The sequence below is a fragment of the Burkholderia cenocepacia genome (assembly GCF_900446215.1).
GTDB lineage: Bacteria > Pseudomonadota > Gammaproteobacteria > Burkholderiales > Burkholderiaceae > Burkholderia > Burkholderia cenocepacia.
In genome coordinates, this window is record NZ_UAQZ01000001.1 from 1 (window position 1) to 57,671 (window position 57,671).

The 57,671-nt window shown below is 70.8% G+C and carries 40 protein-coding genes and 3 riboswitches (1 of these 43 running past the window's edge); of the genes, 27 read left to right on the plus strand and 13 right to left on the minus strand.

Annotated elements, in window-relative coordinates; all coding sequences use genetic code 11:
- Both fhuF and DTA15_RS00010 read left to right on the plus strand, forming a co-directional pair.
- On the plus strand, positions 1–336 hold a 336-nt coding region (gene fhuF / locus DTA15_RS00005), incomplete at its 5' end, for a siderophore-iron reductase FhuF (RefSeq protein WP_111990718.1).
- Positions 333–1,361 (plus strand): ABC transporter substrate-binding protein, encoded by a 1,029-nt coding sequence (locus DTA15_RS00010; protein ID WP_006492070.1) that lies wholly within the window; start codon positions 333–335, stop codon positions 1,359–1,361. The genes fhuF and DTA15_RS00010, both read left to right, overlap by 4 nt.
- Positions 1,362–1,552: 191 nt before the next feature.
- Here DTA15_RS00010 and DTA15_RS00015 read toward each other — a convergent pair whose 3' ends face one another.
- A complete protein-coding gene (locus DTA15_RS00015; protein WP_012492604.1) occupies positions 1,553–3,298 on the minus strand; it encodes a cyclic peptide export ABC transporter in 1,746 nt (581 codons plus the stop codon).
- Between the two features lie 275 nt (positions 3,299–3,573).
- On the opposite strand from DTA15_RS00015, the gene DTA15_RS00020 reads away from it, so the two are divergent.
- The 10 genes from DTA15_RS00020 (at position 3,574) to DTA15_RS00065 (ending at position 26,898) form a co-directional block, all read left to right on the plus strand.
- Complete coding sequence (locus DTA15_RS00020) at positions 3,574–13,242, plus strand: non-ribosomal peptide synthetase (RefSeq protein ID WP_012492605.1); 9,669 nt, start codon at positions 3,574–3,576, stop codon at positions 13,240–13,242.
- 9 nt (positions 13,243–13,251) lie between these two features.
- Positions 13,252–18,261, plus strand: coding sequence for a non-ribosomal peptide synthetase (locus DTA15_RS00025; RefSeq protein ID WP_012492606.1), 5,010 nt, complete (start codon positions 13,252–13,254; stop codon positions 18,259–18,261).
- Entirely contained in the window at positions 18,251–19,288 is a 1,038-nt protein-coding gene (locus DTA15_RS00030; protein ID WP_012492607.1) for a GNAT family N-acetyltransferase, read from the plus strand. The genes DTA15_RS00025 and DTA15_RS00030 overlap by 11 nt, the downstream gene beginning before the upstream one ends.
- Positions 19,289–19,320: 32 nt before the next feature.
- Positions 19,321–20,697, plus strand: a complete 1,377-nt coding sequence (locus DTA15_RS00035; protein WP_006486049.1) for a lysine N(6)-hydroxylase/L-ornithine N(5)-oxygenase family protein — start codon at positions 19,321–19,323, stop codon at positions 20,695–20,697.
- 46 nt (positions 20,698–20,743) lie between these two features.
- Positions 20,744–22,987 (plus strand): TonB-dependent siderophore receptor, encoded by a 2,244-nt coding sequence (locus tag DTA15_RS00040; RefSeq protein ID WP_456301057.1) that lies wholly within the window; start codon positions 20,744–20,746, stop codon positions 22,985–22,987.
- A gap of 85 nt (positions 22,988–23,072) precedes the next feature.
- On the plus strand, positions 23,073–23,912 hold the full coding sequence (locus DTA15_RS00045) for a formyl transferase (protein WP_006486043.1): 840 nt from the start codon (positions 23,073–23,075) through the stop codon (positions 23,910–23,912).
- Positions 23,912–24,928, plus strand: a complete 1,017-nt coding sequence (locus DTA15_RS00050; RefSeq protein WP_006492710.1) for a GNAT family N-acetyltransferase — start codon at positions 23,912–23,914, stop codon at positions 24,926–24,928. The genes DTA15_RS00045 and DTA15_RS00050 overlap by 1 nt, the downstream gene beginning before the upstream one ends.
- A gap of 157 nt (positions 24,929–25,085) precedes the next feature.
- Positions 25,086–26,249, plus strand: a complete 1,164-nt coding sequence (locus DTA15_RS00055; RefSeq protein WP_006486051.1) for a M20 aminoacylase family protein — start codon at positions 25,086–25,088, stop codon at positions 26,247–26,249.
- A 114-nt stretch (positions 26,250–26,363) separates the two neighbouring features.
- Positions 26,364–26,609 carry a type II toxin-antitoxin system ParD family antitoxin gene (locus DTA15_RS00060; protein ID WP_021033199.1) on the plus strand — a complete coding sequence of 82 codons (246 nt, stop codon included), beginning with the start codon at positions 26,364–26,366 and terminating at the stop codon, positions 26,607–26,609.
- Complete coding sequence (locus tag DTA15_RS00065; RefSeq protein WP_021033200.1) at positions 26,599–26,898, plus strand: type II toxin-antitoxin system RelE/ParE family toxin; 300 nt, start codon at positions 26,599–26,601, stop codon at positions 26,896–26,898. Before DTA15_RS00060 ends, DTA15_RS00065 begins: the two co-directional genes overlap by 11 nt.
- Before the next feature lie 90 nt (positions 26,899–26,988).
- On the opposite strand, the gene DTA15_RS00070 is transcribed toward DTA15_RS00065, so the two are convergent.
- The 5 genes from DTA15_RS00070 to DTA15_RS00090 all read right to left on the minus strand — a co-directional run bounded on the left by DTA15_RS00070 (position 26,989) and on the right by DTA15_RS00090 (position 32,671).
- Complete coding sequence (locus DTA15_RS00070) at positions 26,989–28,293, minus strand: cobyrinic acid a,c-diamide synthase CobB (RefSeq protein WP_006486048.1); 1,305 nt, start codon at positions 28,291–28,293, stop codon at positions 26,989–26,991.
- Positions 28,294–28,295: 2 nt separating this feature from the next.
- Positions 28,296–28,898 (minus strand): cob(I)yrinic acid a,c-diamide adenosyltransferase, encoded by a 603-nt coding sequence (gene cobO, locus DTA15_RS00075; protein WP_006476035.1) that lies wholly within the window; start codon positions 28,896–28,898, stop codon positions 28,296–28,298.
- 35 nt (positions 28,899–28,933) lie between these two features.
- On the minus strand, positions 28,934–29,311 hold the full coding sequence (locus DTA15_RS00080) for a cobalamin biosynthesis protein (RefSeq protein WP_006496449.1): 378 nt from the start codon (positions 29,309–29,311) through the stop codon (positions 28,934–28,936).
- Complete coding sequence (gene cobA / locus DTA15_RS00085; RefSeq protein ID WP_006484026.1) at positions 29,308–30,117, minus strand: uroporphyrinogen-III C-methyltransferase; 810 nt, start codon at positions 30,115–30,117, stop codon at positions 29,308–29,310. The genes DTA15_RS00080 and cobA overlap by 4 nt, the downstream gene beginning before the upstream one ends.
- Before the next feature lie 109 nt (positions 30,118–30,226).
- Positions 30,227–30,464, minus strand: a riboswitch (cobalamin riboswitch).
- 68 nt (positions 30,465–30,532) lie between these two features.
- Positions 30,533–32,671 carry a TonB-dependent receptor gene (locus tag DTA15_RS00090; RefSeq protein WP_012492611.1) on the minus strand — a complete coding sequence of 713 codons (2,139 nt, stop codon included), beginning with the start codon at positions 32,669–32,671 and terminating at the stop codon, positions 30,533–30,535.
- A gap of 152 nt (positions 32,672–32,823) precedes the next feature.
- Positions 32,824–33,089, plus strand: a riboswitch (cobalamin riboswitch).
- A gap of 325 nt (positions 33,090–33,414) precedes the next feature.
- On the opposite strand from DTA15_RS00090, the gene cobW reads away from it, so the two are divergent.
- The 7 genes from cobW (at position 33,415) to DTA15_RS00125 (ending at position 41,603) form a co-directional block, all read left to right on the plus strand.
- A complete protein-coding gene (cobW, locus tag DTA15_RS00095) occupies positions 33,415–34,503 on the plus strand; it encodes a cobalamin biosynthesis protein CobW (protein WP_006484022.1) in 1,089 nt (362 codons plus the stop codon).
- Between the two features lie 6 nt (positions 34,504–34,509).
- On the plus strand, positions 34,510–38,319 hold the full coding sequence (gene cobN, locus DTA15_RS00100; RefSeq protein WP_006484027.1) for a cobaltochelatase subunit CobN: 3,810 nt from the start codon (positions 34,510–34,512) through the stop codon (positions 38,317–38,319).
- Positions 38,316–39,401: a magnesium chelatase ATPase subunit I gene (locus DTA15_RS00105; RefSeq protein WP_006484023.1), complete on the plus strand. Its 1,086-nt coding sequence runs from the start codon at positions 38,316–38,318 to the stop codon at positions 39,399–39,401. The genes cobN and DTA15_RS00105 overlap by 4 nt, the downstream gene beginning before the upstream one ends.
- A 68-nt stretch (positions 39,402–39,469) precedes the next feature.
- Positions 39,470–40,078: a vWA domain-containing protein gene (locus tag DTA15_RS00110; RefSeq protein WP_006496442.1), complete on the plus strand. Its 609-nt coding sequence runs from the start codon at positions 39,470–39,472 to the stop codon at positions 40,076–40,078.
- Positions 40,079–40,140: 62 nt separating this feature from the next.
- A complete protein-coding gene (locus DTA15_RS00115) occupies positions 40,141–40,593 on the plus strand; it encodes a YaiI/YqxD family protein (protein ID WP_006492939.1) in 453 nt (150 codons plus the stop codon).
- 25 nt (positions 40,594–40,618) lie between these two features.
- Entirely contained in the window at positions 40,619–41,251 is a 633-nt protein-coding gene (locus DTA15_RS00120; RefSeq protein ID WP_020979853.1) for a DUF1993 domain-containing protein, read from the plus strand.
- 25 nt (positions 41,252–41,276) lie between these two features.
- Entirely contained in the window at positions 41,277–41,603 is a 327-nt protein-coding gene (locus DTA15_RS00125) for a low molecular weight protein tyrosine phosphatase family protein (RefSeq protein WP_006482358.1), read from the plus strand.
- A gap of 33 nt (positions 41,604–41,636) precedes the next feature.
- Here the strand turns inward: DTA15_RS00125 and DTA15_RS00130 are convergent, their stop codons facing one another.
- Positions 41,637–42,059, minus strand: a complete 423-nt coding sequence (locus DTA15_RS00130) for an NUDIX hydrolase (protein WP_034178420.1) — start codon at positions 42,057–42,059, stop codon at positions 41,637–41,639.
- A 152-nt stretch (positions 42,060–42,211) separates the two neighbouring features.
- Entirely contained in the window at positions 42,212–42,472 is a 261-nt protein-coding gene (locus DTA15_RS00135) for a hypothetical protein (RefSeq protein WP_006492940.1), read from the minus strand.
- A gap of 277 nt (positions 42,473–42,749) precedes the next feature.
- On the opposite strand from DTA15_RS00135, the gene DTA15_RS00140 reads away from it, so the two are divergent.
- The 4 genes from DTA15_RS00140 to DTA15_RS00155 all read left to right on the plus strand — a co-directional run bounded on the left by DTA15_RS00140 (position 42,750) and on the right by DTA15_RS00155 (position 47,346).
- Entirely contained in the window at positions 42,750–43,910 is a 1,161-nt protein-coding gene (locus tag DTA15_RS00140; protein WP_006482988.1) for a CaiB/BaiF CoA transferase family protein, read from the plus strand.
- A 126-nt stretch (positions 43,911–44,036) separates the two neighbouring features.
- Positions 44,037–45,338 (plus strand): CitMHS family transporter, encoded by a 1,302-nt coding sequence (locus tag DTA15_RS00145; RefSeq protein ID WP_012492613.1) that lies wholly within the window; start codon positions 44,037–44,039, stop codon positions 45,336–45,338.
- 37 nt (positions 45,339–45,375) lie between these two features.
- A complete protein-coding gene (locus tag DTA15_RS00150) occupies positions 45,376–46,542 on the plus strand; it encodes an acyl-CoA dehydrogenase family protein (protein WP_006482987.1) in 1,167 nt (388 codons plus the stop codon).
- A gap of 60 nt (positions 46,543–46,602) precedes the next feature.
- Complete coding sequence (locus DTA15_RS00155; protein WP_006482989.1) at positions 46,603–47,346, plus strand: IclR family transcriptional regulator; 744 nt, start codon at positions 46,603–46,605, stop codon at positions 47,344–47,346.
- A 102-nt stretch (positions 47,347–47,448) separates the two neighbouring features.
- Here DTA15_RS00155 and DTA15_RS00160 read toward each other — a convergent pair whose 3' ends face one another.
- The 5 genes from DTA15_RS00160 to cobG all read right to left on the minus strand — a co-directional run bounded on the left by DTA15_RS00160 (position 47,449) and on the right by cobG (position 53,559).
- Positions 47,449–48,804: a chitinase gene (locus tag DTA15_RS00160; protein ID WP_006491424.1), complete on the minus strand. Its 1,356-nt coding sequence runs from the start codon at positions 48,802–48,804 to the stop codon at positions 47,449–47,451.
- A gap of 331 nt (positions 48,805–49,135) precedes the next feature.
- Positions 49,136–50,851: a precorrin-3B C(17)-methyltransferase gene (gene cobJ, locus DTA15_RS00165; protein WP_020979801.1), complete on the minus strand. Its 1,716-nt coding sequence runs from the start codon at positions 50,849–50,851 to the stop codon at positions 49,136–49,138.
- The gene (locus DTA15_RS00170) at positions 50,848–51,582 is read right to left on the minus strand and encodes a precorrin-2 C(20)-methyltransferase (RefSeq protein ID WP_012492615.1); all 735 of its coding nucleotides are present in this window, start codon (positions 51,580–51,582) and stop codon (positions 50,848–50,850) included. The genes cobJ and DTA15_RS00170 overlap by 4 nt, the downstream gene beginning before the upstream one ends.
- On the minus strand, positions 51,579–52,205 hold the full coding sequence (locus DTA15_RS00175) for a precorrin-8X methylmutase (protein ID WP_006491059.1): 627 nt from the start codon (positions 52,203–52,205) through the stop codon (positions 51,579–51,581). Before DTA15_RS00175 ends, DTA15_RS00170 begins: the two co-directional genes overlap by 4 nt.
- The gene (gene cobG / locus DTA15_RS00180; protein WP_012492616.1) at positions 52,198–53,559 is read right to left on the minus strand and encodes a precorrin-3B synthase; all 1,362 of its coding nucleotides are present in this window, start codon (positions 53,557–53,559) and stop codon (positions 52,198–52,200) included. The genes DTA15_RS00175 and cobG overlap by 8 nt, the downstream gene beginning before the upstream one ends.
- A 107-nt stretch (positions 53,560–53,666) precedes the next feature.
- Positions 53,667–53,858, minus strand: a riboswitch (cobalamin riboswitch).
- A gap of 202 nt (positions 53,859–54,060) precedes the next feature.
- Here cobG and DTA15_RS00185 point away from each other — a divergent pair.
- The 4 genes in view from DTA15_RS00185 to cobM are tightly spaced (at most 42 nt apart) and all read left to right on the plus strand, a layout consistent with a single transcriptional unit that may run on beyond the window.
- On the plus strand, positions 54,061–55,323 hold the full coding sequence (locus tag DTA15_RS00185; protein ID WP_034195700.1) for a bifunctional cobalt-precorrin-7 (C(5))-methyltransferase/cobalt-precorrin-6B (C(15))-methyltransferase: 1,263 nt from the start codon (positions 54,061–54,063) through the stop codon (positions 55,321–55,323).
- Complete coding sequence (locus DTA15_RS00190; protein ID WP_006484852.1) at positions 55,323–56,411, plus strand: cobalt-precorrin-5B (C(1))-methyltransferase; 1,089 nt, start codon at positions 55,323–55,325, stop codon at positions 56,409–56,411. The genes DTA15_RS00185 and DTA15_RS00190 overlap by 1 nt, the downstream gene beginning before the upstream one ends.
- Complete coding sequence (locus tag DTA15_RS00195) at positions 56,408–57,139, plus strand: cobalt-precorrin-6A reductase (RefSeq protein ID WP_006493803.1); 732 nt, start codon at positions 56,408–56,410, stop codon at positions 57,137–57,139. The genes DTA15_RS00190 and DTA15_RS00195 overlap by 4 nt, the downstream gene beginning before the upstream one ends.
- Before the next feature lie 42 nt (positions 57,140–57,181).
- Positions 57,182–57,671 carry the 5' portion of a precorrin-4 C(11)-methyltransferase gene (gene cobM / locus DTA15_RS00200; protein WP_006481714.1) on the plus strand. It continues 239 nt past the right edge of the window, so 490 of the gene's 729 nt are visible here — the first part of the coding sequence; its start codon is at positions 57,182–57,184; its stop codon lies off the right edge, out of view.

Genomic DNA, 57,671 nt, shown 5'->3' on the forward strand with positions numbered 1-57,671 from the left:
ATGGGCCGCGTCACGCCGCGCGTGCTGTGGAGCAACGCGGGCAATCTGCTCGACTACCTGCTCGATACCTGTCGTTCGTTGCCGTGCGCGGCCGATCCCGTCGGCGACGCGCACTGGCTGTTCGGTTCGACCTGCATGCGTGGCGAATCGAATCCGCTGCGCATGCCCGTGCGCGATACCGTGCCACGCTCGCCGCTGCTGCCGACGCCGTTTCGCGCGCGCCGCGTGTGCTGCCTGCGCTACGAAATTCCTGGAGAAACGCAACTGTGTGGAAGCTGCCCCCTGCTACTGACGATGGACGACGCGGCGCTGGCCGAGCAGGACGCGATCCGGTGACGCACGCCGGCCGCCGGCATGCACTCGGCGCGCTCGCGGCGGCACTCGGCGCCGTGTGCTGCGGTGCATTTCCCGCATCGGCGGCGGCTGCCGTTTCCGCGGCCGGAGGCGCAGGCGGTGCGCACGGCGGCGTGTCGCTGGCCGGCAATCCCGTCGTGTCGCAGGCCAGCGCGAAGATGCCCGTGCGGCCGCAGCGCGTGGTCGCGCTCGACTTCATGTTCGCGGAAAGCGTGATCGCGCTCGACCTCGTGCCGGCCGGGATGGCCGATACGGCGTTCTACCCGGGCTGGCTCGGCTACCGCAGCGAGCAGCTCGCGCACGTGACCGACATCGGCTCGCGGCAGGAGCCGGGACTCGAGGCGATCGCGGCGGTCAAGCCGGATCTCATCATCGGCGTCGGCTTCCGGCATGCGCCGATCTTCGACGCACTCGACCGGATCGCGCCGACGATCCTGTTCCAGTTCAGCCCGAACGTGTCGGAAGGCGGCGTACCGGTCACGCAGCTCGACTGGATGCGGCAGATCTTCCGGACGATCGGTGCGGTGACGGGGCGCGACGCGCGCGCGCAGGCGGTTGAAGCGCAACTCGACGCCGGCATCGCGCGCAACGCGGCGCGGCTCGCGGCCGCCGGCCGCCACGGCGAGCGCGTCGCGCTGCTGCAGGATCTCGGCTTGCCCGATCGTTACTGGGCGTATACGGGCAACAGCACGTCGGCGGGCCTCGCGCGGGCGCTCGGGCTCGATCCGTGGCCGAAGAAGCCGACGCGGGAAGGCACGCTATACGTGACGTCGGCCGATCTGCTGCGGCAGCGCGACCTCGCCGTGCTATTCGTGACCGCGTCGGGGATGGACGTGCCGTTGTCGACCAAACTCGATTCGCCGGTGTGGCGCTTCGTGCCCGCGTTGAAGGACCATCGGATCGCGCTGATCGAGCGCAACATCTGGGGGTTCGGCGGGCCGATGTCGGCGCTGAAGCTGGCCGACGTGATGACCGATACGATGCTGAAGCTGCCGGCCGTGCGTTGAGCGCGCGGTGCGCGTCGAGCCGCAGGCGATGCGACGTTTGACGGGCAGGGCGTTGTGATCGGCCCGACGACGCATGGCGTCCGCCTTTCCTGGTCGCCACACGTCAGCGGCTGAATTCCCCGCTGAAACGACCATCGCCGGCACACTGCCACTGCAGCGTGCCGGCGATTTTTTCATCGACTGTCGTCGTGTTACGCGCTCATCGCATCGACGCCATCCTGCGCACGCAGGCGCGCCGGTTGCGTGTCGCTGACGATACGTCCGTTGTCGAGCTTCAGCAGGCGATCGGCGAGATCGAAGTAGCGGTCGTCGTGCGTGATCACGATCACGGCCTTGCCGCGCGCGCGCAGCTCCGGCAGCAGTTGTTCGTAGAACACCGCCTTGAACGACGGGTCCTGGTCGGCCGCCCATTCGTCGAACAGGTAGAACGGACGATCTTCCAGGTACGCGACGACGAGCGCGAGCCGCTTGCGCTGCCCGGTCGACAGCGCGCGCGTCGAGAACGCGCCGTCGACCACCTTCACCTTGTGGTCGAGCGCGAGTTTCGCGACGAGCGCGTTCGCTCGCGCATCGGCCTGCGCACGCGACGGATCGTCGGGATCGACGATGCCGAGCAGCGCATCGAACAGGTGGAAATCGTTGAACACCGCGCTGAAGCGCTGCCGGTAGGCCGCGCGCTCGCGCCAGCCGATCGTGCGGCCGTCGACCTCGATCGTGCCTTGTTCGGGCTCGTAGAGCCCCGTCAGCACCTTCGCGAGCGTGGTCTTGCCGCTGCCGTTGCCGCCGACGATGAACACGAGCTCGCCCGGCTTGATCGTCAGGTCGATCGGCCCGATGCTGAACATCCGTTCGTCGCGTTCGTGGAAGTACGCGTGCGTGACGCCGCGCAGCGTGACGGCGCCGGCCGGCGGCACGTCGGGCGCATCGGCCGCGGGCGGCACCGTGCGCAGCGCGCCGAACTCGGCCATCACGCCTTCGATCCGCGTGAGCGACACGCGCGCCGCGTTGACGGTCGGCAGGTTGTTCAGCAGGCCGTCGAGCGGCACCAGCATGAACAGGAACACGACGACGTAGCCGGCGGCCGCGGCCGGGTCGGCATGCACGCCGAGCTGCGGCCAGAACGACGCGACGCCGAGGAACACGTAGAACAGGAAGATGATCCAGCCGACCCCGACCGCATACGCGCTGAACGCGCGGCGGCGGTGGTCGCGCACTTCGCCGATCGCGGCGCCGAGCTGGCCGTCGACGAACTGGCGGGCGCGCGCATCGTGCAGCTTCAGCTCCTTCGCGCCGGAGAACAGCGAACCGAGATAGCCGAACAGGCGGTCCTGCGCTTGGCCGGCGGCTTCGAGCGACGCGATCGCGCGGCGGTCGCCGGTGTGATAGCCGAGCGAGCCGGCGATGATCGCGGCCAGCGCCAGCAGGCACACGGGCCACGACAGCCACGCCAGATAGCCGAGGCAGCCGAACACGATCGAGCCGTGCATGACGAGGTTCGGCAGCGCGAAGAACAGCATCGACACGTTGGTCGCGTCGTCGGTCAGCACCGACTGCACGGGCGCGGCGCCGATCCGCTCGATGTCGCGCAATTCGGCCGCGCCGACGCGCCGCGCCAGATGCACGCGCAGCCGCGCCATCGTGTCCTGCGACAGGCGGGCGAACAGCGTGCCCGACACGATCCGCGTGACGAGCGCGATCACCGCGCACAGCGCGAAGCGCCACGCGAGCGACGCATCGGCGGCGCCCGGTTGCGACAGCGCGCGGTTCAGCGTCGCGACGAGCAGCACGCTCGCGACGCCGTTCAGCACGCAGGCGGTGAGCGCCAGCGTGAGCGACACACGGCTTTCGCGCAGCAGCGCAAGGATCAGGCGCGCCGCGGGGCGGCCGGGGGAAGCGTCGAGGGACGGCGGGGAAGAAGGCTCGTGGGCGGCTGTCATCGGCAACGTCGGTAAAGGGAAGGCAGGCAATCAAGCGGAAACGGCAAATCTGACGCGAAAGCGGCGGGCGGGGGGGCGCGCCCCATTCCCGGCTTTCCTCCCTGATAGACGAACGGGCCGCGCAAATATTTAGCCCCATCGTCAAAAAAAGCCGCCGTACGCACTTTGCACGCAAAACGGTAAAAAATCGGCCGCGCCGTTCGTCACACCAGTGAAGCCGCCCCAAGCGGCCCCGAGACTTGGCCGAAGCGGCCGGACCGAAGGACTTCACGCACATGACGAGTTTCCCGACTGCGCTGCATCACCGAATCCGCGAACTGGCGCGCCTCGCGCCCGACGCACCCGCCATCGCGGTGCCTTTCCAGAACGACCTGCGCCTGTCGCGCGGTGCGCTCGACGCACGTGCATCGCAGCTCGCGCGGCAACTGCGCGCGGCCGGCGTCGGCGCCGAAGTGCGGGTCGGCGTGTGCGTCGAGCGTTCGGGCGAACTGTTCGTCGCGCTGCTGGCCGTGCTGAAGGCGGGCGGCGTATTCGTGCCGCTCGATCCGCGCCATCCGGCCGCGCGCCTCGACTGGATCGTGCAGGATGCGCAACTGCGGCACGGCATCGTCGACGCCGCCGGCCGCGCGGCGCTCGGCACGCCGTTCGAACACGCGTTCGACGCGACCGCCGACGCATCGGGCGTCGCGCAGGATCACGCGTTCGATGACGACACCGTGGCCGTGCACCCGCGTTCGGCCGCCTACATGATCTATACGTCGGGCTCGACCGGCACGCCGAAGGCGGTGGTCGTCGAGCACGGGCCGCTCGCCGCGCACTGCGACGCGCTTGCCGCCGCGCTGCCGATCGAGGCCGGCGACCGTCTGCTGCATTTCGCGTCGGTCAACTTCGACGCCGCGCACGAATGCTGGCTCGCGCCGCTCGCGGTCGGCGCCGGCATCGTCGTCGCGCCGCCGCAGCCGTTCGCGCCGGACGCCGCGCATGCGCTGATGGTGCGCGAAGCCGTGAACGTCGCGGCGTTTCCGCCGGCATACCTGCGTGAATTCGCGGCCGTCGCCGCGCGCGACGGCGTGCCGCCGGCATTGCGCGTGCTCGCGTTCGGCGGCGAGGCGCTGCCGCAGCAGGCATTCGAATTCGTGCGCCGCACGTTCCCGGCCGTGCGCCTGATCAACGGTTACGGGCCGACCGAGGCCGTGATCTCGCCGATGCTGTGGCCGGTCGCGCCGGGCGAGATGCCGGTGCTGGCCGCGGACGACGCGTATGCGTCGTTGCCGATCGGTAGCGTGATCGGCCCGCGGGCCGCACGCATCGACGGCGCGGCAGCCGATGGCGTGGGCGAGCTGCTGCTCGGCGGTGTGTGCGTCGCCCGCGGTTATCACGGCCGCCCGGCGCTCACGGCCGAACGTTTCGTTCCCGATGCGGACGGTGAGCCCGGCGCGCGCGTTTATCGCACCGGCGACCTCGCACGCCTGCGCGACGACGGCGCATACGATTATCTGGGCCGCCTCGACGATCAGGTCCAGGTGCGCGGCGTGCGCGTAGAGCCGGCGGAAATCGCCGCGTGCCTGCGCTCGCACCCGGCCGTGGCGGACGCGGCCGTCATCGCCGAAACCGCCAACGGGCCGACGCGGCTGATCGCATGCGTCGCGCTGCGCGCGGCGGCCGACGATGTCGCGTTGAAGGCGCACGTGGCCGCGCAGTTGCCGGCTGCGTGGCAGCCGCACCGGTTCGTGCGTTGCGATACGCTGCCGTACACGCTGAACGGCAAGCTCGACCGTGCCGCGCTGCGCGAGCGGATTGCCGCCGCGCGCGATACGACGCAAGCCGCCGGCGATGCGCCGCGCACGCCGACCGAACGGCAGATCGCCGGTCTCTGGCAAACGCTGCTGGGCCTCGACGTCATGCCGTCGCGCGACGATCGTTTTTTCGCGCTGGGCGCCGATTCGCTCGCCGCGATGCAGTTGCACGCCGCGATTCGTGCGGCCGTTCGTGTGAATCTGCGGCTCGATACGCTGTTCGCCGATCCGGTGCTCGCCGAGTTGGCCGACACGGTCGACCGTGCGGAACGCGAGACCGGCGAACCGCTCGCCACGATTACCGCGCGCCGTGCGCCGGCCGCCGTGGCCGCGCCGTACGTCGATCGCGCGGCATCGCTCGCGCAGCAACGTTTCTGGGTGCTCGCGCAAACGCGCGACGCAAGCGCCGCGTATCACATTGCCGCACACTGGACGATCGACGGCGTGCTCGACCGCGACGCGCTGCAGCGCGCGCTCGATCACGTGATCGGCCGTCACGAAGCGTGGCGCACGACGCTCGTCGACAACGACGACGGCGTCGTGATGCAGCGGATTCATGCGCATCTGCCGGTGTCGATCGCCACGGTCGACCTGCGCGATCAACCGCCGGCCGCCCGCGACGCGCACGCCGCGCGTCTGGCCGAGCGCGATGCGGCCGAGCCGTTCGACCTCGCACGCGGCCCGCTGCTGCGCGCGACGCTGGTCGTGCTCGCCGACGACCGTCACCGGCTGCTGCTGACCGCGCATCACGCGATCACCGACGGGTGGAGCTCGCGCTGCGCGTTCGACGAACTGTCGGCCGCGTATTGCGCGTATGCCGACGGGCGCGAGCCGTCGCTGCCCGATCTGCCGATCCAGTACGCCGACTACGCGGACTGGCAGCGCGACATGCTGGCCGGCGGCGAGGGCGAACGTCAGCTCGACTACTGGCGCGGCGCGTTGCGCGACGTGCCGGGCCCGCTCGCGTTGCCGGTCGACCGCCAGCCGGGCGCCACGCGCACGCTGCAGGGCGCCCGCGTGTCGGTGCGCCTGCCCGATGCGGTCGCGGCCGACGTGCGGCAACTCGCACGGGACGCCCAGGCGACCGTCTTCACGGTGCTGCTGGCCGCGCTCGACGCGTGGCTGTCGCGCCTGACCGGTGAAACGGACGTCGTCGTCGCGGTGCCGGTCGCGCATCGCCAGCGCCCCGAAACGCGTGCATTGCTGGGTCTGTTCCTGAATACGGTCGCGCTGCGGGTACGCGTGGCGCCGACGCTGCCGTTCCGCGCGCTCGTCGACGCGGCGCGCACCGCGGCGCTCGATGCGGTCGCGCACCAGGACGTGCCGTTCGAGCGCGTCGTCGATGCGGTGAAGCCGCCCGTCAAGCGCGGCGACGAATGGCTGCGCGTGAAATTCGCGCAGCAGTTCGACGCACGGCACGACAGCGTGCTGCCGCGCGCCACGGCGGTCGCGACGCCGGGGCCCGATCTCGCCGCGCGCTTCGACTTCGCGCTGGATTTCACCGACGATGCGAACGGGATCGAACTGGTCGCGGCCTATGCGACCGACTGCATCGATGCCGATACCGCGCGTGCGTGGCTCGACAGCTATGCGGCGCTCGTCGGCGCGGCCGCGCACGCTCCGCAGCATACGACGGCCGCGCTGCCGTGCGATGCGTCGGCTGCATCGCGCCAGCCGCGCGACGGTCGCGCGCTGCGTATCGAGCATGCCGACATCGTCGCCGCATTTGCGCGGCAGGCGGCCGCCTATCCGCATCGCGTCGCGCTGTCGGACGCATCGACTTCGCTGACGTTCGCGGAACTCGACGACGCATCGAACCGCATCGCGCGGGCACTGGCGCAACGCGGCGTGGCCGCCGAAGCGGCCGTCGTGGTCTGCATCGAGCGCTCGACACGGTTCGTCGTCGGCCTGCTCGGCGCGCTGAAAGCCGGCGCGCTCGCCGTGCTGCTCGATCCCGCCCAGCCCGCCGCGCGTCTCGCCGCGGCTGCCGCCGACTGCGGCGCGCGCTGGGCGCTCGTCGCGGAACCGGCCGCGTGGCCGGCCGGCATCGACGCGCAGCCGCTCGACGTCGACGCGCTCGCGCAGGACGCGACGCTCGCTCATGCGGCCGGCGTGCGCGTTGCGCCGCACCCGGAACAGGGTGCATACCTGATCTATACGTCCGGCTCGACCGGCACGCCGAAGGGCGTCGTCGTATCGCATGGCGCGCTGGCCGACTACGTGCAGGGGATGCTCGACGAACTCGCGTTCGCGCCCGATGCGTCGTTCGCAATGGTGTCGACGGTCGCGGCCGATCTCGGCCACACGACGCTGTTCGGCGCATTGTGCGCGGGCCGTACGCTCCATCTGCTGCCGGCCGCTTGCGCATTCGATCCGGACCTGTTCGCCGACGAAATGCGCCGCCGTGAAGTCGGCGTGCTGAAGATCGTGCCGAGCCATCTGCAGGCGTTGCTCGACGCGCGCGTGCCGGCCGACGTGCTGCCGCGCCACGCGCTCGTGACGGGCGGCGAAACGCTCACGTGGGCGCTCGTCGCGCGCCTGGCCGCGCTCGCGCCGGCGTGCCGCGTGATCAACCATTACGGGCCGACCGAAGCGACGGTCGGCGCGCTCGCGTGCGATACGGCGTCGATTGCCGCCGACGCGCGCGATCCCGCGAGCGGCGTGCCGCTCGGGCTGCCGCTGCCGAATGCGCGCGCGCTGGTGCTCGACGCGTTCGGCGCGTGCGTGCCGGCCGGCGCGACGGGCGAGCTGTATCTGGGCGGGCCGGGCGTCGCGCGCGGCTACCTCGGACGCCCGGCGCAAACCGCCGAGCGCTTCGTGCCCGATCCGTTCACGCCCGGCGCACGGCTGTATCGCACGGGCGACCGCGTACGGCTGCGTACGGACGGACGCCTCGCGTTCCTCGGCCGGATCGACGATCAGGTGAAGATTCGCGGCTACCGCGTCGAGCCGGGCGAGGTGAGTGCGGCCGTGCGTGCGGCCGGCCCGATCGCGCAGGCCGAAACGCTCGCGATCGAGCACGATGGCCGCCTGCGGCTCGCGACCTTCGTCGTGATGCGCGACGGCGCGGCATTCGACGAAGCCGCGGTGCGCGCCGCGCTCGCCGCGAAGCTGCCCGACTACATGGTGCCCGCGCAGTTCGTCGCACTGGCGCGCCTGCCGGTGACCGCGAACGGCAAGATCGATCGCGCGGCGTTGCGCGAACTCGCAGCCGTGCCGGTTGTAGTCGCATCCAGCGATGCGCCGCAGGGCGCGGTCGAAACGGTGCTCGCCGACGTCTGGCAGGCCGTGCTGAAGGCGCCGAAGGTCGGACGCGACGACAACTTCTTCGAACTCGGCGGCGATTCGATCCTCGTGCTGCAGGTGATCGCCCGTGCGCGCAAGCGCGGCGTGCGCTTCACGCCGAAGCAACTGTTCGACGGGCCGACCGTCGCCGAACTCGCGCGCGTGGCGAAAATCGACGACACGGCCGTTGCCGCGCAGCCGGCGAGCGCGGTTCCGACCGCGACTGCGGCTGCCACGGCCTCGCCGGCTGCCGCCGCGATCCTGACGCCCGCGCAGCAGCGCTTCTTCGCGCTTGATATTCCGCACCGCGGCCACTGGAACCAGTCGGTGTCGTTCGATGTGCGGGGCGCGTTCGATGCAGACGCATTCGCCCGCGCATTCGACGCGGTGCTCACGCATCACGATGCATTCCGCCAGCGCTTCGCACGCGGCGCCGACGGCACGTGGCACGCGAGCGATGCGGCGAAACCGTACGATGCGCTGCCGTTCGTGGAAGTCGCCGCACGCGACGACGCCGACGCGCTGGCACGCTTCGACGCGCTGCAGCGCCGTCTCGACCTCGGCAACGGGCCACTCGCGTGCGCGTGCGCGGCACGGCTGCCGGACGGTTCGACCCGGCTTTATCTCGCGATTCACCACGCGATCGTCGATGGCGTGTCGTGGCGCATCCTGCTCGACGACCTGGACAGCGCCTATCGCGCCGCATGCGAGCGCACGCCGGTTCGCCTGTCGCAGCCCGGCCTGCGCGCGGACGCCTGGGCCGCACGGCTCGCCCGCGCGGCAACGGAACCGGCGTCGCCGTTCGCGGCCGAAGCCGCCTACTGGGCCGGCATGGCTCAGGGCGACGACATCGTGGCCGATCACCCCGACGCGGCGGCGACGAACGCCGATGCGTCCGTCGTCGTGCAGACGATCGACGCGGCATTGACGCGCGCCGCGCTGACCGACGCGCACGCGGCCTATCGCACGCAGGCGATCGAGCTGCTCGGCGCGGCGCTCGCGCTGGCGCTGGCCGGTGCACGCGGCGCCGCATCGTGCCGGGTCGAACTGGAAGGACACGGCCGCGAAGCGCTGTTCGACGATGCGGATGCCAGCCGCACGATCGGCTGGCTGACGAGCCATTACCCGGTGACGCTGCCGGTCGCAGCGACGGCACGCGACACGCTGTGCGCGGTCAAGGACACGCTGCGCGCGGTGCCGCACAAGGGGCTAGGCTTCGGCGTGCTCGCACACTATGGCGATGCAGCCACGCGCGCGGCGCTGGCCGCCGTGCCGCGCCCGCGCGTCACGTTCAACTATCTCGGCCAGTTCGACGCGCCGCGCGATGCGACGCTCGTGCCGCGTTTCGGCGGCACCGGCACCGAGCGCGATCCGAACGGACCGCTCGGCAACACGCTCGCGATCCATGCGTACCTCGACACGGACGGCGACGGCGCGCGCACGCTGAAGGTCCATTGGGTCTACGGTGCGCCGCAATTCGAACGCGCGACGATCGACGCATTCGCCGAACGCTTCGCGGCCGCGCTGCGCGAACTCGTCGACGCCTGCGCGTCACGCGTCGCGCATCGCGGCGCCGGCGCGACGCCGGGCGATTTCCCGCTCGCGCAGGCCGCCGGCCTCACGCAGGGCGCGATCGAACGCGCGCCGCTCGACTGGCGCACGATCGACGACGTGTATCCGCTGTCGCCGATGCAGCAGGGCATCCTGTTCCATGCGCTGTTCGCGCCCGGCCACGCGAGCTACGTGAACCAGCTCGTCGCGACCGCGACGGCGCTCGACGCCGACCGGCTCGCGGCCGCGTTCGACGCGTCCATCGCGCGTCACGACATCCTGCGCACGAGCGTGATGCCGGACGAAGCCGCGCCGCTGCAGTGCGTGCATCGTCACGCGCGCATGCCGGTCGAACAGCTCGACTGGCGCACGCGCGGCGACACGCTCGACGCCGATTTCGACGCCTGGCTCGCGGCCGACCGCACGCGCGGCTTCGACTGGCGCGAGCCGCCGCTGATGCGGCTCACGCTGATCCGCGTGACGGACGACGCGTGGCGGGTCGTCTGGACGCGTCACCACGTATTGCTCGACGGCTGGAGCACCGCGCGCCTGCTCGCCGACGTGCTGCGCGACTATCGCGACCCGGACGCCGTGTCGCCGTTCGCGAGCCGTCCGGCATTGCGCTATCGCGATTTCATCGCATGGCTCGGCACGCGCGACCGCGATGCCGACGAGCACTTCTGGACCGGGCGCCTGGCGCGGCTCGACGCACCGACGCTGATCGCGGAACGCGCGGCCGACCGCGCGGAAGCCGAGATGGCCACGTGGCGCGCGACGCTCGATGCCGACACGATGACGCGCGTCGCGCAGACCGCCCGCGCGCTGAAGCTGACCGTCAACACGCTGGTGCAGGGCGCGTGGGCGCTCGCGCTGCAACGGATGACGCACCAGCCGGCCGTCGCGTTCGGCGCGACCGTCGCGGGCCGTCCCGATGCGCTCGCGGACGTCGATTCGGTGCTCGGTCTCTTCATCAACACGCTGCCGGTCATCACCGCGCCGGCGCCGCAGCAACGTGCGGCCGACTGGCTGCACACGCTGCAGCGCGAGAACGCGGCCGCCGCCGAACACGCGCACACGCCGCTCGCCGACATCCAGCGCTGGGCGCGCGGATCGGGCGGCGCACTGTTCGACACGCTGGTCGTGTTCGAGAACTATCCGGTCGACGAGTCGGTGCGCGACGCCGATCCGCGCGCGCTGGCGTTGAGCGGCGTGCGCAGCATCGAAGCGACCGATTTCGCGCTGACGCTCGTGATCGAGAGCGGCGCCGAACTGACGATCGACTACGGGTACGACACCGCACGCGTCGATGCGCGTCAAGTCGAGACCTGGCATCGCGCGTTTGCCTGCGCGCTCGATGCGCTGGCCCGCACGCCGGACGCGCGGCTCGGCACGTTGTCGATCGCCGATGAGGCGACCCGCGACGCGCTGGTACGTGCGCAGGACACCGCGCGGATCTGGCCGCCCGGGCAACGGCAGCCGCTGCACCTGCAATTCGTCGATGCGGCACGCGCGACGCCCGACGCGATCGCACTCGAGTACGCGGACACTCACGGCCGCGTGCAGCGCGCGACCTATCGCGAACTCGACGCCGCCACGTCGCGCATCGCGGCCGCGCTGCGCCGGCGCGGCGTGCGGCCCGACACACCGGTCGCGCTGTGCGTCGAGCGTTCGTTCGACATGGTGATGGCGCTCGTCGGCGTGCTGAAGGCCGGCGCCGCGTACCTGCCGGTCGATCCCGACTATCCGGCCGAGCGCATCGCATACCTGCTGCGCGACGCGCGGCCGGCCGTCGCGATCACGCAGGCGCATCTGCGCGAGCAGGTCGAGGCCGCGCTGGGCGAGGGCGCCGACACGCAACTGCTGACGGTCGCGGATCTGCTGGCCGACGAAGCGGGCGATGTTGCCGATGAAACCGCGGCGATCGACGACGCGCAGCTCGCGTACCTGATCTACACGTCCGGCTCGACCGGCAAGCCGAAGGGCGCCGGCAACACGCACGGCGCGCTCGCGAACCGGATCGCGTGGATGCAGCATGCGTACCGGCTGACGCGCGACGACGTCGTGCTGCACAAGACGCCGTTCGGCTTCGACGTGTCGGTGTGGGAATTCGTGTGGCCGCTCGCGATCGGTGCGAAGCTCGCGATCGCCGCGCCCGGCGACCACCGCGATCCGGCGCGTCTGGCTGCCGCGATCCACGCGCACGGCGTGACGGTGCTGCATTTCGTGCCGTCGATGCTCGCCGCGTTCGCAGCGCATCTCGACGATTTCTCGGCCGCCGCGCAATGCGACAGCGTGCGCCTGATCGTCGCGAGCGGGGAGGCGCTGGCCCCCGAGCTCGTCGCGAAGATGGCGCGCCTGTTGCCGAACGCGACGCTCGTGAACCTGTACGGGCCGACCGAGGCCGCGATCGACGTGTCGCACTGGACCTGCGGGCCCGACGACGCGCAAGCGGTCGCGGTGCCGATCGGCCATCCGATCGCGAACCTGCAACTGCACGTGCTGGATGCCGCGTGGCAGCCGGTGCCGGCCGGCGCGACCGGCGAACTGTATCTCGCGGGCGCGGGCCTCGCGCGCGGCTATCTCGGCCGTCCCGCGCTGACCGCCGAGCGGTTCGTACCCGATCCGTTCGTGCCGGGCGCCCGCATGTACCGCACCGGCGACCTCGCGCGCCGGCGCGCGGACGGCGCGCTCGACTACCTCGGCCGGGTCGACACGCAGGTGAAGCTGCGCGGCCAGCGGATCGAGCCGGGCGAGATCGAGGCGCTGCTGCGCGCGGCGCCGGGCGTCAACGATGCGGTCGTGATCGTGCGCGACGAGCAACTGATCGGCTATGTCGCCCGCGGCGAGGCCGGCCCGCTGGACCGTGCGGCGCTGCTCGACGCGCTGCGCGCGCAACTGCCGGCGTACATGGTGCCGTCGCAGCTGATCGAGCTCGACGCATTGCCGGTCACGCCGAACGGCAAGTGCGATCGCCATGCGCTACCCGCGCCGGTGCGTGAAGCGGCCGACGCCGTCGAACTCGCGACCGACACCGAGCGCGCGCTCGCCGACATCTGGCAACGCGTGCTGCACGTGGACGCGATCGGCCGCGACGGCGATTTCTTCCTGCTCGGCGGCCATTCGCTGCTCGCGACGCAGGCCCACGCGCAGGCCAACCTGCACTGGGGCCTGGCGCTGCCGCTGCGCACGCTGTTCGACACGCGCACGCTGGCGCGCTGCGCGGAAGCGATCGACGCGGCCTGCGCGGCACGCGGCGCGACCGATGCGGCGAGCGCGATCGACGCGCTGCTCGGCGAACTGGAAACCCAATAAGGACGACGGATGACGAAGGTGCAACCCGACTGGCTCGCGCTCGCGACGCGTTTCGCGCAACTGCCCGACGCGCAGCGCGCGGTCTTCATCGACAAACTCGGCGCGGCCGGCATCGACTTTCGCGTGCTGCCGATCCCGCCGCGCACGCCGCGTACCGACCGCGTGCCGGCGTCGTTCGCGCAGACGCGGCTGTGGCTGCACGCGCGGCTGATCGATGCGCCGGACGCGTATCACATCACCGAGCGCCTGGCGCTGACGGGCCCGCTCGACGTACATGCGCTGCGCCTCGCGTGCGACGCACTGATCGCGCGCCATGAAGCGCTGCGTACGACTTTCGACGAAGCGCAGGACGGCGTCGCGCAGACGATCCACGCACCGCTGCGCTGCCCGTGGCGCGAAACCGATCTCGAAGCGTTGCCGGACGCGCAACGCGTAGCGCGCGCGGAAGCCGTCGCGACGGCCGACGAGGCCGAACCGTTCGATCTCGGCACGGCGCCGCTCGTGCGCGCGCATCTGGTGCGCTTCGACGCGACGCATCACTGGCTCGCGCTGACCGTCCATCACATCGTGTCGGACGGCTGGTCGTCGGGCGTGATGCTGTCCGAACTCGCCGCGTTCTATCGTGCGTATGCGTCGGGCGAACCGGTGCCGCTCGCGCCGTTGCCGATCCAGTATGCCGACTACGCGCTGTGGCAGCGCCGCTGGCTCGATGCCGGCGAGCGCGACCGTCAGCTCGCGTTCTGGCGCGAACGGCTCGATCCGCAGCGCGGTGTGCTGACGCTGCCCGGCGCGAGCGCCCGGCCGGCCCGGCGCAGTGCGCGCGGCGCGCGTCATGTGTTTTCGCTCGACGCGCGCCTCGGCGCGCAGCTGCGCGCGTTCGCGGCCGCATCCGGCGCGACGCCGTTCGCGGTGCTGCTCGCCGCGCTCGATGCGCTGCTGGCGCGCGCGACCGGCGACGCGCGGATCTGCGTCGGCGTGCCGGCCGCGAACCGCGAGCGCGCGGAAGTCGCCGGCCTGATCGGCTTCTTCGTCAATACGCTGGCGATCGACGTCGACGTGCCCGCGCACGGCGATTTCTCGTCGCTGGTCGAACGCACGCAGCGCGCGCTCGTCGACGCGCAGATGCACCAGGACGTGCCGTTCGAACAGGTGGTCGACGCGCTCGGCGTGCCGCGCAGCGCGAGCCACCATCCGCTGTTCCAGGTGATGGCCGCGTATGGCGAACGCCGCGCGCTGCCGGCGCTCGGCGCGGCGTCGGCCGCGTTGCTGCCGTCCGGCACGCCGTCCGCGAAGTTCGACCTGACGCTGTCCGTCGAAGCGACGCCGGACGGCACCTTCGACGCCGCCTTCATCTACGCGCTCGACCTGTTCGATGCGGACGCGATCGCACGGCTGGCCGCGCGCTTCGTCACGCTGCTGACCGATGCGCTCGCGCGTCCGAGCCTGCCGATCGGCGATCTCGACTGGCTGCCGGCCGACGAACGTGCGCAGTTGTTCGCATGGAACGCGCCGGCCGGCGCGACCGATGCCGAGCCGTTCGTGCCGGTGCATGCACGCATCGCCGCGCATGCGCACGCACGGCCCGACGCACGCGGCGTCGCCGACGTCGATCGCGCGTTGACGCGCGGCGAAGTCGATGCCCGCGCGGCGCGCCTCGCGCGCCATCTGGTGGCGGCCGGCGTGCGGCCCGAGATGCGCGTCGGCGTCGCGCTGCAGCGTTCGGTCGACCTGCTCGTCGCGCTGATCGCGGTGCTGAAGTCGGGCGCCGCGTTCGTGCCGCTCGATCCGGCGCATCCGCGCGAACGGCTCGCGCAGATCGTCGGCGACGCGAACATCGCGCACGTGCTGACCGACGGCGCGAGCGCCGCATCGTTGCCCGAATTGCCGGAACTGCGCGTGTGGCGCGCGGACGCAATCGATACGCTCGACGAAGCCGCGCACGTCGCGCTGCCGGACGTGCTGCCCGGCCATGCGGCATATGCGATCTACACGTCGGGTTCGACCGGCAAGCCGAAGGGCGTGATCGTCGACCACGCGTCGTTCGCCCTGCATTGCGCGGCGATCGCCGAGCGCTACGGCGCGGGCGAGAACGACGTGTTCCTGCTGTTTCAGTCGGTCAATTTCGACGGCGCGCACGAAGGCTGGTTTTCGCAATACATGTCGGGCGCCGCGGTGTCGGTGACGGCCGACGTGCTGTGGCCGCCCGCGCAGACCTGCGCGATGATGATGCGCGACGGCGTGACGATGACCTACGTGCCGCCCGGCTGCGCGGCACAGCTCGCCGAATGGGCGCTCGCGCACGGCGCACCGCCGACGCTGCGTTCGCTGACCGTCGGCGGCGAGGCGACGTCGCGCGAGGCGTTCGCGATGCTGCGCCGCGCGCTGCCGAACGTGCGCGTGGTCAACGGTTACGGCCCGACCGAAACGGTCATCACGCCGACGCTGTGGATGTTCCGGCCCGGCGACGATCTCGCGAAACTCGGCGACGCCGCGTATCTGCCGATCGGCACGCTGGTCGGCGCGCGCACCGCGCACGTGCTCGACGCGCGGCTGCATCCGCTGCCGGTCGGCGTGATCGGCGAACTGTACCTGGGCGGCGAGGGCATCGGCGTCGCGCGCGGCTATCTCGATCGCCCGGCGCTGACGGCCGAGCGTTTCGTGCCCGATCCGTACGGCGCGCCGGGCGCGCGGCTGTACCGTACCGGCGACCTCGTGCGGCGCCGCGCGGACGGCGTGTTCGATTTCATCGGCCGCGTCGATCACCAGGTGAAGCTGCGCGGCCTGCGCATCGAACTCGGCGAAATCGAAGCGCAGCTCGCCGCGCACGACGCGGTGCGCGAAGCCTGCGCGGTCGTGCACGGGCAGGGCGCGCTCGCGCAGCTCGTCGCGTATGTCGAATTGACCGCGGAGGCGCAGGCGGCCGCGCAGCCGGTCGAAGCCGCGACGCTCGACGCGCACCTGCGCCGCACGCTGCCCGATTACATGGTGCCCGCGCAACTGATCGTGCTCGATGCGCTGCCGCGCAACGCGAACAGCAAGGTCGACCGTGCGCGGCTGCCGGCGCCGGTGCGTGTCGAACGCACGTACGAGGCGCCGCACGACGGCGACGAAGCCGCGCTCGCGGCGATCTGGTGCGACGTGCTGAACCTGGAACGCGTCGGCCGCGGCGATCACTTCTTCGATCTCGGCGGCCATTCGCTCGCGGCCGTGCGTGTCGCGACGCGCGTGGCCGAACGGCTCGGCCGCGACGTGCCGGTGCGTGCGCTGTTCGAGGCGCCCGTGCTCGCGCAATACGCGCGGCAGGTGGCCGATGCGCCGCGCGCCGCGCATACCGGCGCCACGGCGCCAGGCGTCGCCGTGGTCAAACCGGACGCCCACGGCGTGTGGCCGCTATCGCCCGCGCAGCTCGGCCTGTGGTTCCTGTGGCGCGCGCAGCCGGACAGCGCCGCGTACAACATTCCGGTTGCGTTGCGCGTGCGCGGGCCGCTCGATGTCGATGCGCTGCGCGCCGCGTTCGCGGAGGCGGCCGCCGGGCATCCGGCGCTGCGTGCACGGCTCGTCGTCCGCGACGGCGCGCTGCCGGGCCAGCGGATCGACGCAGACGTTGCCGTCGCGCTGCCGGTGATCGACCTGTCGACGCAAGCCGATGCACTGGCCCGCGCGGCCGCGCTGACCGATGAGGATGCGCTCGCGCCGTTCGACCTCGCGACCGATGCGCCGCTGTGGCGCGCCCGCGTGCTGCGGCTCGCGGCGGACGATCACGTGCTGTCGGTGACGATCCACCACATCGTGTCGGATGGCGAATCGATCGAGCTATGGCTCGACGCGGTGCGCGCCCGCTATGTCGCCCGCGTGCAAGGCAGCGCCGTGCCGGCCGACGAAGCCGATCAGCCGGCCGTCCAACCGGCCGTCCAACTGGCCGTCCCGCTCGTGCTCCCCGCGCCGTGCCATCCGGCGCGTGTCGCGTACTGGCGCGATGCGCTCGCCGATCTGCCGTCGCGCGTGCTGCCACAGCGCGCCGACGCGCCGGCGGTGCCGCAATGGCGCGCGGCCCGCATCGCGTTCGAATTCGATGCGCAGCTGATTCGCGCGGCACGCGACGCCGCGTCGGCCTCGCACGCGACGCTGCCGATGCTGCTGCACGCGGCGCTCAACACCGCGCTGTTCCGCGCGACGGGCGTGGCCGACCAGCCGGTCGGCGTGCTCGCGTCGACGCGCGAGCTCACCGGCGACGCGGCCCGCGCGGCGCTCGGCCTGTTCATCAACTCGGTCGTCGTGCGCACGCGGATCGACCCGGCCGCGCGCCGCGCGGACGTGCTCGCGCAGGTGCGCGACACGGCGCTCGCCGCGTATGCGCATGCCGACGTGCCGTTCGCCGACGTCGTGGCCGCGCTGCGTGCGCCGCGCGCCGCGCAGGCCAATCCGCTGTTCCAGGTGATGTTCAACTACCTGCGCCCGACCGGTGCCGCCGCACGCGACTGGGCCGGCCTGTCGCTGGCCGAATTCGACGACGTGCGCCATCGCGTCGTGTTCACGCTGGAGCTGGACGTCGTCGAGCATCCGGACGGCCGCGTGAGCGCCGCGTTCTCGTATGCGGACGAACTGCTCGCGCGCGATTTCGTCGAGGCGCTCGTCGAGCTGTACCACGACGAAGTCGCGCGTTTCGCCGGCGCGTCGGAAGCGGCGCTCGGCGCGCCCGATGCCCGTGCAGCCGCGCAGGCTGCGTTCGGCGCCCACGCCAACGCGGTAACGCGGCCCGACGCCATGCCGTCGCATGCGGCCGCCGTGCTCGCCGCGCTGTGGTCTGACACGTTCGCGACGGCCGCCCCCGAGCCCAATGCGGATCTGTTCGAAGCCGGCGCGACGTCGTTCGACGTCGTGCGCTTCGTCGACGCGGCCGGCCGCGCCGGTCATGCGCTGACGGTCGCCGACGTGTTCGCGGCGCCGACGCTCGCGGCACTCGGCGCGCGGCTCGACGCCCAGGCGGAAACGGGACAGGAGGCGCGCCATGCTGGCTGAAGTCCGTCCGGACGGATTCACGATGCTCGATACCTACCGCCTCGCATTCGCGGACGGCCTGTTTGCCGTGCGCGACGGCGCGGAAATCCGCGTCGCGCACGGCGACGGCATCGGCGCGCAGTTGCTGCGCGCGCAGCTCGGCGACGACGGCGCGCTGCGCCTCGTCGCCTACAACCATCGCGCGGCGCCGGCCGACCAGCGGCGGGCGCTGCTGGCCGCACTGGCCGCGGCGTTTTCGGACCGCGCGTGCCACGCGGCGATCCGGCTCGACCCGGCCGCCTGGCCGGCAGTCGCGCTCGACGCGCTGCGTGCGAGCGGCGTGCTCGCCGACGGCGGCCGCTGCCTGCGCGATGGCTGGGCGCAACAGGCCGACCTGTGGCGCGTCGGTCTGCATTTGCCGTGCGCGACGCTGCCGACGATCACCGACGGCCGGCGTCATCCGCGCCGGCCGCCCGCGCCGCGCGGCGAGGTCTACGCGCGCGACCTGCCGGCGCTCGGCGTGCGCTTCACGCTGCGCGGCTGGCAGCCGGCGGAGGACGCCGAGCGGCTCGCCCGCTGGTTCGACGAGCCGCGCGTGCGCGACGGCTGGCCGGGCGCACCGCCCGCGCAACGCGGCGCGGAAGACCGGCAGCCGCAGGAAGCCGATCCGCATGTGACGCCGCTGATCGGCTGTTTCGACGGCGAGCCGTTCGCGTATTTCGAGGCGTTCTGGCTGAAGGAGGACGCGCTCGGGCCGCACGTCGCGGCGCGCGACTACGACCGCGGGCTGCGGATGCTGGTCGGCGAGTCGCGCTGGCGCGGCCCGCACCGCGTGGCCGGCTGGCTGCCGTGCGTCGTGCATTACCTGTTTCTCGACGACCTGCGTACCGAAGCGGTCGGCTGTGCCGTGCCGGCCGGCCATACGCGGGTTGCCGACCATCTCGCGCGGCATGGCTTCGCGCGGCAGCGCCGTCTCGCGCTGGCCGACGCACAGCCGCTGTGGATGCGCACGCTGCGCGAGACGTTCTTCTCCGGCCGTCACGTCTGACGGGCCGGATTCACCGACAAGGGAGCTGAGACATGCAGAGAGAAACCGTATTCGACCTGATCGGCGTCGGCTTCGGGCCGTCGAATCTGGCGCTGGCCGTGCGCCTCGCGGAGCGCAGCGGCGCGCACACGCTCGCCCATTGCTTCGTCGAGCGTCAGCCGGCATTCGGCTGGCATCGCGGGATGCTGCTCGACGACTGCCGGATGCAGATCTCGTTTCTGAAGGATCTCGTCACGATGCGCGATCCGAAAAGCCGCTACACGTTCATCAACTACCTGTTCGAACGCGGCCGGCTGAACGAATTCGTCAACCTGAAGAACTTCTATCCGACCCGCGTCGAATTCCACGACTACCTGAGCTGGGTAGCCGACGCGTTCGACGATCGCGTCCACTACAGCGAGACGGTGCTGGGAATCGAGCCGGTGCGCGGCGACGGCGCGAGGATCGACGCGCTGCGCGTGCTGTCGCGCGACGCGGCCGGCCACGAGCGCCAGCGCGTCACGCGCGCGCTGTCGGTCGGCGTCGGCGGCACGCCGGCGATTCCCGATGCGTTCGCCGCGCTCGGCCGCGACCGCGTGATCCATTCGTCGTCGTACCTGACCGACATCGACCGGCTCGTCGCGTCGCCCGACGGCGAGCGCCGCCGCGTCGCGGTGATCGGCGCCGGGCAGAGCGCGGCCGAGGTGTTCATCGACCTCGCGCGCCGTTTCCCGCACGTCGACGCGAACCTCGTGATGCGCGCCGGCGCCCTGAAACCGGCCGACGACAGCCCGTTCGTCAACGAAATCTTCAGCCCCGAATTCACCGACGTCGTCTACGCGCAGCCGCAGGACGCGCGTCGCGCGCTGCTCGAGCGCTATCGCGACACGAACTACGCGGTGGTCGACCGGCCGCTGATCGAACAGATCTACGAAATGCTGTACCTGCAGCGCATCGACGGCACGCCGCGTCACGCGCTGCTCGCGAACAGCGCGATCGAGGCCGCGGTGCGCACCGCCGACGGTCGCATCGAGCTGACGCTGCGCGACCGGATGAGCGGCGCCACGCGCATCGAGCGCTTCGACGCGCTCGTGCTCGCGACCGGCTACCGCCGCGACACGCATTCGGCGCTGCTCGAAGGGCTCGCGCCGCACCTGGGCGATGCACTCACGCGCGGCGACGTGACGCGCGACTACCTGCTCGCGACGCCCGAGCACTTCGCGCCGCGCATCTACCTGCAAGGCTGCTGCGAAGACAGCCACGGCCTGTCCGACACGCTGCTGTCGGTCCTGGCGCGCCGTGCGGACGAAATCTGCGCGTCGCTCGAAAACGGGATCGCGCCCGCGCACGATGAAGGCGTGGCCCGGGCCACGCACGAAAAACGACTGAATAACGGGGTGAGCGCAGGCCGGATGGCTTTCGCTCTTTGACAAAGGCGCGGTCGGAGACCGCATGAAAAAACTGGAGCAGAAGAAGATGGAGTGGGCAACAGGCACGCGTTTGCGTGCGATCGCAGCCGCGGCAAGCGTGGCGTTCGGTACGGCGGCGGCAGGGCACGCATACGCCCAGACGGCGCCGGCCATGAACGCGGGCGCCGCGGCGTCGGCCAGCAGTGCGCAAAACGGCGCGACGACGAATCCGTCGACCGGCGCGCAAAACGGCACGCTGCCGGCGATCACCGTCAACGCGGCCTCGGCAGGAGACGGCACGGTCGGGCTCGTCGCGAAGCGCAGCACGACCGGCACCAAGACCGACACGCCGCTCAGCGAGATCCCGCAGACGATCAACGTCGTCACCGCGCAGCAGATCGAGATGACCGGCGCCACCGACGTGAACGCGGCGCTGCGCTACGTGCCGGGCTTCTCGTCGTACGGTTCGGACAACCGCTCCGACTGGTACGCGGCGCTGCGCGGCTTTACGCCGACCGCCTACGTGAACGGGCTGCAGGTGCCGAACACGATCAACCTCGCGAGCTGGCGCGTCGATCCGTACATGATCGACAGCATCAGCGTGCTGCGCGGGCCGACCTCGGTGCTGTACGGCGCGGGCGATCCGGGCGCGATCATCGACGTGCACACCAAGCTCGCCGACGGCGAGCGCGTGCGCGAAGCGGGTGTGCAGATCGGCAACTACGCGCGCAAGCAGTTCATGATCGACGTCGGCGACAAGCTCGACCCGGACGGCAAGTATGCGTACCGGTTCGTCGGCGTCGCGCGCGACGGCAACGCGCTGACCGGCCCGAACAACGACCAACGCGTCGCGCTCGCGCCGTCGTTCCGCTGGCGCCCGGACGCCGATACGTCGCTGACGCTGTCCGCGACCTACCTGCAGGACTGGGGCGACATCTCGTCGAACTTCCTGCCCGCGCAGGGCACCGTGCTGCCGAACCCGAACGGCCAGATTAACAAGGACATCTACGAAGGCGACGGCAACTTCAACTACTACCGCAAGAAGCAGTGGTCGATCGGTTACCAGTTCGAGCGCAACCTGACGCCGGCCTGGACGTTCCGTCAGAACACGCGCCTGATGCACCTGTCGCTCGACAATGCGTCGGTGTTCGCCAACGGCTTCGCCGGCGACAGCCTGACCGACGTATCGCGCTGGGCCGGCCTGTTCCAGATGAACTACAGCCGCTTCGACATCGACAACAACCTCGAGGGCCGCTTCGCGACGGGCCCGCTGCAGCATACGCTGCTGCTCGGCTTCCAGTACAACCGCCAAACCGCGACCGACAGCGAATGGCTCGCCGCCGCGCCGACGCTGAATCTTTACAACCCGGTGTATACGCCCGTCACGATGGGCGTGTTCTCGGATCCGGACGCCACGAGCCGCACCAACACGTACACGACGATGAACACGTTCGGGCTGTACGCGCAGGACCAGATCAAGTGGAACCGCTGGACGCTGACGCTCGGCGGCCGCGAGGACTGGGTCAACATGCGGCAGGACGACCGCGCGGCGGGTACGTCGACGAAGGCGGACGTCACGGCGTTCACCGGCCGCGTCGGCCTCACGTACCAGGGCGATTACGGGCTGTCGCCGTACATCAGCTACGCGACGTCGTTCAATCCGCTGATCGGCGTGAACCTGCTCGGCGGCGGGCTGCCGCAACCGACGCGCGGCAAGCAGATCGAAGCCGGCCTGCGCTGGCAGCCGCCCGGCAAGAACCTGATGCTGAACGCGGCGATCTACCAGATCAACCAGACCAACGGGATCACGCCGGCGCTGCCGAGCCAGGATCCGGGCGGCACGAAGTCGGTGCAGTCGGGCGAGGTGCGCTCGCGCGGGATCGAGCTGAGCGCGACCGGCAAGGTCACGCCGAACCTGTCGGTGGTCGCGTCCTATGTCTACCAGGACGTGAAGGTCATCCAGGCCAACGACGTCTCGCTGAACAACTGGCCGGTCGACATTCCGCGGCCGCGCCAGATGGCGTCGCTGTGGACCGACTGGACCTGGCACACGGGGCCGCTCGCCGGCTTCGGCCTCGGCGGCGGCATTCGCTACCAGAGCGCGTCGGCCGGTGCGGCCGACAACTCGCTGACGGTATCGAGCGTCACGCTGTTCGACGCGGGCGTGCATTACGACACGCGTAACTGGCGCTTCGCGGTGAACGGGACGAACCTGTTCAATCGCCACTACATCAGCGGTTGCCAGTCGACGAACGTCTGCATTTTCGGGACCGACCGCACCGTGATCGCAACCGCGAAATACAACTGGTGACGTCGCGCGCCGCGGCGCGCCGGCCGGCCTCGCGGCCGGTGCAGGTGGGCCGCGGCGCCGTCGTCCGCTTTTCCACGACGCATCCATGCCGAAGAAAAATCTCGTCTACATCCAGTCGCTGCGCAACGGCGCGGCCGATCGCGCCGGCCAGCCGGTCGCTTATCGCGGCGGCACGCGCTACATGAAGGCGCCGCTCGAATTCCTCGTCGAGCGCCTGAACGATTCGCCGCTCGGCGAACGCTACACGCTCCAGGGCGTGATCGTCGACGACGACGAAGGCTCGCCTGCCGACCGCGCGAAAGTGGCCGACTACGGGTTCGCGCGCACGCCGGGCTGCCCGTGGATCCTGCCGGAAGGCCTGACGGTGCAGGGCCGGCCGGTCGACGCGTTGTTCTGTTCGATCCCGTCGACGTACCGGCGGCTGCCGCGCGACGCACGTGAGCGCGTGGCCGGCAAACAGGCGTTCGAGCGCCGCCTGCTCGAGCGCCTGCTCGAACTCGACGCCGACATCGTCGTGCTCGACGGGCTGCTCGTGATCCTCGACGAACTCGTGCGGCCGGGCGCGCGTTTTCACCGGCGCATCGCGAACATCCACCCGGGCATCACGGCCGACGGTTCGCCGTACCAGCGGCGCGGCGCATGGGCGACGCTCGACGCGCTGCACGGTGCGCGCGGCGAACGCGTCGACTGGGCCACCGGCGCGACGTCGTCGATCGAACCCGTGACGATGACGGGTGCGTCGTTCCACTACGTCGACAACGGTATCGATTCCGGCGAGGTGATCTGCGACGTGCTCGACACGCCGATCGCGCCGGACGACACGATTCTCGAACTGCGCTGGAACAACTTCCAGCGCAGCCTGTTTCCGGCGCTCGAGCGCGGGCTGCACGTCCTCGCCGATCGCCATGACGCGGGAGCATGCTGATGCAAGACACGCTGACGAAACCGGCCGGCGCAGCCGACGCCGTCGAAGGTGAAGTGGCCGCGGCGCTCGACAGCGCCGCGCACGGGCAGGCGGCGGCCGTCGTCGAGCATGCGCTCGACGCGTGGCGGCCCGACGACGCGCCGGACGCGCTGCTCGCGACGTTCGTCGCGCTGTTCAACACCGACACGCGGCACGACGCGGCGACGATCTCGGTGCCGCTCGGCGGCGCCGATGCGACGGCCGTCGCATCGTACGTCGCGCGGGCGGTGCGCGAAGGCGTGATCGACGGCGCGCAGGTCGCGGGCGACACGCTGCGGCTCACCGTGTCGCGCACGACGTTCTGGCAGAACCCGCGGCCGTGGCTGAAGGCGCCCGCGTCGGGCGGAATGCCGCTGCGCTACGCGATCACGAACGGCCACCGGCATCCGGTGCGGCCGCCGTCGCCGGCCGGCGAGATCTATGCGCGCAGCATGCCGCAGGTCGGGATGACGTTCAGTCTGCGCACCGTCGACATCGACGCCCACGCGGACCTGTTCAGCGGCTGGATGAACCTCGACCGCGTCGCGCATTTCTGGGACCAGCGCGGCACGCGCGACGAGCACGCGGCGTATCTGGCCGAACGGCTGGCCGATCCGCACATGCACCCGATGATCGGCTATTTCGACGACACGCCGTTCGGCTATTTCGAGTTCTACTGGGCGAAGGAGGACCGCCTCGCGCCGTTCTACGACGCGCACGACTACGATCGCGGGCTGCACCTGCTGATCGGCGATTCGCGTTTCCAGAGCGCCGGCAAGCTGCACGCATGGTGGAGCGGGGTGTTGCACTACATGTTCGTCGACGAACCGCGTACGCAGCGGCTCGTCGGCGAGCCGCGCGTCGATCACGTGCGGCATATCGCGTACATGCACCGGCTCGGGTTCTACACGCTGAAGGAATTCGATTTCCCGCACAAGCGCGCGGCGCTCACGGTGATCGAGCGCGATACGTTCTTCGACACCTTCCGGTTGCCGTGACGGGGCGGGGCGCGCGGCGTCGATGCGACGGCGTGCGCGGCCTTGCAACAGGTAGCAACCATGAGTTGCCACCACGACGACTTTCCGTCTGCCCGGTTGCCGTCGAATCGACTATCGTTGCCTGCATGTTCCCCATCGCACATCAGGAGACGACACCGTGACGCACAGCGTGATCCCCGCAGGCCTCGCCGACGAAATGATCGAGATCCGGCATCGCATCCACGCCCATCCCGAGCTGGGTTTCGAGGAATTCGCGACGAGCGATCTCGTCGCGGAGCAGTTGCAGTCGTGGGGCTACACCGTGCATCGCGGGCTCGGCGGCACCGGCGTCGTCGCCCAGTTGAAAGTCGGTGACGGCAAGCGGCGCCTCGGCCTGCGCGCCGACATGGACGCGCTGCCGATCCACGAAACGACGGGCCTGCCGTACCAGAGCACGATCGCGGGCAAGATGCACGCATGCGGCCACGACGGCCATACGGCGATGCTGCTCGCGGCCGCGAAGCACCTCGCGCGCGAACGCCGCTTCTCGGGCACGCTGAACCTGATTTTCCAGCCGGCCGAGGAAGGGCTCGGCGGCGCCAAGAAGATGCTCGACGAAGGGCTGTTCGAGCAATTCCCGTGTGACGCGATCTTCGCGATGCACAACATGCCGGGCTTCCCGACCGGCAAATTCGGCTTCCTGCCGGGCTCGTTCATGGCGTCGTCGGATACCGTCGTCATCGACGTGCAGGGCCGCGGCGGCCACGGCGCGGTGCCGCATCGGGCGATCGATCCGGTCGTCGTGTGCGCGCAGATCGTGCTGGCGCTGCAGACGATCGTGTCGCGCAACGTGTCGCCGCTCGACATGGCGATCATCACGGTCGGCGCGATCCACGCGGGCGAAGCGCCGAACGTGATCCCCGATCGCGCGCAGATGCGCCTGTCGGTGCGCGCGCTGAAGCCCGACGTGCGCGACCTGCTCGAAACGCGCATCAAGGAGGTCGTGCATGCGCAGGCGGCCGTGTTCGGCGCGAGCGCGACGATCGACTACCAGCGCCGCTACCCGGTGCTCGTGAACGATGCGGAGATGACGGCGTTCGCGCGCGGCGTTGCCCGCGAATGGGTCGGCGAAGCCAACCTGATCGACGGCATGGTGCCTCTCACCGGCAGCGAGGATTTCGCGTTTCTGCTCGAGAAGCGGCCGGGGTGCTACTTGATCATCGGCAACGGCGACGGGGAGGGCGGCTGCATGGTGCACAACCCCGGCTATGACTTCAACGACGCGGCGTTGCCGACCGGTGCGTCGTATTGGGTGAAGTTGGCCGAGGCGTTTTTGCTGTGACTGAGGACGCGAGACATGCGGCACCGGGCCGACTATCGGCCCCGCTTTGGAGGAGCGGAACGAGAAATGTACCAAAAATTGGTATATGATGGCCGCATCTAAAGGAGGTGACTCATGTCGCGAAACACATCCGTTTCCCTTGGCGATCACTTTGCAGAATTTGTCGATGCGCAGGTGCGATCGGGACGATATGGTTCCGCAAGTGACGTCGTGCGAGCCGGGTTGCGGCTCCTCGAATCACACGAAACGCAAATGCGTGCATTGCAGGAAGCATTGAAGGCGGGTGAAGGGTCGGGGACGCCCAAGCCCTTCGACAGCGAGGCCTTCCTGGCCCGCATGCGGGCCACGCATGGCGGTTAAAGGCAGACAACTTCGGCTGACCCCGTTGGCTGAATGCGATCTTGAAGACATTTGGCGCTATACCGCCGAGCATTGGTCGCCTGAGCAGGCAGAGCACTATTACCGCGATCTGATTGGCACCATGGAAGCGCTGGCGCGCGGCAAAAAAGCGGGGCGGATTTGCGTTGTTCGCGACGGATATTTTCGCTACCCCGCTGGTTCTCACGTTGTGTTCTATCGCGAAACGGATGAAACCATCGACGTCATCCGTGTCCTGCATCAACGGATGGACATCGAACGACATCTGTAGCCTCGCACGTCGGATGCCGTAATCGCTGCAAAGCGCTGCTCGATACCGACAGCATTGCGCCACGTCGACGCGGACACGGCACCGATCAGTCTAGAACGCTTCCCCACTGAACAACGCCACGGCCGCATCCGGATTCGACGGCCAGTACATGTGCATGTACGTCGCGACGATCGCGCCGCTGCGATAGACGGCTTCGCCGCTGCCGGCCTTGCCATCGGGGCGGGCGGCGGTCGCGACCGGCACCAGCCGCGTTTCCAGCCGCGAATAGTGAAACGTATGTCCGCGCATCGGTCCGGTGCGCGTATCGAGTTGCTGCATGCCGAGCGCCGCGAACCGGCGCTGCATCGTCGCATGGCCCCGAAGCACGCCGAGCATCGGCGTCGTCAAGCCGTCCACGTCGGTCAGCGATTCGCACAGATACACCATCCCCCCGCATTCCGCGACGATCGGCCGGCCGGCTGCCGCATGCGCGCGAATCGTCCGTGCGGTCGCGGCATTCACGGCCAGCGTCGCCGCATGCAGTTCCGGATAGCCGCCCGGCAAAAACAGCGCGTCGCAATCGTCAGGCACGGGTTCGTCGGCAAGCGGCGAGAAGAACCGCAGCACCGCACCGAGCGCATCGAGCAGCACAAGGTTCGCCGGATAGATGAACGAAAACGCTGCATCGCGCGCCACCGCGATCCGCTTGCCGGCCAACGCGCGCGACAGCGGCGCCGCAACGTCCGGTTCCGCGAACGCGACGGCAGGCGGCAATTCGGCGAGCGCCGTCTGCGCGAGCACATCGGCCGCGCGCTCGAGCCGCGCGTCGAGATCGTCGATGTCGGCCGGCTGATGCAGGCCGAGATGGCGCTCCGGCAGCGCGATGCCCGCATCGGCCGGCACGTTGCCGAGCCAGCGCAGATCCGCGGGCAGCGCCTGTTGCAGCAGCTCAGCGTGCCGCGCCGAGCCGACGCGGTTGGCCAGCACGCCGTGAAACGGCAGCTCCGGCCGGAACCGTGCGAGCCCGAACGCGATTGCCGCGAACGTCTGCGCCATCGCCTTCGCCGAAATCACCGCGACGACCGGCACGCCGAATGCGGCCGCGAGATCGGCGCTGCTCGGCGTGCCGTCGAACAAGCCCATCACGCCTTCGATCAGGATCAGGTCCGCGTCGCGCGCGGCGTCGGCGAGCAGCGCCCGGCAACCGGCCTCGCCGACCATCCCGAGGTCGAGCGCATGCACCGGCGCGCCGCTTGCCCGTTCGAGCAGCATCGGATCGAGGAAATCGGGCCCGGTCTTGAACACGCGTACGCGACGGCCGAGCCGGCGGTGCAGCCGCGCGAGGCCGGCCGTCACCGACGTCTTGCCCTGGCCGGACGCGGGCGCGCTGACGAACAGCGCGGGGCAGGCCGGCATGCTCAGAACTCCACGCCGCGCTGCGCCTTCACGCCTTGCTCCTTGTACGGATGCTTGACGAGCCGCATTTCGGTGACGAGGTCGGCCGCATCGATCAGCGCATCGGGCGCGTGCCGCCCGGTGACGACGACGTGCACCGACTCCGGACGCGCGACGAGCGTGGCGAGCACTTCGTCGAGCGGCAGGTATTCGTACTTGAGCACGGTGTTCAGCTCGTCGAGGATCACCATCCGGTAGTCGCCGCTTTCGATCATCCGGCGCGCCTCGTCCCAGCCCTTGCGCGCGGTCGCGATGTCGGCGTCGCGGTTCTGTGTGTTCCACGTATAGCCGTCGCCCATCGTCACGAAATCGCATTCCGCGACCGCGCCGAGGAAGTCGCGCTCGGACGTATGCAGCGCCCCCTTGATGAACTGCACGACACCGAGCCGCATGCCGTGGCCGAGCACGCGCACGGCCATCCCGAACGCGGCCGTGCTCTTGCCCTTGCCGTTGCCGGTGTGGACGATCAGCAGGCCTTTCTCCTGGGTGGCGGCGGCCTGCTTTTTCTCGTGGCCGGCGCGGCGGCGTTCGGCCATCCGCTGATGGGATTCGGAATCGGTCTTCATCGGGAATCGTCCTGTCGAAAGCGAAACAAGGGTTTTCAGAGCGGGCCGGCGAGCGCGACCGTCACGCCGTCCCGGATGGATTTGGGGCCGAGCAGCCGGCCATGCGGCGCGGCGAGCTGCGCGCACGGCTCGGCCACGCCCGCGATGCCGAAGCGGGCCAGCGCGGCGTCCGACGGGCCGCTCGCGGCCAGTTCCGGACGACTCGCGAGTTGCGCCGCGTCGAACGCGACGAGCGGCCAGCCGCGGCGCGCGCACAGCGTGCGCAGCGCACGGGCGCGAGCCTTGTCGACGAGCGTCGCGACGAGCGCCGGTTCGGCGGCCGGATAGCGCGCGAGCGCGGCGCGGATCGCGGCATCGAGTTGCGCGGCCGTGACGCCGGCGCGAAAACCGACACCGAGCGCGACGCGCATCATGCGTGGCCGCCGAGCGCCGCACGCACCGCCGGATCGTCGGCGAGCGCCGCGACGCGGCCGATCACGACAATCGCCGGCGATCCGATGCCGGTTTCGCCGACGCGCGCGACGAGCGTATCGAGCGTCGCGTGGACGTGGCGCTGTTCGGGCCGCGTGGCGTTCTCGATCGCCGCGCACGGCGTATCGCCGGGCAGGCCGCCGTCGCGCAACGCCGCGGCAATCGCGTCGAGCCGGCGGATGCCCATGTAGACCACGATCGTCATGCGTGTGGCCGCGAGCGCGCGCCAGTCGGGCTCGTCGGCCCCCGCGCCGTGGCCCGTGACGAAGATCACGCCCTGCGCGTCGCCGCGGTGCGTGACCGGGATGCCGAGCGCGGCCGGCGCGGCGATGCCCGCGGTGATGCCGTTGACGACTTCCACCGGAAAGCCCGCCGCGCCGAGCGCGATCAGCTCCTCGCCGCCGCGGCCGAACACGAACGGATCGCCGCCCTTGAGCCGTGCGACGCTGCGGCCCGCGCGCAGGTGCGCGAGCATCGCGGCGACGATCGCTTCCTGCGGCGTCGACGCATGGCCGCCACGCTTGCCGACGTGCTCGATCAGCGCATCGGCGCGCGCATGGCGCAGCACGTCGGGGTTCACGAGATCGTCGACGAGCAGCACGTCGGCCGCGCTGATCGCGCGCACGGCCCTGAGCGTCAGCAGATCGGCGTCGCCGGGGCCGGCGCCGACGAGCCAGGCGCGGCTCATCGCGCGCGGCACGGCGCGCACCGTGTCGAAACAGTGGAACAGGGAAGGCGGGCGGCGCATCGGCGGCCGGCGGACAGGCAGTGCATGGCGGATCGGGCGAAACCCGCGCGAACGCGGGGGAATGCGCACCCGGTCCGTCCCCCGCGGATCGGGCGTTCGGCGAGCAGCGCGCTCGCCCCTTGCGTCGGCCGGTATCCGGGCTGGCCGCTTGCCAGACCGCAGCCTTCCCGCCCGGTTGAAGGGCAGTGGCATCGCGGGCGGCCTGGGCGCACGCGCGAGGAAGCGCGTGGCGCGGGCGGCGTACCGTTGCGGGGACAGCACAGGCCGGGCGGATGTCCGCCTCCTGTTTCCCGTTTAACTGCATGCACCGAATGCGCATGCGAGCACCGAACGCGGCGCATACGATAGCACAGGCCTGCAACGCGCAAGCCGCCCGGCGGAGCGGCTGCGCGGGGCGCCGGCGCCGCCCGCGAGGTCAGAACTTGTATGCCGCCGTCAGCGTGAACGTGCGTGGCGCGCCGGGCACGATCTGCGCGAGGCCCGTCGCATTCGCGTAGTAGTCGCGATCGGCCAGGTTGACGGCCGCCAGCGTCACCTCGAGGTCGCGCGTGCGATAGCCGGCCTTGCCGTCCCAGCGAAGGTACGCGGGCAGTTCGAGCAGGTTGTCGCGATCGGCGTAACGTGCGCCCTCGTACACGACCCCGAGTTCGGCGAAAAACCCGCGCAGCGGCGCATGGCTGACGAACAGGCTGCCGTTCGACGCCGACACGCCCGCCGAGCGCTTGCCCGCATACTTCGGCTCGGCGTCGACCACCCGCGCGTGTTGCCAGCCGATGCCGCCGCGGACGAACCAGTCGCCCGTGAGCCGGCCGGCGACGCCCAGTTCCAGGCCACGATTGCGTTCGAGGCCGGTGAGGTCGAAAAAGCCCGGGCGAACCGGGTCGGCGATGCGGCGGTTGTACAGGTCGAGCTGAAACAGCGCGAGCGTCGTGCTCAGCGCGCCATCGCGCCAGTCGCTTTTCACGCCGATCTCGTATTGGCGCGTGTATTGCGGGCCGAGATCGTTGGCGTTGCCGCGCGCGTCGGGCGTGATGCCGATCAGGTCGCCGCCGACCGGCGCGAAGTTCTTGCTGTACGACGCATACAGGCTGTGCGCGCCGACCGGCGACCACACGACGCCGAGCCGCGGGCTCCATGCCGTCGTCGTGCGCCGCGCATGCAGACCGTTCAGCGCGTTGGTCGAATCGACGTCGAAACGTTCCGCGCGCAGGCCGCCGAGCAGCTTCCACGCTCGCCCGAGGTCGACGCGATCCTGCGCGAACAGCGCGTAGTCGCTGACACGGTGACGGTTCATCGCGTACGGGCGCGGCGTCGAGCCGACGAGGGCGAAGCGATCCGGTCCGGTCACCGGAACCGGCGCCGCGTCGGCCTGCCAGAGCGCCGGCGTGCGCTTCTGCCAGCCGTATTCGATGCCGAACAGCAGGTGATGCAGCGCCGGACCGGTCGCGACCTTGCCGCCCAGTTCGACGCCGGTCTGCACGTTGAGCTGCGTCATGTCCTGCAGGTAGCGTGCGCGTTGCACGTGCCGGTAGTCGCGCGGCTTCGCGACGTAGCTTTGCGTGACGTAGGTATTGTCGAAGGTGCTGCGCAAATCCAGCACGCCGAGCGTATGGCGCAATTCCCAGTCGCCGTCGAGCGCATGCGTGAAGACCGAGCGCCAGTTCATGGTCTCGTCGCGGATCGTGTCGCGGCCCGCCGCGCCGAAGAAGGTTGCGCGTGGCGCGGACGGCAGCGAGAACGCGAGCGGCTTGCCGGCCGCATCGACCGCGGCGACCGGCGCCGGCATGCCGCGATCGGGCACGCGTCGGTACGTGTCGTATTCGAACTGCAGCAGCCAGCTTCGCCGCGCGTCGTGCCACTTGATCGACGGCGCGACGAACTGACGCGTACCGTCGACGTGGTCGCGGAAGCTGCCGGCGTGTTCGCGTCCCGCATTGAGCCGCATGCTCCACGCGCTGGACAGCATCCGGTTGAGATCGACCGACGCGCCGAGCCGTCCGTAGCTGCCGGTCGTCGCCGACACATGTCCGAAGTTTTCCGGCAACGGCTGCTTGGTGATCCGGTTGATGACGCCGCCGCCGCTGCCGCGCCCGTACAGCGCGGCAGCCGGCCCCTTCAGCACCTCGACGCGTTCGATGTTGCCGAGGCTGCGTACGTATTGCGCATCGTCGCGCATGCCGTCGAGCAGCAAGTCGCCCGCGCTGGAAAAGCCGCGAATGCGGAACGAATCGAAGCGCGTGTCCGACGTATTCGACACACCGGGCACGCCGGCCAGTGCGTCGGCAAGCGTGCGGCCGCCATAGGACAGCGTTTCCTCGACCGAGACGCTGTCGATGGTTTGCGGTACGTCGCGCGGATCGCTCGCGGTGCGGGTCGCCGTGCTCACGCTTTCCGCACGCGGATCATTCGGATGACGGCGGCTGCGCACCTCGACCGCGGGCAGTTCGTCGTCGAACTCGGCCGCCGCGGCAGGGCAGGAAGCAACGCCGGCAATCGAGCACAGCGACAGGGCCAGCACAGGAAAACGCCGCCCGGATATCTGTCGTTTCGACATGGAAATTTGAGGATGACTGAGTGATTGCCTCACATGGCCGTTGCGCGGTGGTTCGTGTTGTTCTCGGGTGAAGTTTATCTCGTGTAGTTGAAAACGACAATCATTCGCGTTCGTCGCCGGTCGCTCGCCTTGACGCTCCCCGCACCGCCGCCTACACTCGCACGCGTTTTGGTGCTCGCGCGCGCCGCTCCGGCGTGCGCAGTTAAACGGGAAACAGGGAGCCTGCCTGCGCCGCAGTCGAGCCAACCTGTGCTGCCCCCGCAACGGTAAGCGAACGCGTCGCGCGCAAGCGCCACGCAGCGCCGCTTCGCCGCATGCCGCGCGCATGCGGACGACCGCCACTGGATGCCGCGCGTATCCGGGAAGGCGAAGCGGCGTGTTCGTCAGCCCGGATACCGGCCTAAACGTTGGGGTTCAGCGCCGCGGGGAGGCGGCGCATCGTCCACGGCCGCCGCAGGCCCGACGCCCGGTGTTTCCCGCTGTTTGCCCCGATCCGCCCGCCGCGCGAACGCGCCCGGGCCGGCACGGCGAACGGCAGGCGACACGGGCTACGCACGCGGCAGCCGTGTTGGCATTCACGATGTCGACCGTTCGCAAGGAAGCACCATGTCCGATTCGTTGTCCCGCGCGCGGCTGTCCGCGCGGATCACGCGGCGAGCTTCCCGCGCACCGCCCGCTGAATTGCCGCGTCGCCGCCGACGCGACGATCCCGTCCTGATTCCCTCTTCGACACCGGACCTACCATGACCCTACGCAAGCTGCCCGTCACGATCGTCACGGGCTTTCTCGGCAGCGGCAAGACGACGCTGATGCGCCACATCCTGCAGCACGCCGAAGGCCGCCGCATCGCGGTGATCGTCAACGAATTCGGCGAGCTCGGCATCGACGGCGAAATCCTCAAGGGCTGCGGGATCGGCTGCGACGACGCCGACGGCGCGCAGGGCGAGGCAACGGGCCAGCTGTACGAACTCGCGAACGGCTGCCTGTGCTGCACCGTGCAGGAAGAGTTCTATCCGGTGATGGAAGCGCTCGTCGAGCGCCGCGCGGACATCGATCACGTGCTGATCGAGACGTCGGGCCTCGCGCTGCCGAAGCCGCTCGTGCAGGCGTTCAACTGGCCGACGATCCGCAACAGCTTCACGGTCGACGCGGTCGTGACCGTCGTCGACGGGCCGGCCGCCGCGAGCGGCCAGTTCGCGGAAAACCCGCAGGCCGTCGACGCACAGCGCCGCGCCGATCCGAACCTCGACCACGAATCGCCGCTGCACGAACTGTTCGCCGATCAACTGTCGTCCGCCGATCTCGTGATCGTGAACAAGGCCGACCTCGTCGGCGACGGCGAGTTCGCGCAGATCGAAGCCGCGATCCGCGACGAAATCCCGCCGCAGGTCAAGATCGTGCGCGCGACGCGCGGCGAGCTCGACCTCGCGCTGCTGCTCGGCCTCGAATCGGCGTCGGAGGAAACGATCCACCTGCGTCACGACCATCACGGCTCGGCCGACGACGGCGATCACGATCACCATCACGACGATTTCGATTCGGTGGTGGTATCGGGCGACGCCGGCACGCGCGAAGCGACCATCGCCGCGCTGCAACGTGTCGTCGAAGCGCACACGATTTACCGCGCGAAGGGCTTCGCCGCGCTGCCCGGCGCGCCGATGCGGCTCGTGATCCAGGGCGTCGGCCGCCGCTTCGACAGCTATTTCGACCGCCGCTGGCAGGACGGCGAAACCCGCGCGAGCCGCTTCGTGCTGATCGGCGAGGATCTCGACGCGGCCGCGCTGCAACGCGCGTTCGACGCCGCGTGCGCGGCCGAGCCGCAACAGGCGTAACGCACGATGCATCTGCTGCGTACCACGCCGGGCGGCTTCGTCGACGATACGCAGGGCGTCGTCCGGATCGACCAGCAGCCGGCCGACATCGTGATCCTGAGTTCGGCCGACACGACGCTGTCGCTGCTCGCGAGCGTCGTGCCGCACTTGCCCGAAGGGTTCCCGAGCGTGCGGCTCGCGAACGTCACGTTCCTGCGCCAGCCGGCGTCGGTCGATTTCTACGTCGACGACGTGCTGCGGCACGCGAAGACGGTCGTGATCGATCATCTCGGCGGCGAAGCGTACTGGCCGTACGGGATCGAGCAGGCCGTGTCGCTCGCGTCGAAGCGCGGGCAGCAGCTTGCGATGTTCTCGGGCGACCTGCAGGAGGACCCGAACCTCGTCGCGAAGAGCACGGTCAGGCCCGAGCTGTGCCGGCTGTGGTGGCGCTATCTGCGCGAAGGCGGCGTGCACAACGCCGACGCGCTGTTGCGCAGCATCGCGTTTCACACGTTCGGCTTCGGCGACGAACCCGAACCGCCGCGGCCGCTGCCCGCCGCCGCGCTGTATCACCCGGCGCGCGACCGCGCGAGCGTCGACGACTGGCGACCGCGCTGGACGCCCGGCGCACCGGTCGTCGCGATCCTGTTCTATCGCGCGCACTGGCAGGCCGCCAACACGGCGGTGTTCGACGCGCTGGCCGACGCACTGATCGACCACGGGCTGAATCCGCTGCCGATCGCGGTGACGTCGCTGAAGGACGCGGTGAGCCGCGAGGTCATCACGCAGCTCTGCGACACGCACGGCGTCGCGCTCGTGCTGAATACCACCGCGTTCGCGGCCGGCGCGATCGACAGCCCCGAGCACGACGTGCTCGCGGGCGACGCGCCGGTGCTGCAGGTGATCCTGTCCGGCGGCAATCGCGACGCGTGGGTGGCCGACAACCAGGGCCTGCACGCACGCGACATCGCGATGCACATCGCGCTGCCCGAAGTCGACGGGCGCATCGTCACGCGCGCGGTGAGCTTCAAGGGGCTCGCGTATCGCTGCCCGCACACCGAAGTCGACGTCGTGCGCTACCAGCCGGATGCGGAACGGATCGCGTTCGTCGCGGCGCTCGCGCGCGGCTGGTGCCGCCTGCGCACGCTCGATAACGCCGACAAGCGCATCGCGCTGATCCTCGCGAACTATCCGCAAAGCGAAGGGCGGATCGGCAACGGCGTCGGGCTCGACACGCCGGCCTCCGCGCTGCGCGTGCTCGCGGCGCTGCGCGACGCGGGCTACACGGTGGCCGACCTGCCGCCCGACGGCGACGCGCTGATCGCGCAACTCACCGAAGGCGTGACCAACGATCCCGCCGTGCGCACGCTGCGTCCCGCGTTTCAGAGTTACGCGCTGGCCGACTACGTCGCGCGTTTCGCGCGGCTGCCGGCCACCGTGCGGGATGCGCTAAACGCACGCTGGGGGCCGCCTGAAGCCGATCCGACGCTGAGGCAGCAGCGCTTCACGATCGCCGGCTGGCGCGCGGGCAACGTGTTCGTCGGCATCCAGCCGTCGCGCTCGCGCGGCGAGAACGACTACGCGAGCTACCACGATGCGGATCTCGTGCCGCCGCATGCGTATCTCGCGTTCTATTTCTGGCTGCGCGATGCGTATCGCGTCGACGCGGTCATCCATCTCGGCAAGCACGGCAATCTCGAATGGCTGCCGGGCAAGAGCGTCGCGCTGTCCGACGCGTGCTGGCCCGACCTGACGCTCGGGCCGCTGCCGCACCTGTATCCGTTCATCGTCAACGATCCGGGCGAGGGCAGCCAGGCGAAGCGCCGTGCGCAGGCCGTGATCGTCGATCACCTGATGCCGCCGCTCACGCGCGCGGAAAACTACGGCCCGCTGCAGGATCTCGAACGGCAGGTCGACGAATACTACGAAGCGCTGATGGTCGATGCGCGGCGCGCGAAGCTGTTGCGCAAGACGATCCTCGCGACGATCGCCGAGCATCGCCTGCACGACGAACTGAGCGTGTCGCCGCCGCGCGATGCGGGCGACGAGGATGCGCTGCTCACGCGGGTCGACGCGTGGCTGTGCGAGTTGAAGGAAGCGCAGATTCGCGACGGGCTGCACGTGTTCGGCGCGTCGCCGGTCGCGCGCCAGCGGCGCGACACGCTGCTCGCGCTCGCACGCTTTCCGGTCGGCGACGGCAAGGGCGAACGCGCCGGGCTGATCGGCGCACTCGCGCGCGATCTCGCGCTCGGCGACGCTTTCGATCCGCTCGCGGCCGACTGGGCCGCGCCGTGGACCGGGCCGCGGCCGGCCGTCCTGCAAACGCTCGACGCGTCGCCGTGGCGGCATGCGGGCGATACGCGCGAGCGGCTCGAACGGCTTGCGCAGCATTGGCTCGACGCCGTGTGCGGAGCCGCGTCCGACGAACCCGGTATCGACATGCCGCCGCCCGGCGCATGGCCGCATACGCTCGCGGTGCTCGAACGCGTGCGCACGATGCTGCTGCCCGCCCTCGACGCGTGCGGCGGCGAGGAAACGCGTCAGCTGCTGCGCGGGCTCGACGGCCGCTTCGTGCCGCCGGGGCCGAGCGGTTCGCCGTCGCGTGGCCGTCCCGACGTGCTGCCCACTGGCCGCAACTTCTACTCGGTCGATACGCGCGCGGTGCCGACGCAGGCCGCGTGGTCGCTCGGCCTGAAATCCGCGCAGCAACTGATCGAGCGCCATCTGCAGGATCACGGCGACTATCCGCGCGCGATCGGGCTGTCGGTGTGGGGGACGGCGACGATGCGCACCGGCGGCGACGACATCGCGCAGGCGTTCGCTCTGATCGGCGTGCGGCCGAAATGGGCGCACGGCAGCCATCGCGTGACCGACTTCGAGATCCTGCCGATCGAGATCTTCGACCGGCCGCGCATCGACGTGACGCTGCGCGTGTCGGGGTTCTTCCGCGACGCGTTCCCGAACCTGATGCACCTGTTCGACGCGGCCGTGCAGGCCGTCGCCGCGCTCGACGAGCCCGAAGCGTTGAACCCGATTCGCGCACGCATCGAGCGCGAACGGGGGAAGTGGATCGCGCAGGGCGTGGCGCCCGACGAAGCGCGCCGGCGCGCCGGATGGCGCGTGTTCGGCGCGCGGCCGGGCAGCTACGGCGCGGGCCTGCAGGATCTGATCGACCAGCGCCGCTGGCAGACCGACGCCGATCTCGCGGACGCCTACCGTCAATGGGGCGGCCATGCGTACGCGCAAAACAGCGCGGGCGACGCCGCGGCCGACGTGTTCGGCGAGCGGCTGGCGACGATCGACGTCGTCGTGCAGAACCAGGACAGCCGCGAGCACGACATCCTCGATTCGAACGACTACTACCAGTTCCAGGGCGGGATGACGGCGGCCGTGCGGCACCTGTCCGGGCAGCAGCCGAGCATCTACCACGGCGACCATGCGAACCCGGTCGCGCCGAAGATGCGCACGCTGCGCGAGGAGATCGCCCGCGTGATCCGCTCGCGCGTCGTCAACCCGAAATGGCTCGACGGCGTGAAGCGTCACGGCTACAAGGGCGCGGCCGAACTCGCGGCGACCGTCGACTACCTGTACGGCTATGACGCGACCGCGCGCGTGCTGTCCGATCACCAGTACGCGCTCGTCGCCGACGCGTACCTGTTCGACGATGCCACCCGCGCGTTCCTCGAACGGCACAACCCGAAGGCGCTGCACGGCATCTGCGAACGCTTCGTCGAAGCGATGCAGCGCGGGCTGTGGCAGCAGCCGGGCCCCTATCGCGAGCGGATCGAAGCGGTCTGGCTCGCCAGCGAACAACGCCAGGAAGGAGGACGGCGATGACCGATCCGACGACGCCCCGCGCCCGCGCGGTTTTTCCGTTTGCGGCGCTCGTCGCGCAGGACGCGTTGCAGCAGGCGCTGCTGCTGGCCGCGATCGACCCGTCGCTCGGCGGCGTGCTCGTCAGCGGCCCGCGTGGCACCGCGAAATCGACGGCCGCGCGCGGCCTCGCCGAGTTGCTGCCGGAAGGGCAGTTCGTCACGCTGCCGCTGTCGGCGAGCGACGAGCAGGTGACGGGCACGCTCGACCTCGCGCATGCGCTGGCCGAAAACGGCGTGCGCTTCCGGCCCGGCCTGCTGGCGCGCGCGCATCTCGGCGTGCTGTACGTCGACGAAGTGAACCTGCTCGCCGACGGGCTCGTCGATACGCTGCTCGACGTCGCCGCGAGCGGCGTGAACATCGTCGAGCGCGATGGCGTGTCGCACGCGCACGATGCGCGTTTCGTGCTGGTCGGCACGATGAATCCCGAGGAGGGCGAGCTGCGCCCGCAGTTGCTCGACCGCTTCGGGCTGATGGTCGAGCTCGAGAACTGCTTCGACGCCGCCCAGCGCGAGCGGATCGTGAAGGCGCGGCTTGCGTTCGATCTCGATCCGGATGCGTTTCGCGCGCGTCATGCGGCGGCCCAGCGGGCGCTCGCGGACCGGATTCATGCGGCGCGCGGGCGGCTGCCGGCGCTGGATTTCGACGATGCGGTCCATGCGCGCGTCAGCGCGCTGTGCATCGACGCGGCCGTCGACGGGTTGCGGGCCGATCTCGTGATGCTGCGCGCCGCGCGCGCGCTGGCCGCGCTGGAGCAGGCCGACGCGGTGACGGTGTCGCATGTGGCGCGCGTGGCCGAAGCCGTGCTGCGGCACCGGCGCCATGCGGGGCCGCCGTCGTCGCAGCAGTCGTCGCAGCACGATGACGAACGCGACGATCGTTCGCCGCCGAACCCGCGCCAGCGGCCCGACGACCGGCCGGGCGAGACCGGCGACACGAAAGGCGATGCGTCCGCATCGCAGGGCGACTGGGGCTACCTGCCGCCCGAACCGGCCGGGCTGCGCGACGTGAAAAGCGTGGTGCCGCTGCCGCTAAAAAAACGCTGAGCCATCGAGCCGGCGCCGCCGCGAACGCGATTCGCGGTCCTCGATGGCAGTCAGGCGCAGCCGCACGCGTGCCGGGCGCGGTGCGCGCCGGCACGGCCGTCGCGTGGCCGGCGACGCTCGCCGCGAAACGCGGCGGCCCGCTGCATCGCGAGCATCTGCGCTTCGGGAAACGCGCGGGCACGCCGCGTGCGCTGCATTGCTTCGTGCTCGACTGTTCGGCGTCGATGTTGTCGCACGAGCGGCTCGCGCTCGCGAAGGGGCTGATCGTCGCGTATTTCGATCAGGCCGCGCGTGCGCGAGTCGAAACCGCGCTGATCTGCTTCGGCGGTCAAGGCGCCGCGCGGCGCTTCGGCCCGGCCGTGCCGCGCTGGTGGAACGCGCGCTGGCTCGAGCCGGTCGACGGCGGCGGCGGCACGCCGCTCGCGGACGGCATCGCGGCCGCCGCACGCTTGCTGGCCAGCGCTGCGCGCCGCGAGCCCGGCAAGCAGCGCTGGCTGTGGGTGCTGTCCGACGGGCGCACGCGCGAGATGCCGGCCAGGCCGGCGGCGGCCGATCACGTCGTGTTCGTCGACTTCGACGACGCGGCCGTGCGGATCGGGCAGGGCGCGCGGCTCGCCGCGGCGTGGGGCGCGCAGTGGGTGACGGCCGACGCGCTTGGCACGGATCGCGCCGGCTGATGGCCGGCACGGCGGTGCGCTATGATCGCCGCTTCTGCTTTTGCCCACTGGAAACCCCCGCCATGCAAGTACTGGTCGATGCCGACGCGTGTCCCGCCGTCATCAAGGACATGCTGTTCCGCGCCGCGCGTCGTGCCGAGATCTGCGTGACGCTAGTCGCGAACCAGTTTCTACGCACGCCGCCGTCGCCGTTCATCAAGGCCGTGCAGGTGCCGGCCGGCTTCGACGTGGCCGACGCGCGCATCGTCGAGCTGGCGGAGCCCGGCGATCTCGTGATCACCGCCGACATCCCGCTGGCCGCCGCCGTGCTCGACAAGGGCGCGCATGCGCTCGACCCGCGCGGCAACTGGTTCAGCCGCGAAAACATCGAGGAGCGCCTGTCGACGCGCGCGATGATGGACCAGTTGCGCAGCGCCGGCATCGACACGGGCGGGCCGGCGCCGTTCAGCGCGCGCGACGGCAAGACGTTCGCGTCGCAGCTCGACCGGTTCCTGGCGCGGCACGGCAAGCCGTAACGGCACACGTCGGCGCCCGGCCAGGATGCAGGTTCGCGCCGACGCTGCTATCGTGGGGCGAGAACCCCAACACAGGAGCGCATGCGTGTCACCCACCCAACTTCTCGTTCCGACCTACACCCAGATGCTGCGCGCGCAGTCCGCGTGGCTCGACAAGGCCGTCGCACACCGGCAGGCCGCCGGCGACGACCCCGACGCGGCGATGACGCTGAGGCTGGCGCCCGACATGTATCCGCTCGCCGCCCAGGTGCGCTTCTCGTGTTTCCAGGCGATGGAGCCGGTTCACCGGCTGCGCGGCGAACCGCTGCCGGCGGCGTTGCTGGCCTTGCGCGAGGCGGGCTGGAATGCGGATGCGCAACCCGGTTCGCCGGCCGATGCGCAGGCGATCATCGCCGGCACGCTCGCCTTTCTCGGCGAACTCGCCCCCGATGCGCTCGATGGCGGCGCAGCGCTGCCGATCGCGCTCGAACTGCCGAACGGGATCGCGTTCGACATGACGGGCGAACAGTACGCGCGCGACTGGGCGCTGCCGCAGTTCTACTTCCACGCGATCGCCGCGTACGCGATCCTGCGCCATCACGGTGTCGAGCTCGGCAAGGCCGATTACGTGCCGCACATGCTCGCGTACGTGCGGCCGGGCACGATTCCGCAAGGTTGAGCCCCCTCGGGCGCCGCGCAGCGACATGACACGGGCACTGTTCATCTGCAGCCGCAACCGGCTGTGCAGCCCGACGGCCGAAGCGGTGTTCGCCGCGTGGCCCGGCATCGACACCGACTCCGGGGGCCTCGCGCCCGATGCGGACGTGCGGCTCTCGGCCGAGCAACTCGATTGGGCGGACATCGTGTTCGTGATGGAGCGTGCGCACAAGGCGCGACTGTCGGCGCAATTCGGCGCGCATCTGAAGCACCGGAAGATCGTCTGCCTCGACATTCCCGATCGCTACGCGTTCATGCAGCCCGAACTCGTCGCGCTGCTCGAACGCAAGGCCGGCCCGTTCCTGCGCGCGTAGTCGCCGCAATCGGAGCCCGAGCCGGCGTCGACCTCAGCGAAGCGGCCCGCTCGCGAACGCCGAAAAACAGTCGAGCCGCAGCAGCTCGATGATCTTGCGCGTCGGCACGCTCGCCCGCAGCGTGTCGAGCCGGTCGATGGTGAACCACTTGCAGCGGGCGATCTCGTTGCTCGCCCGCGGCGTCAGGTGTGCCGGCACGTCGGCCACGAACACGTGATGCAGCTTCGTCAGCCCGCCGAACTGCACCGCGTAGTCGAGCGCGAGCCCCTCCAGCCGCGTCTCCTCCGCGAGTTCCCGCCGCGCGGCCTCGAGCGGCGTCTCGCCGCGCCGGATCGTGCCGCCGGGCAGCGACCAGCGCGCCGCGGTGCGGGCGACCAGCAGCACGCTGCTGCGCTGGCGGCACACGATCGTGGCGCGTTCCTTGATGACGGCGACGGTATCCGGCCCGATGCTCATGTTCGGCAAAACAGGTACTGAATCGTGGAGAAAAAGGCGCGTCGGCCGCGCGAGGGTCGGCGGCCGGCTGCCACGGCATGCACGCCGCCGCGCCGATGTTACCGGCCGTTCGTGACAGTTGCGTGCACCGCGGTCGCGCCACGGGCGACGGCTCACGCGTGCGTATGGATCCCGCTGCGCGCAGGCCTCGCGTGGCGCGAATGACGGCGCTTGTGAACGGCACGCCGGTGATGCGGCGACGGCGCGGTGACGTGCCGGCGTGCGGGCGCGGGCCGGGCCACCGGCGCGGCAGCATGCGGCGCGGCGCCCGATACCCCGGTTTGTCCCTCGCCGAAGTGGAAAGTCTGGTTTTGCGCGTGCGCGATGCCCAGCGTCGATGCGAGCAGGAAGGCCGCCAGCCACAACCGTTTCATGAATATTCCGCCTCGTTACTGATGGGGGTGAACGTTGCCCGCCAGCTTAGCGAACGGCGGGGCGCCCCCGCAACCGCCCGCGTTCGGTGTCGTCCCCCCTTGCGCGCGACGACGTTCTCCGCGCGGCAGCCGGGTCCATTCGGGCTTGACAACGTAATTCCTGAGTGTGAATATAAATTCACATACAAGAATTATTCGCCGAATCCGGAGAAGCCCCGCGCCAGTGCCGGGCCGCCGGAACCGGCCGTCCGATCAACCGGAACCAGGAGCGAGACGCATGGCGGAACACGAGCAGCAGGGCGCGCTGGCGGGATTGCGCATCATCGATCTGTCGCGGGTGCTGGGCGGCCCGTATGCGACCCAGATCCTCGCCGATCACGGCGCGGAGGTGATCAAGATCGAACCGCCGTCCGGCGACGAGACGCGCACGTGGGGCCCGCCGTTCGACGGCGACACCGCGTCGTACTTCCTCGGCGTGAACCGCAACAAGCTCGGCATCGCGCTCGACCTGACGCAGCCGGCGGATCGCGAGCGGCTGCTCGGGCTGCTCGAACACGCGGACGCGGTCGTCGAGAACTTCAAGATCGGCACGATGGGGCGCTGGGGGCTCGGCTTCGACGCGCTGCATGCGCGGTTTCCGCGCCTCGTCTATTGCCGCGTGTCGGGTTTCGGCGCGGACGGCCCGCTCGGCGGGCTGCCGGGCTACGACGCGGCCGTGCAGGCGCTCGCGGGGCTGATGAGCGTCAACGGCGAAGCCGGCGGCGCGCCGCTGCGAGTGGGCGTGCCGATCGTCGATCTCGTCACGGGGCTGAACGCGGCACTCGGCGTGCTGATGGCGCTGCGCGAGCGCGACGCCAGCGGCCGCGGCCAGTTCGTCGAATCGACGCTGTTCGACTGCGCGCTGTCGATCCTGCATCCGCATACGCCGAACCTCTTCCATTCGGGCAAGGCGCCCGTGCGCACCGGCAACGCGCATCCGAACATCACGCCGTACGACAGCTTTCCGACGGCGGGCGTCGACATCTTCCTGGCAGTCGGCAACAACGGGCAGTTCGCCGCGCTGTGCGATGTGCTCGGCACGCGCGACTGGCTCGACGATCCGCGTTTCGCGGACAACCGCGCGCGCAGCCAGCATCGCGCCGCACTGCGCACGCTGCTCGAAACGGCGCTGGCCGCGCACGACGGCGCCGCGCTCGCCGAACGACTGATGCGCCGCGGCGTGCCGTGCGCGCCCGTGCTCGGGCTCGACGCGGCGCTCGACCATCCGCATGTCGCGCATCGGCAGATGAAGGTCGAGCTGGGCCGGCATCGCGGCATCGCGTCGCCGATCAAGCTCGGCCGCACGCCGGCCACGTACCGGCGGCCGCCGCCCGCACTGAACGAACATGCGGCGCAGGTGTTCGCGGACGGCGACGATCACGACCACCGCCGGCGCTGACCGGCATCGCGGCCGCCGGCCGTGCCGCATCGCGGGGCACGGGCGCGCGCCGCACACCATCATTCGGACATCACGCCGGCCCGCGCATCGGCACGCCCTGCGCACCGGCTGCAGAGGAGACGCATCATGCTCGCATGGATCGGCGCGGTCGCCATCGTCGCGCTGTTCGGCCTGATCATCACGAAGCGGTTGTCGCCGCTCGTCGCGCTGATTGTCGTGCCGGTGGCCGCGTCGCTCGCGGCGGGTTTCGGGCTGCAGACCGGCAAGTTCGTCGTGCACGGCGTACAGAACATCGGCCCGATCGCCGGCATGTTCGTTTTTGCGATTCTATTTTTCGGAATCCTCACCGACGCGGGGATGCTCGATCCGATCATCGCGGGCGTGCTGCGCGTGATCGGCTGTCATCCGCCGCGCATCGTGATGGGCTCGGCGCTGCTCGCGCTGCTGATCCATCTCGACGGCTCGGGCGCCGTCACGTTTCTCGTCACGCTGCCCGCGATGATGCCGCTCTATACGCGGCTCGGGATGGATCGCCGCATCCTCGCGTGCGTCGCATCGATGGCGGCCGGCGTCAACTTCCTGCCGTGGGTCGGGCCGATGCTGCGCGCGTCGGCCGCGCTGCACATTCCCGGCTCGGCGATCTTCACGCCGATGATTCCGGTGCAGATCGTCGGGCTCGCGTTCGTGTTCGGCACCGCGTACGTGCTCGGCGCGCGCGAGGCGAAACGGCTCGGGCTCGACCGCGCCGGCGCGGCTTCGCTCGCGATCGCGCCGCGCGCGCTGACCGACGCCGAACGCGCGTTGCGCCGGCCGGGCCGCTTCGGGATCAACGTCGTGCTCACGCTCGTCGTGCTCGTCACGCTGGTGTCCGGCATCATCGATCCGATGGTGATGTTCATGCTCGGCACGGTCGCCGCGCTCGTGATCAATTACCCGGACGTGCAGGCGCAGCGCGAACGGATCGACGCGCATGCGAAGGCCGCGCTGATGATGGCGAGCGTGCTGCTCGCGGCCGGCGCGTTCACCGGCATCATGTCCGGCACCGGGATGCTGAAGGCGATGGCCGAGGTCGTCGTCGCGCACGTGCCCGTCGAACATGCGCGCCACATGCCGTTCGTGCTCGGGCTGCTGTCGATGCCGCTCAGCCTGCTGTTCGATCCCGATTCGTTCTACTTCGGCGTGCTGCCGGTGCTCGCGGAAAGCGGCAAGCTGCTCGGCGTGCCGCCGATCCAGATGGCGCAGGCCGCGCTGCTCGGCCAGATGACCACCGGCTTTCCGGTGAGCCCGCTCACGCCCGCGACGTTCCTGATCGTCGGGCTGACCGGCGTCGAGCTCGCCGAGCACCAGAAATTCACGATTCCGTTCCTGTTCGCCGCCACCGTGCTGATGGTCTTCGCCGCGGTCGCGACGGGCGTGTTTCCATTGTGAGCGGCGCGGCCGTTCACGCTTCCCGGGAGAGCAGTCCATGCAGTTCGACCTGACCGACGACCAGCGCGCGATCGAAAGCGCGATCGAGAAAATCTGCGAGCGCTTCGGCGACGACTACTGGCTCGAACGCGATCGCGCGGGCGGATTTCCGGCCGATTTCCACGCGGCGCTCGCCGAGGCCGGCTGGCTCGGCATCGCAATGGACCCGGCCTACGGCGGCGCCGGGCTCGGGATGACCGAGGCGGCGCTGATGATGCGCACGATCAGCGCGTCGGGCGCCGGCCTGTCCGGCGCGTCGGCCGTTCACATGAACATCTTCGGGCTGAACCCGGTGCAGGTGTTCGGCAACGACGCGCAGAAGACGCGCTTCCTGCCGCCGCTGATCGCCGGGCACGACAAGGCGTGCTTCGCGGTGACCGAACCCGACGCCGGGCTCGACACCACGCACCTGAGCACGCAGGCGCGCCGCGACGGCGATCACTACGTGCTGAGCGGGCGCAAGATCTGGATCTCGACCGCGCAGGTCGCGAACAAGATGCTGATCATCGCGCGCACGACGCCGCTCGACCAGGTCGCGAAGCCGACCGACGGGCTGAGCCTGTTCTATACCGACCTCGACCGTTCGCGCGTCGAAGTGCGCGAGATCGAGAAGATGGGCCGCAAGGCGGTCGATTCGAACATGCTGTTCATCGACAACCTGCGCGTGTCGCGCGACGACCTGATCGGCAACGAAGGCGACGGCTTTCGCTATCTGCTGCACGGGCTGAACCCGGAACGCATCCTGATCGCCGCGGAGGCGATCGGGCTCGGGCAGGCCGCGCTGCGCCGCGCGACGCAGTATGCGTGCGAGCGCGTGGTGTTCGGTCGGCCGATCGGGCAGAACCAGTCGATCCAGCATCCGCTCGCGCAGGCGTGGATGCAGCTCGAGGCCGCGTGGCTGATGGTGATGAAGGCCGCGACGCGCTACGACGCGGGCCAGGCGTGCGGCGCGGAGGCGAACGCGGCGAAATACCTCGGCGCAGAAGCCGCGTTCCAGGCCTGCCAGACGGCGATCGCGACGCACGGCGGGATGGGGTACGCGAAGGAATACCATGTCGAGCGCTACCTGCGCGAGTGTATGATTCCGAGGCTCGCGCCCGTGAGTCCGCAACTGATCCTGTGCTACATCGCGGAGAAGGTGCTCGGGCTGCCGAAGTCGTACTGACCGTAGCGACCCGGCGGCCCGCCCGGCGCGCGGTTTCCCGTTCCGAATCAAGCGCTCGTCATGGACGTCAAACTCGTTGCCCGCACGCTCGACCTGTTCGAGCTGTTCGCCGCCGAACGGCGGCCGCTGCCGCTCACCGAACTCGCGCGCCTTCTCAACGTGCCGGCGTCGAGCTGCCTCGCGATGGCGCGCACGCTCGTGAGCCGCGGCTACCTGTACGAAGTGCGCAAGCGCGGTGGCTACTATCCGACGCGGCGCCTGCAGACGATCGCCGCGGCGATCGACGCGCCCGATCCGGTCGTCGACATCGTGCATCCGCACCTCGTCGCACTGCGCGACGCGAGTCGCGAAACCGCCGTGCTCGGCAAGATCCAGGGCGCGTCGGTCACGTATCTCGACGTCGTCGAATCGGAGCAGGCGATCCGCTATACGCGCCAGCCGGGCGAGCTGCGCCCGCTGCACGCGAACTCGATCGGCAAGGCGATCTTCGCGGAACTCGCGGGCGACGCGCAGCAGGCGCTCGGCGGGCAACTGCCGTTCGAGCGCTTCACCGACGCGACGGTGGCCGACCTGCCGGCGCTCGTCGCGCAGACCGCGCGGTTTCGCGAACTCGGCTGGGCCGAGAACTTCGGCGAGAGCGCGCCCGAACTGTCGGCGATCGCGGTGGCGCTGATGCTCGACGGCGACTGGTACGGGCTGTCGGTCGTCGGGCCGACCGAGCGGATTCGCCTGCATCGCGACACGCATGCGGCGCTGCTCGTCGACGCGAAGGCGCGGCTGCTGGCCGAGCACGCGCGCGGGTAGGGCCGCGGCGCGCGACGGCGCAGGCAGCGGGCCGGCGCCGGCGTTCGGTGCTGACACGCCGGAAACGGCCCGCCGCGCGTCACGCGCGAGCGCGTCGCAGCGTCACGACTTCACCCACACGCCGCCCGCGCTCGGGTTGTCGCCCTGCGTCCACCATTTCGCGCAATACTTCGCGCCTTGGTACGTCACGCACGTGCCGCCCTGGTAGGCGGTCGTCGCCGACCACGCGGGCGTGCCGCCGCCGACCGGCTTCCACACGGCCGCCTGGCCGGGCACGTCGCCCTGCGTCCACCACTGCGCCTGATACGTCGTGCCCTGGTAGGTGACCGTCGCGCCGGCCGTATAGACCTGGCCGGCCGCCCACGGTGCGCCCGGCTGCGGCGTGCCGCCGTCCGAACCGCCGCCGTAGTTCGGGTCTTGCGTGACGCCCGCGCCCCACTTGCCGTCGAGCTTCTTGAAGATCGTCGCGAACGCGTACGGTTGCTGCGCGACGCCCGAGCAGGTCGGTGACGCATACGTGCCGCCGGACGGGCACGCCTGATCGCGGCCGACCGACCAGTTGCCGAAGAAGCCGTAGCCGTTCGCGATTGCCGCGTTCAGCACGGTCTGCGCATTCGCGAGCGTGAACGTTTCGCCTTGCACGTCGTTCACGCCGATCATCGGCGTCACGCCGACCATCTGCCACAGCTGCGCATTGGTCTTCGGCTGCCCGGCCGACTTGAACGCCGTGTCGAGCTGCGAGTAGAGCGCCTGCGCGGCGCTGATCGCGGCGGCGCCCATATCGAGGTTCGCGGGGCCGTAATCCATCGCCATCACGTTGACCGCATCGAACGTGGCCTTGTTCGCGATGGCCGCGTTGACGACGTTCACGCCGTCCTGCGTGAGCCCGGTCGGCATCGTCGGCAGCGTCAGCGTCACGTGCAGCGGCTTGCCCTTCGTCGCGTAGTCGGCCTGCAGTTGCGCGACCGCCTGGAAGTTGCGCGCGACCGCAGCCGTGTCCTGCTGCGACGCGCCCTCGATGTCGAAGTCGATGTGCGTGAGGCCGTACGTGTCGATCACCGTCTGGTACGCGCTCTTCAGCGCGGGGACCGTCGAGCATGCCTGCATCAGCGGCGTGCCGTTCGCGCCACCGAACGACACGGCGACTTCGCCGCCTTTCGCGCGATAGCTCGCGATCGACGTGGACAGCGCGGTCAGCAGGCCGCCGCTCGCGCCGTTGCCGATCGGCTGGACACCGCCCCACGACGGCACGCAGCCGTTGCCCGCGACCACGAATGCGAGCGTGAACTGCTGGATGCCCTGGCGCACGCCGATCTGGTCGACCAGCGGTGTCGGATAGAGCGTCACGTCGACATAGGGTGCATAGACGCCGGCACCGTGCGACACGCTCGCCATCGCGAGCAGACAACCCGCGGCAAACGCACGCGGAACGAAACGCGGCAACACATTGTTGTTCATTCTGTGTTCTCCAAGTGGAAGAGGGATACGCTGGCCTGCGTATCGCCGCCGGCGGGACAGGCACGTGTCCCGTCGGCGGCGTGCCTATCTTGGAGGATTCAGGTCGAATAGGGAATTTAGGTGTTCTTCTTTTTGTTATTCGATTCCCGATACGTAACGATCTTGCCGATTCGATCGCGTTGCGAAACGCGGAGCGGGCACTTTTTCCGGCTGACCGGGAGGCAGCGCGTGCATGGACCGGTTGCAGCGAACCGGCGACGCGCCGGTCAGCGGCTCGCAGGCATGCGCATTCGCGCGAGCGCCGCCGGATTCGGTACGCGCGCCGCGACGTTCAGCGATACCAGCGCGGCGTGTAGACCCATTCGCGTGCGTTGCCGATCGCGAAGCGCCGCGTCGTCGACGAGCCGACGATCACCATCGTGCGCATGTCGACCTGGTCGCTGCGCAGTGCGCCGAGGGTCGTCGTCGCAAGCGTCGCGCCCGGCCGCCCGATATCGCGGCCGAGCACGACCACCGTATCGGCCGCGCGATGCGCGCGCACGATGTCGAGCGCACGGTCGAGCTGCCACGGCCGCGCGCGCGAAATCGGGTTGTAGAACGCCATCACGAGATCGGCTTGCGCCGCGTGTTGCAGGCGCGTCTCGATCACGCCCCACGGCTTCAGGTTGTCCGACAGCGAGATCGCGCAGAAGTCGTGGCCGAGCGGTGCGCCGGCCTGCGCGGCCGTCGCGAGCGACGCCGAGATGCCGGGCTCCACGCGCAGGTCGACCGCGGCCCATTGCGGGTCGCGCGCTTCGTCGAGCGCTTCGAGCACGGCAGCAGCCATCGCGAACACGCCCGGGTCGCCCGACGACACGACCGCGACGCGCCGGCCCTCGGCCGCCAGTTCGAACGCATGGCGCGCGCGCTGCATTTCCTCGCGATTGTCGGTGCCGTGCACGCGCTGGTCCGCCCGAAACGGGCCGGCCATGTTCACGTAGGTCGTATAGCCGAGAATGTCGGTCGCGTCCGCGAGCGCCGCGCGCGCGGCCGGCGTGAGCCACGCGGCGGCGCCCGGGCCGAGGCCGAGCACCGTCAGGCGGCCGCGTGCGCGGCCGAGCGTGGCCGGGTCGACCGGCTGCGATGCGACCGCGCACGCGAGACCGTGCGATTCGCCACGAAGCGTATGCGCGACGCGCAACGCACGACCGAGCAGCGTGGCGGCGTCGGCTGCCGCGTCGCCGTCGCGATCGCTATCGACGAAACGCAGCGGCACGTCGAGCGTGCTCGCCGCGGCTTCCAGCGCGGCGTCGCCGATCGCCGACACCGGCGCGACGATGGCCGCGAGCGCCAGCCGCGCGAGGCCCTGTGCGTCGAGCATGGCGTCGATGCGCGCAGCAAGCGCTTCGCCTGCATGCACGACATCCGCGGCAACACCGATCACCACGCTGCGCGGATGAATCACAAGCTCGTCGCGCGCGCCACGCCACGCATCGGGCGTCACGCGAATCGCGTGCGCGGCCGCGGCATCACGGGGCAGCGCGACGTCGTCGAGCCACGGCGCCGCGCCGTCGATGCGCGTCGACGCGCCCGCGAGCAGGTCGGACACGAAGCGCTTGCCCTGCGCGAGATCGGCGAGCGCATAGCCTTCCGGCGGATTGAGCACGCACGCGCCGAAGCGCAGCTCGCCGCTCGTCGTGATCGCCGGCGCGACACCGACGCATTCGGCGATCTCGCGCGCGATCACGTTGACGCCCGTCAGCCCGCCGAGCAGCGGCACGACGGCCGAGCCGTCCTCCGCGACCGCGAGCACCGGCGGCTCGACGCCCTTGTCGGCAAGCGCGGGCGCGAGGCAGCGGATCACGATGCCGGCCGCGCACAGCGCGACGATCGGCAAGCCGCGTGCATAGAGTTCGCGCAGGTGCGCGCCGAGCTCGTCGAACGGCACGTCGGCGTCGACGCGCGACGCGAGACCGTGCACACGGGCGCCCGGGTAACGCGCCTGGATCCGCCGCGCGGTATCGAGCGCGCCCGCGCCGAGGATCACGATCGCGGGCGGCGTCATCATCCTTGCCATTTTTCCCCCGGCACGACGAGCAGCGAGAAATACGGCGACGCCATCGGATCGACCTCGTCGAGCGGTACGATGCGCTGGTTGGCCATCGTCGCGCGCTCGACGTACCGCGCGCGCTTCGCAAGCCCGAGTTCGTCGAGCACGCCTCGCACCTTGTCGAAATTGCGGCCGAGCTTCATCACGACGGCCGCGTCGGCCCGCGCGAGCCGCTCGCGCAGTTCATGCTCGGGCAGCACGCCCGACAGCACCGACAGGCTCTGGTTGCGATACACGAGTGGCTGGCCGAGCACGGCCGTGCCGCCGAGCATCGCGCACACGCCGGGGATCACCTCGGTGTCGTAACGCGGCGCGAGGCGGTCGTGCAGGTACATGTACGAGCCGTAGAAGAACGGGTCGCCTTCGCAGATCACCGCGACGTCGCGGCCCGCATCGAGGTGCGCCGCGACGATCTCGGCCGCGGTGTCGTAGAAATCGGCGATCACCGTCTCGTAGCAGAGCGGCGGCGGCAGCACCTCGGTCGTCACCGGGTAGACCAGCGGCAGTTGCGTCTGCCCGTCGAGCAGGTGCGCTTCGACGATGCCGTACGCGTTGCCTTTCTTGCCCTTCGCGACGAAATACGCGACCACGGGCGCGGCCTGCAGTACGCGCAGCGCCTTGATCGTCATCAGCTCGGGATCGCCGGGGCCGACGCCCACCCCGAACAGCCGTCCGCGCGCGGTCGTCATTCGACCTCCGTTGCAAGCGCATTGACCGCGGCGGCCGCCATCGCGCTGCCGCCGCGCCGGCCGAGCAGCGCGACGTACGGCACGCCGCGGCTGTCGGCGTCGAGCATCGCCTTCGATTCGGCCGCGCCGATGAAGCCGACCGGGAAACCGAGGATCAGCGCGGGGCGCGGCGCGCCGGCGTCGATCATGTCGAGCAGGTGGAACAGCGCGGTCGGCGCATTGCCGATCACGACGACGCTGCCCGCGAGATGCGGGCGCCACAGTTCGAGCGCGGCGGCCGAACGCGTGTTGCCGAGCCGGCGCGCGAGCTCGGGCACCTCCGGCTCGCCGAGCGTGCAGATCACGCGGTTGGCCGCGGGCAGCCGCGCGCGCGTGATGCCTTCGGCGACCATCCTCGCGTCGCACAGGATCGGCGCACCGGCCGCGAGCGCCGTGCGGCCGGCCGTGCCGGCGCCGGCCGAGAAGCGCAGGTCGTACACGACGTCGACCATCCCGCACGCGTGGATCACGCGCACCGCGAGTTTCTCGAGATCGGGCGGAACCTGCGACAGGTCGGCCTCGGCGCGGATCGTCGCGAACGACTGGCGGTAGATTTCCTGCCCGTCGCGAATATAGTCAAGCATCGGTGGTGTCCTGGCTGTGCCGCGCGTCCATGAGTCGGACCGCGGCCTGGTCAATCGTCAGATGGCGCGCGAGCAGGGCGCCGAGGCCCGTGGTCGCGTCGCGCCGGTAAAGGTCGTAGTGTGCGGGCGCCACCGCGACGAGCGTATGCGTCGCGGGATGCGGCAGCGCGCAGTGGCGCGCGCAGCCGGTCAGGTGCACGTCGAGCGGCCGGCCGATGCGGGCGGCGAGCGCGAGTGCGTCGTGTTTCGTGTCGGCGTGCGCTTTCGCGCAGCCCGCGCTGCCGGTACAGGCGACGAGCGCCGCCAGCGGCTCGGACGCCGCGCCTACGAGGCCGAGCGACTTGAGTGCTTCGCGCATCGCCACCGCACGTTCGTTCGGCACGCCGTGCATGAACACGCCTTGCCACGGCGTCATCGACAGCGTGCCGTCGCCGTCGGCTTCGGCCAGCGCGGCGAGCCGTTCCAGTTGCGCCGCGTCGAGCCGCCCGAGCGCGAATTGCGCGCCGACGCTGCAGCGGGCCGCGGCGCGCGACGGCTGCGCGCCGAAACGCAACGCCGGGTCGGCATGCGTGCGCCGCCAGCCGGCAAGCGCCGGATCGGCCGCGAGCGGAAAGGGCAGGTAGCGCCGGGCGCGTTCGAACAGCGTGCGTTCGCCGCACATCGCGAGCAACGCGCGCATCCGCGTGACGTCGGCCGGCGCGAGATCGAGGAACGCGCGCAGCAGCGCCCGCACCAGCGCGACGCCCTGATCGGGCGACACGTCGACCGACGCGGGCCGGTCGCCGGGCGCCACCGGCGGACAGCCGGCCAGCCCCGCCGCAAGACGTACCGCGCCGTCGGCGCGGCGCCACGCGGCGAGCCAGATGTCGTGCGGATGATCGAGCGCCGCGACCGCTTCGCCGCCATCGAGCTGGATCGAGAATTTCGGCGACAGTTCGCCGCGGCGCGGCTCGTTCGCCAGCATGTCGAGCAGCGGCACGGCGAGCGCGTGGCTATCGACGAGCGCGGTCGGGTCGTGCCCGGCGAGCGGGCTGAGCAGCACGTTGCGGACGTCGTCGCTCGCCGCGAGCGCGGCCGCCTCGGCGGCGGTGTCGCCGGCGCTTGCGCGCGGGCCGAGCCCCGCTTCGAGCAGCGCGTGGGTCAACGCATCGGTCGCGCCGTCGCGAATGCCGCGCAACTGGAGATTCGCACGATTGGTCGCATCGATCGCGCCGGAACCGTACCGGCGCGCGGCGGCGGCGATCGCACGCGCCTGGCGCGCGTCGAGCCGGCCGCCCGGCAGCTTGATCCGGCACAACCCGCCGTCGGCGGCCGCGACCACGCGCACGAGCCCCGGGCAGGCCGACGGGCGCACGACGGGCGACGCAGGAATCGAATCGGGGGCGGAACTCAACGGGATACCGGAACAGTGTGGCGCCGCGGCCAACGCATCGGTACACCCCGCCCGACGCCGACTGGCACGCACGCACTTTCTGGCCGGCAGGTCTCCTGGCTGACAGGTCGGCGCCGACTCCCGGCCTTCCCGGTGAAACCAGTGGCATGAGGAGGGAGATCGGCTCGCTGTCTACAGTTGCGGGGGCAGCCACAGCGGCGCGCGGGGCGCCCTGTGTTCCCTCTTCGGCCCCGAAGGGCACCGGCGAACGAACGGCCGTAGGATACCCGATTTCGGTCGCGATTCGCGACCGGCTGGCGGTTCGCGGCGGGCGAAGCGGGCAACGGCCGCGCGCGAGCGGGCGGGCAGGTGAAACGCGGGGTGGAACACGGTACCATGCCGTTTTTTGCAACGCGGACGGCTGCACCGGCGCTTTCACGGCCGCGCGGCGACACGATGAAATCGAACGATGGGGAAGGGTGCATGACGGCGTGGCTGACGGTAGTGGGCATCGGCGACGACGGTTACGCGGGGCTCGGACGCCACGCGCGGCGCGCGCTGCTCGATGCGGCGCACGTGGTCGGCGCGAAGCGGCAGCTCGACATGCTGCCCGCGCGACTGCGCGCGACGCGCGAAGCATGGCCGTCGCCGTTCGACCTGTCGGGGCTGCTCGCGCGCCGCGGCGCGCCGGTGTGCGTGCTCGCGAGCGGCGACCCGATGCTGTTCGGCGTCGGCGCGACGCTCGCCCGCCAGCTTTCTCCCGACGAATGGCGCGTGCTGCCCGCGCCGTCGTCGCTGTCGCTCGCCGCGGCGCGCCTCGGCTGGGCGCTGCAGGACGTCGGCGCGGTCTCGCTGGTCGGGCGTCCGCTCGCGACGCTGGCCCGCCACCTGCTGCCGGGCCGGCGCCTGTTCGTGCTGAGCGCCGACGGCCGCACGCCGGCCGCCGTCGCGGCCGAACTCGCCGCGCGCGGCTTCGGGCCGACGCGCATCAGCGTGTTCGAACACCTCGGCGGCCCGCTCGAGCGACGGATCGATGGCCTCGCGCAAGACTGGCACGTCGACGAAACCGCCGCGCTCAATCTCGTCGCGCTCGACTGCCAGGCGGGCCCCGACGCACCGCGCCGCGCGCTCACGCCCGGCCTGCCCGACGATGCGTACCGCCACGACGGCCAGCTCACCAAGCGCGACCTGCGCGCGATGACGCTCGGTCGCCTCGCGCCCGCGCCCGGCGAACTGCTGTGGGACGTCGGCGCCGGCAGCGGCTCGATCGGCATCGAATGGATGCGCGCGCATCCATCCTGCCAAGCGATCGCGATCGAAGCGCATGCCGAGCGTCAACGCTTCATCGAACACAACCGCGATACGCTCGGCGTGCCGGGCCTGCAACTCGTCGCGGGCCGTGCGCCTGCAGCGCTTGCGGGGCTCGCCGCGCCCGACGCGATCTTCATCGGCGGCGGCGCGACGGCGCCCGGCGTGCTCGACGCGTGCTGGGCGTCGCTGAAACCCGGCGGGCGGCTGGTCGCGAACGCGGTCACGCTGCAGGGCGAGATGGCGCTCGCCGCCTGGCGCGATGTGCACGGCGGCACGCTTACGCGCGTATCGTTCGCGCATGCCGAACCGCTCGGCCGCTTCGACACGTGGCGGCAGCCGCTGCCGGTCACGCTGTACGACGCGCGCAAGCCCGATGCCGCGGATGCGGCTGCCGTGGCCGGCGCGTCGCATCCGTCGAACCCAACGGACGCGTGATGCGCGACGAAACCCCCGAACAGCCCGCGCCGCTGCGCTTCGGCTACACGACCGGCAGTTGCGCGACCGCGACGTCGCTCGCGGCCGCGCGGCTGCTGCTCACGGGTCACGCGGACGACGCGGTCGAGATCGTGCTGCCGAAGGGGCAGCGCGTGATGATGCGGCTCGAGTTCTGCCGCACGACCGCCGACGGCGCCGAAGCCGGCACGATCAAGGATGCCGGCGACGATCCGGACGTCACGCATGGCGCGCTGATCTTCGCTCGCGTCGCGCGCGCGGCGGCGCCCGGCGTGCGCTTTCATGCCGGGCCGGGCGTCGGCACGGTCACGCGCGCGGGGCTGACGCTGCCGGTCGGCGAACCGGCGATCAATCCGGTGCCGCGCCAGATGATGACCACGCACCTGGAGGCGCTTGCGGCCGAGCACGGCTACGCGGGCGGCTTCGACGTGACGATCGGCGTCGAAGGCGGCGAGGCGCTCGCGCTGAAGACGATGAACCCGCGGCTGGGCATCGTCGGCGGGCTGTCGATCCTCGGCACGACCGGCATCGTGCGGCCGTTCTCGTGTTCGGCCTATATCGCGTCGATTCATCAGGGCATCGACGTCGCGCGCGCGAACGGCATCACGCACATCGCGGCCTGCACGGGCAACGCGAGCGAGGACGCGATGCGCGCGCACTACCAGCTGCCCGACATGGCGCTGATCGAGATGGGCGATTTCGCGGGCGCGGTGCTCAAGCATCTGCGGCGCGCGCCGGTCGCGCGCCTGTCGATGTGCGGCGGCTTCGGCAAGCTGAGCAAGCTCGCGGCCGGCCATCTCGATCTGCACAGCCGCCATTCGAGCATCGACCTGCCGCTGCTCGCGCAGTGGGCGGCCGAAGCCGGTGCGAGCGACGCGCTGCAGGCCGCGATGCGCGCGGCGAACACGAGCCAGGAAGCGTTGAAACTCGCGCAGGCCGACGCCGTGCCGCTCGGCGATCTGGTCTGCGCGCATGCCTTGCAGGTGGCGCGCGACATCGTGCCGCCGTCGGTCGCGGTCGAGATGTTCGCGATCGATCGGCAGGGCCGCTTCGTCGGGGCGGCGCGATGAGCGCGCGCATCCTGCTGCTCGGCGGCACCGGCGACGCGCTGAAAATCGCGCGCGCGCTCGGCCCGCATCATGTCTACAGTCTCGCCGGCCTCGGCAAGACGCCCGACGATCTGCGCTGCGACGTGCGCGTCGGCGGGTTCGGCGGCGCAGCCGGGCTCACCGCGTATCTGCGCGACGCCGGCATCGGCCTCGTGATCAACGCCACGCATCCGTATGCCGCGCAAATCAGCGCGAACGCCGCGGCGGCGACGCGCGACGCGGGCGTGCCGCTGTGGGCGCTGCGCCGCGCGCCGTGGACGCCGCAGCCGGGCGACGACTGGCGGATGGTCGACGACTGGGCCGGCATCGAGGCCGCGCTCGCGCCGTTCCGGCGCCCGCTGTTCACGCTCGGCCGCGAACCGCTCGCGCATCTCGATGCGATCCCGCCACACCAGTTCTGGCTCGTCCGCTGCCTCGACACGCATCCCGGCAACGCCCGTGCGCAGGTCGTCGCCGCGCGCGGGCCGTTCACGCTCGACGGCGAGCGCGCGCTGTTCGCGCTGGCGGGCATCGACGTCGTCGTCAGCAAGAACAGCGGCGGCGCGGCCACCGAGGCCAAGCTCGACGTCGCGCGCGAACGCGGGCTGCCGGTCGTGATGCTGCGCCGGCCGCCGCTGCCCGATGCCGACCGCGCGCTCGACTCGGTCCCGGCGCTCATCGACGCACTCGATCCGGCCGCGCGCGCGTGACGCGACGCAGCGGCCACTCAACGAATTGACGGAGAAATTTCGATGACGGTGTATTTCATCGGCGCGGGCCCCGGCGACCCGGAGCTGATCACGGTGAAGGGCCAGCGCCTCGTGCGCACGTGCCCAGTGATCCTGTACGCGGGCTCGCTCGTGCCGGCTGCCGTGCTCGACGGTCATCGCGCGGAGCAGGTCGTCAACACGGCCGAGCTCGACCTCGACGCGATCGTCGCGCTGCTCGCCGCCGCGCACGCGAACGGGCAGGACGTCGCGCGCGTGCATTCGGGCGACCCGTCGCTGTACGGCGCGATCGGCGAGCAGATCCGCCGCCTGAAAGCGCTCGGGATTCCGTACGAAATCGTGCCGGGCGTGACGGCCACGGCCGCGTGCGCGGCGACGCTCGGCGTCGAGCTGACGCTGCCCGGCGTCGCACAGACGGTAATCCTCACGCGCTTCGCGGGCAAGACGACGCTGCCGGAAGGCGAGGCGCTCGGCGGGCTGGCCGCGCACCGCGCGACGCTCGCGATCCATCTCG

Bases quoted from the DNA above. Each gene is read 5' to 3' on its own strand.
- DTA15_RS00015 (WP_012492604.1), bottom strand. From the start codon at position 3,298: ATGACAGCCGCCCACGAGCCTTCTTCCCCGCCGTCCCTCGACGCTTCC.
- DTA15_RS00020 (WP_012492605.1), top strand. From the start codon at position 3,574: ATGACGAGTTTCCCGACTGCGCTGCATCACCGAATCCGCGAACTGGCG.
- DTA15_RS00025 (WP_012492606.1), top strand. From the start codon at position 13,252: ATGACGAAGGTGCAACCCGACTGGCTCGCGCTCGCGACGCGTTTCGCG.
- DTA15_RS00030 (WP_012492607.1), top strand. From the start codon at position 18,251: ATGCTGGCTGAAGTCCGTCCGGACGGATTCACGATGCTCGATACCTAC.
- DTA15_RS00035 (WP_006486049.1), top strand. From the start codon at position 19,321: ATGCAGAGAGAAACCGTATTCGACCTGATCGGCGTCGGCTTCGGGCCG.
- DTA15_RS00040 (WP_456301057.1), top strand. From the start codon at position 20,744: ATGGAGTGGGCAACAGGCACGCGTTTGCGTGCGATCGCAGCCGCGGCA.
- DTA15_RS00045 (WP_006486043.1), top strand. From the start codon at position 23,073: ATGCCGAAGAAAAATCTCGTCTACATCCAGTCGCTGCGCAACGGCGCG.
- DTA15_RS00050 (WP_006492710.1), top strand. From the start codon at position 23,912: ATGCAAGACACGCTGACGAAACCGGCCGGCGCAGCCGACGCCGTCGAA.
- DTA15_RS00060 (WP_021033199.1), top strand. From the start codon at position 26,364: ATGTCGCGAAACACATCCGTTTCCCTTGGCGATCACTTTGCAGAATTT.
- DTA15_RS00065 (WP_021033200.1), top strand. From the start codon at position 26,599: ATGGCGGTTAAAGGCAGACAACTTCGGCTGACCCCGTTGGCTGAATGC.
- DTA15_RS00070 (WP_006486048.1), bottom strand. From the start codon at position 28,293: ATGCCGGCCTGCCCCGCGCTGTTCGTCAGCGCGCCCGCGTCCGGCCAG.
- cobO (WP_006476035.1), bottom strand. From the start codon at position 28,898: ATGAAGACCGATTCCGAATCCCATCAGCGGATGGCCGAACGCCGCCGC.
- DTA15_RS00080 (WP_006496449.1), bottom strand. From the start codon at position 29,311: ATGATGCGCGTCGCGCTCGGTGTCGGTTTTCGCGCCGGCGTCACGGCC.
- cobA (WP_006484026.1), bottom strand. From the start codon at position 30,117: ATGCGCCGCCCGCCTTCCCTGTTCCACTGTTTCGACACGGTGCGCGCC.
- DTA15_RS00090 (WP_012492611.1), bottom strand. From the start codon at position 32,671: ATGTCGAAACGACAGATATCCGGGCGGCGTTTTCCTGTGCTGGCCCTG.
- cobW (WP_006484022.1), top strand. From the start codon at position 33,415: ATGACCCTACGCAAGCTGCCCGTCACGATCGTCACGGGCTTTCTCGGC.
- cobN (WP_006484027.1), top strand. From the start codon at position 34,510: ATGCATCTGCTGCGTACCACGCCGGGCGGCTTCGTCGACGATACGCAG.
- DTA15_RS00105 (WP_006484023.1), top strand. From the start codon at position 38,316: ATGACCGATCCGACGACGCCCCGCGCCCGCGCGGTTTTTCCGTTTGCG.
- DTA15_RS00115 (WP_006492939.1), top strand. From the start codon at position 40,141: ATGCAAGTACTGGTCGATGCCGACGCGTGTCCCGCCGTCATCAAGGAC.
- DTA15_RS00120 (WP_020979853.1), top strand. From the start codon at position 40,619: ATGCAGGTTCGCGCCGACGCTGCTATCGTGGGGCGAGAACCCCAACAC.
- DTA15_RS00125 (WP_006482358.1), top strand. From the start codon at position 41,277: ATGACACGGGCACTGTTCATCTGCAGCCGCAACCGGCTGTGCAGCCCG.
- DTA15_RS00130 (WP_034178420.1), bottom strand. From the start codon at position 42,059: ATGAGCATCGGGCCGGATACCGTCGCCGTCATCAAGGAACGCGCCACG.
- DTA15_RS00135 (WP_006492940.1), bottom strand. From the start codon at position 42,472: ATGAAACGGTTGTGGCTGGCGGCCTTCCTGCTCGCATCGACGCTGGGC.
- DTA15_RS00140 (WP_006482988.1), top strand. From the start codon at position 42,750: ATGGCGGAACACGAGCAGCAGGGCGCGCTGGCGGGATTGCGCATCATC.
- DTA15_RS00145 (WP_012492613.1), top strand. From the start codon at position 44,037: ATGCTCGCATGGATCGGCGCGGTCGCCATCGTCGCGCTGTTCGGCCTG.
- DTA15_RS00150 (WP_006482987.1), top strand. From the start codon at position 45,376: ATGCAGTTCGACCTGACCGACGACCAGCGCGCGATCGAAAGCGCGATC.
- DTA15_RS00155 (WP_006482989.1), top strand. From the start codon at position 46,603: ATGGACGTCAAACTCGTTGCCCGCACGCTCGACCTGTTCGAGCTGTTC.
- DTA15_RS00160 (WP_006491424.1), bottom strand. From the start codon at position 48,804: ATGAACAACAATGTGTTGCCGCGTTTCGTTCCGCGTGCGTTTGCCGCG.
- cobJ (WP_020979801.1), bottom strand. From the start codon at position 50,851: ATGATGACGCCGCCCGCGATCGTGATCCTCGGCGCGGGCGCGCTCGAT.
- DTA15_RS00170 (WP_012492615.1), bottom strand. From the start codon at position 51,582: ATGACGACCGCGCGCGGACGGCTGTTCGGGGTGGGCGTCGGCCCCGGC.
- DTA15_RS00175 (WP_006491059.1), bottom strand. From the start codon at position 52,205: ATGCTTGACTATATTCGCGACGGGCAGGAAATCTACCGCCAGTCGTTC.
- DTA15_RS00185 (WP_034195700.1), top strand. From the start codon at position 54,061: ATGACGGCGTGGCTGACGGTAGTGGGCATCGGCGACGACGGTTACGCG.
- DTA15_RS00190 (WP_006484852.1), top strand. From the start codon at position 55,323: ATGCGCGACGAAACCCCCGAACAGCCCGCGCCGCTGCGCTTCGGCTAC.
- DTA15_RS00195 (WP_006493803.1), top strand. From the start codon at position 56,408: ATGAGCGCGCGCATCCTGCTGCTCGGCGGCACCGGCGACGCGCTGAAA.